Consider the following 52,371-nt stretch of genomic DNA (forward strand, 5'->3'; position numbering starts at 1 on the left):
GGTCAGGAAACGCCGCAGTATCCGCATGCTCCCAGGGTATCCGTCCCGGCGCGGCGGGTCCCGGGGCAGGTGTGCCCGCTACCCCGTGAGCTCGCGCACCTCGGCGACCAGCCCGGGCAGGGCCGCGGTGATCTGCAGGCGGGTGCGGGTGAAGCCGCTGTCGTCTCCGTAGTAGGGGTCGGCCACGTCCGCGCCGTCGGCGCCGTGCTCGTGTGCGCGGGGGTCGTACGACCGCAGCAGCCGGATCCGGGCCGGGTCGACCCCTGCCCGGTGCAGGTGGTCGCGGTGGCCGGTGTCGAGGGCCACCACCAGGTCGGCGTCGTGGTCGCCGGGGGACAGCTGCGAGGCCACGTGCCGGGTGTCGTAGCCGTGGGCTGCGAGCTCTGCCGCGGCGCGCGCGTCCATGCCGTTGCCGACGTGCCAGTCGCCGGTGCCGACGCTGGAGACGGTCACCCGGTCGCCGAGCCCGGCGTCGTGGAACGCCCGGCGGGCCATGACCTCGGCCATGGGGGAGCGGCAGATGTTCCCGGTGCAGACGAACACCACCCGCACCCGCGACTCACCACCCACGGATGATCTCCTCGAGCGCCGCGGTGTCGACGGCCGACCAGTGGGCGCGGTCCCACTCCTCGGGCCGCCCGTAGCCCCAGCGCACGATCGCGGTCGGGACGCCGTAGCGGGCGGCGCCCTCGATGTCGTGTTCGCGGTCGCCGATCATGAGTACCTGCCCGGTCCCGCCGCCGTCGACGGGCGTCGGGTCGATCCCCATCGCCGAGAGGGAGTGCGCGATGACGTCGGCCTTGGCCATCCGGCCGACGGAGATGTCCGCCCCACCGATGAACTCGAAGGGGGCGGCCAGGTCGAAGTGCCCGAGGATCCGGCGCGCGGCGACCTCGTCCTTGCTCGTGGCGACCGCCATCCGGTAGCCGTCCACGGCGAGCCGGTCGAGCAGCGCGTCCATCCCCGTGAAGACGGCGTTCTCCAGCCACCCCACCTCGTCGTAGCGCTCGCGGTAGGCCGCCACCGCCCGGTCCAGGTCGGGCCCGGCGAGGCCGAGCGAGGTCAACGTGTCGACCATGGGCGGGCCGGCGATGGAACGGATGTCGCGGTCGGAGTCCCAGCGCGCGCCCACCACGCCGAGCGCGTGGTGGAGGGACTTGGCGATGCCGTCGAGGGAGTCGGTGATGGTGCCGTCGAGGTCCACGAGGAGGATCGGGCGGTCGGTCATGCCGCCATCCTCCCAGAGTCCGCCGGGCGGGTTCCCCCGCCGGTCCGGGGCCGCGCGCCGTTCGTGGTCGTCCTACGCTTCCGGGAATGAGCGAGAAACCCGGAGAGCGTCCCGACCAGGCGTCGTGGGCGGCGCTGCGACACCACGGTGACGCCGAGCTGGTCCCCGGCGCCCTGGACTTCGCCGTCAACGTGCGCGGATCGGGGCCGCCGGGGTGGCTCCGCGACAGGTTGGCGGCCCGCCTCGCCGACCTGGGGGGATACCCCGGGGGCGACGACGACGAGGCCGCCGTCTCCGCCGTGGCCGCCCGTCACGGGGTCGGACGTGACCGCGTCCTGCTGCTGGGTGGCGCCTCGGAGGGGTTCCACCTACTCGCCGCCCACGCGGCCCGGAACCTGCTGCGAGCGGCGGTGGTGCACCCGTCCTTCACCGAACCGGAGCTCGAGCTGCGACGGGCCGGCGTGCCGGTGGAGCGGGTCCTCCTGCCGGTTCCGTTCGACCTCGACCCCGGCCTCGTCCCCGAGGAGGCGGACCTCGTCGTCGTCGGCAATCCCACCAACCCCACCTCGGTGGTGCACCCCCGGTCCGCCGTGGCGGCGCTGTGCCGGCCCGGACGGGTGACGGTCGTCGACGAGGCGTTCTGCGACATCCTCGCGGACGAGGCGGCCCACACCCTGGCCGGCGCCGACCTGCCGGGCCTCGTGGTACTGCGGTCGCTGACCAAGACGTGGGCGCTGGCCGGCCTGCGTGTGGGGTACGCCGTCGGGGACCCGTCGGTGCTGGCCGATCTCGCCGCGCACCGTCCGCACTGGCCCCTGGGCACTCTCCAACTGGAGGCCATCCGGGCGTGCGTCGGTCCGGCGGCCGATCCGGAACTCCAGGCCGCGCGGGCGCAGGTCGTCTCCGAGCGCGACGCCATGGTCCGCGCCCTCGACGCCGCCGGGATCGAGGTGGCGGTGCCCCCGTCGGCGCCGTTCGTCCTGGTCCGCACCCCGGCCGGGATCGACCCGGTCGCGTTCCGGACCGGGCTCGTGCGCCGGGGGATCGTCACCCGCCGCTGCGACACGTTCCCCGGCCTCGACGCCACCTACCTGCGACTGGCGGTGCGGCCGGGCACGATGGTGGACGAACTCGTCGGAGCCTGGCTCGGGGAGGTCGCGGCACGGACAGGTCGCGCCGCGGCGGGTGAACAGGAAGGGGAGCGACCATGACCACCGGCAGGCCCACCCTGGCCGACGTCATCGACCTGTTGGAGCACGCCTACCCGCCGCGGCTGGCCGAGTCGTGGGACCGCGTGGGGCTGGTCGCCGGGGACCCGGCGGCCGAGGTCGGACGGGTCGTCGTGGCGGTGGACGCCACCGACGCCGTGGTCGACCACGCGCTCGCCGAGGGCGCCGACCTGCTGCTGGTCCACCACCCGCCGCTCATGCGCGGCGTGCACTCCGTGGCCGCCGACACCCCCAAGGGCCGGCTGCTGCATAAGCTCATCGCCGGCGGGTGCGCGCTGTACTCCGCGCACACCAACGCCGACTCCGCACGGCCCGGCGTCAACGATGCCCTCGCCGACGTGCTCGGCCTGGTCCCCGGCCGCCCCCTGGCCCCCACCGGTGACGGCACCGTCGACCGGTGGGTGGTGACCGTGCCCGACGACGACCTCGACGACCTGCTGAACGCGGTGTTCGCCGCCGGGGCCGGACGGATGAGCGGCTACACCGAGTGCTCGTTCTCCGTCCAGGGCACCGGGCGGTTCCGTCCCGGCGACGGCACCGACCCGACGATCGGCACCATCGGCGAGCCCGAGCGGGTCTCCGAGACGCGGGTGGAGTTCGTGGCGCCGCCCGAGCTGCGGTCCGCGGTGCGGCGAGCCGTCCTGGCCGGGCACCCCTACGAGGTGCCCGCCATGGACGTGTTCGTCAACCACGCCGGACCCGGGCCGGGGCCCGAGGACACCGGGCTCGGGCGGATCTGCGAACTCGACGCACCGATGACGCTTGCGCAGTTCACCGAGCTCGTGGCCGAGCGTCTGCCCACCACCGAGTGGGGGGTCCGCGCCGCGGGCGACCCCGACGCCGAGATCCGGCGCGTCGCGCTGTGTGGCGGATCCGGCGACTCACTGTTGGGCGCGGCCCGCGCGGCGGGCGCCGACGTCTACCTCACCGGGGACCTGCGCCATCACGTCGTGGACGAGCACCTTCGCTCGGGCGGGCCCATGCTCGTCGACGCCGCGCACTGGGCGCTGGAGTTCCCGTGGTGCGCCCAGGCCGCGGCCCTGCTCGAAGAGGGGGCGGACCTCACGGCGACGGTGTGCGAGCAGCGGACGGACCCCTGGACGGTGGCCGCCGGGGGAGGGCGCGTGCAGCGGTAGTCTTGGCACCCATGAAGGCCGATCCCCACGACCAGCGTCGACTCGTCGACATCGCCGACCTCGACCTGCGCCTGGCGAGTCTCGAGCACCGGCGGTCGCAGCTACCCGAGCAGACGACCCTGGATGAGCTGGAGGCCGAGCGGCGGGCCGCCACCGAGTCCGTCGCCCGTGCCCGGATCCACCTCGAGGATCTCGACCGCGCCCTCACCAAGCTGCGCTCCGATCTGGAGGCCGTGCGCCGGCGCCGGGCCGCCGACTCCGACCTGCTGGCCAAGGGCGGCCTGTCCGAGCGGCAGGCCACCGAACTGGACTACGAGCTGCGTTCGCTGGCCCGTCGCCAGGAGGCCCTCGAGGGCGAGCTGGGCGAGCTGGGCGAACGCCACGAGGCCATGGAGGCCGACGTCCGCCACTCCGGGGCGATCGTCACCGACCTGGACGCGCGGATCGGGATGGCCGCGACGCTGCGGGACACCGCTCTCGCCGAGCTCGAGGACGCGGTCACCGAGACGATGGCCGAGCGGGCCCGCGACGCGGAGACCGTTCCCGCCGACCTCCTCGATCACTACACCCGTAGCGCCGCGGAGGCGGGCCGAGGGGCGGCGATCCTCAACGGGGGCCGCTGCTCGGCCTGCGCCATGGACCTGGACCGGAGCACCGTCTCGGCGTTCCGCTCCGCCCCCGCGGACGAGGTCCTGAACTGCCCCGAGTGCGGCGTGATCGTGGTCCGCACCGACAACTCGTGACCGGCGGGCCGGGTTCCACCGGCGGGCCGGGCTGGACCGGCGCCACCGGGCGCCCCACCCGGATCGTCCTGGCCCGTCACGGCCAGACCCCGCTGTCGGTGGACCGGCGCTATTCCGGTCAGGGCGACCCCGAGCTCACCGAGTTGGGCGTCACCCAGGCCGAGCGCACCGCAGCCCGGCTCGCGGCACTGCCGGATCTCGCCGCGGTGGTCTCCTCCCCGCTGCGCCGGTGCCTGGGCACCGCCGAGCGGGCCGCCGACGCCACCGGCGTGCCCCTCGTGGTGGACGAGGACCTCATCGAGACCGACTTCGGGGGGTGGGAGGGGCTCACCTTCCGGGAGGCCGCCGAGCAGGATCCAGACCTCCACTCGCAATGGCTGAGCGACACCGCCACCGCGCCCCCGGGCGGCGAGAGCTTCGCCGTGGTGCGGGCGCGCGTCGAGCGGGGACTGCGGCGCATCGTCGCCGACCGCCCCGGCGGCGTGGTCGCCGTCGTCAGCCACGTCACCCCCATCAAACTGGCGATCCGGGCGGGCCTGGGCGCCGGTGACGAGCTGCTGTTCCGGCTGCACCTGGACCTCGCCTCCGTCTCCGACGTGCGTTTCTACTCCGACGGGCCGACCTCGGTGCACCTGATCAACGACACCTCCCACCTCGTCTGAGCCCGCACCCCGACCGGCCCGCGCGGGCGACTAGACTCCCTGGGGCGAACGAGTCGGCCGGACGGCCGCGGACAGGGGAACCGGCGCTATCGGTGGCCAGGCCCCGGCCCGAGGAAAGTCCGGACTCCACAGAGCAGGGCGGTTGCTAACGGCAACCCGGGGTGACCCGCGGGACAGTGCCACAGAAAACAGACCGCCGCGCCTGCGGGCGCGGTAAGGGTGAAACGGTGCGGTAAGAGCGCACCAGCGCCCCGGGTGACCGGGGCGGCTAGGTAAACCCCGCCCGGAGCAAGGTCAAAGGTCGCACCGCTCGCGGTGCGTCTGCGCGGATGTAAGTGCAGTGATGCACTGGAAGGGCTGCTCGCCCGAGTCCGCGGGTGGACCGCTCGAGGTACCCGGTGACGGTGTGCCCAGATGGATGGTCGTCGCCCTCCCCTTTCGGGAGGGCACAGGATCCGGCTTACAGGTCGGCTCGTTCGCCCCAACCTTCTTCGCCTTCGGGCCCCGGTGTGCGCGCTGCCCGCACGCCAGAGGGCGGGGACCTCCAGGGAGGTCCCCGCCCTCAGCGGATGTGCTGGACTACGCCAGCGGGTGCGGCAAATTCAACCGCGGAGTGTTCAGGACTGGAAGATGCCCGTCACGGAGCCGAAGATGTTGTCGAGGCTGCCCTCGGCCTCGGACTCACCGCAGCCGGTAACCGTGAGGCTCTTCAGCGACTCGTCATAATCCTTGTTGTCCGGGCTGGTCATCCGGTAGCGAACCTCAACGGCCCCCTCGGTGTGGACCTTCTCGGAGAAGTCGACGACCTTCGTGCTGGTGACGGGTTCCAGCCCGCGCACGTAGGAGCCCGCGGTCCCGCGGAGCTCGCTGTAGGGCTTGACGGTGCTGCCATCGGTGGCCTTGAACGCCGGGTTAGCCTTTAGCGCCTGCTCCGAGCCTTGGTTTTTGCCGAAGGCCGGGGCCTCCTCCGGGAGCACACCCGTCCAGTAGTTGATCTCGGCCCAATCGGAGTTGGTCGTGTTGACCACTGTGAAGGTCGCGGTGCAATCCTTGTTGTCCGCAGCGCTGAACTCAATGGGGTCGGTGGTCTGAGCCGAGGCGACCCCGGCCAGAGTGGTGCTGGTGAACAGTGCGAATGCCGACCCGAGGGCGAGCTTCTTGACGGTGCGATTCATACGAATCCTCCTTGAGTGAGTGCGGTCTGCACGTGATGCAGACCACGCCAATAGAACCTCATGTAAACGTGAATGACAACCTGCTCGGGGCTTTACAGCGCCCGCCCAAACGTAAAGTAACCCTCACTACCTGCGCGATCGGGAGACGGGACGTTTCGGGACGGGGGTGGTTTAAGGGGCGAGAGTAGGGTCCAGTATGGGGAGCACCGTCACTAGGAGGTCCGGCATGAGTGAAGAGCAGTGGTACTACGACATCGCCACAGGTCAGGCGCAGCAAGGCAAGGTGACCAACTGGGACAACCGGATGGGCCCGTACGCCACGCGCGGCGAGGCCGAGGCGGCGCTGGCCAAGGCGAAGGCCCGCAACGAGGCGTGGGACGCCCAGGACGACTAGTACGAGCCCGGGGGTTGCGCCGGGCCGTCCTACTTCTTCCCGCCCTTCTTCTTGTCCTTCTTCTTCCGGCGTCGCCGTGCCGCGCGCCGTGACTCGGACAGTTCGCGATAGGCGGCCGTGACCGCCGCGGCGTCGCTCTCGAACCCCTCGAGGGTGCGCTCCGAGAACGCCCGCTCGTGCTCGAAGAGCACCCCGAGGCCGAACGTCGACTCACCGGCGAACTCCGCCCGCCGCGCGATGCGCCGGATCCACTGCCGGGAGGTGACGCTGTCCTGGACCTCCCCGAGCACCGTGTGCAGCCGGTCGCAGGCCGTACGCAGCGGGGCCACCGTGAGGTCGTCCGACGTCGGGACCGCACTGACGTTGCGGCGCAGTGCCTTGGCGCGCTTGCGCACGACGTGGGTGAGTTCCTCCCGCTGGGCCAGCGTCAGGTCGAGGGAGTCCAGGTCGCGCTCGGTGCGGGTACGGACCTTGGTGAACTTGGAGAACTGCCGGTCCACCCCGCGCAGCAGTGTCTCCTCGGCTTCGCGCCGCCTCCTACCGCCCTTCGACGGAGCACCGCCCTTCGACGACGTCCCGCCCCCCGCTGCGGCGGGGCTTGTTCCCGCGACGCGGACCAGCTCGTGGAGTCGGTCGACCACGTCGAGGTACCGGTCGGAGAGCAGCGCCGCGGTGACGCGTTCGCCTGCGCGCTGCTCCTCGAAGTCCAACTCGGTGCGCAGGAGGTGCCGGGTCCTCGCGGTCACCACGTCCTCGGGGTAGTCGGCTGCCAGTGCCCCGAGCCGCTGGTCGACCACCTGGATGTCCCGGGCCTTGCCCAGCACCGCGGCGAGCTCCTTGAGTTCGGCGAGGAGCGCTGCCGGGTCGATGTCGGTGCCGGCGGTCTCCGCCCCGAGCTCGTCGGCGTACGAGCTGATGGTGCTGCGCAGGCCACGAACCGCCACGCGCATCTGGTGGACGCCCGCCACGGTGACGCGCCGGGCCGCCGGATCGTGGTCGAGGAGTTGCTGCAGGTCCTGGACCAGGGCGTCGCGCACGGGGGAGACGCCGCGCTCGTAGAGGTCGGGGAGGGGGCCGATGGTGCGGGCGAGTTTGGACGACGACGACGAGGCGTGAGCCCCGGCGTCCGAGCAGGCGGCAGCGACGGTCGCGAGGAGATCGTGTGCATCGGGTCGCGCCGGATCGACCAGTTCGGTCTCCCATTCCCGCCATCCCGCCGTTGATCCGCCGGCTACGAACGACTCGGTGGAGACCCGGTCGTCGCAGAACTCGATCACCGCGGCCCCGTCGGGGTCCCGCAGCGTGAGGACCTGCCGGCGGTTGTCGATGCGGGCGACGGGCTCGAGGGGCCGACGGCGGACCAGCCCGGCGACGGCCGTGACGAGCTCCGCGGGGACGACGTCGTCACGGGGGTCGCCGTCGCCGAGCGGGGCCTGCAGTTCGACGCGTCCCGCCCGGTCGGGCAGTTTGAGGTGCCAACCCTCGTCGTCCCCTCCGGTGCGGCGCCGGAGTGTGACCTTGTGCCGGGTGAGCGAGAGGTCCGCGGTGTCGTAGTAGGTGGCGGAGAGCTGGTGCTCCACCGGGACGTCCGCGACGAGAGGCGCCAGGGCGTCGACCGTGGGCAGCGGGGTGTGCTCGTCGACCTCGAACTTGCTCTCGACCTCGACGGTCTCGTTGATCGTCATGGTCCGGTTGTATCAGTAAAGGATGAACACCGGCAGTGAGCGCCGCCCCTTCCGGACTTACCGGCGGGTAAGGTCAGTGGCTACGGTCACACGTTCGTCGTAAGGGAGAGACTGTGGATCAGCCGAAAATCGTCGACGTCCTGGTGGTGGGGGCGGGGTTCTCCGGACTCGGTGCCGCCATCCGGCTCGCGCAGGAGGGCTTCGACGACCTCGTCGTCCTCGAACGCGGCCCCGACGTCGGCGGGACGTGGCGCGACAACAGCTATCCGGGCGCGGCGTGCGACGTCCCGTCCCACCTGTACTCGTACTCGTTCGCCCTCAACCCCGACTGGTCACGGGCCTTCTCGCCGCAGGGCGAGATCTACGACTACATCCGGAAGGTCACGCACGAGGCCGGGGTGCGCGAGAAGATCCGCTTCGGCGTCGACGTCACCTCGGTGGACTACGACGAGTCCCGCGGCCGGTGGACGGTGCGCACCAGCGAGGGGGAGTACGACGCCCGCGTGGTGGTGCTGGGCGTCGGCGCACTGTGCGAGCCCAGGCTCCCGGAGATCGACGGCGTCGGCGACTTCGCCGGGCCCGTCTTCCACACCGCCCGCTGGGACCACTCGGTGACGCTGGCAGACAAGCGAGTCGCGGTGATCGGCACGGGCGCCTCGGCGATCCAGGTGGTGCCGGCCATCGCCCCGACCGTGGCGCACCTCGACGTCTACCAGCGCACCGCGCCCTGGGTCCTGCCCCGGATGGACCGGCAGTACCCCCGGTTCGAGCGGTCGCTGTACCGCCGGGTGCCCGGGCTGCAGCGCGCGGTGCGGGCCCTGCAGTACGCCAGCCGCGAGTTCCAGGTGGTGGGCCTGACCCGCACCCGCGCGGCGCTGGCACCCATCAAGGCGCTCGGACGGGCACACCTGGCGATGCAGGTGCGCGACCGTGCCCTGCGCGCGCGGCTCACCCCGCACTTCGAGATCGGGTGCAAGCGCATCCTGCTGTCCAACACCTGGTACCCGGCGCTGTCCCGGGACAACGTCGACGTGGTCACCGAGCCGATCACCCGCGTCACCGAGGGCGGGATCGTCACCGGTGACGGAGCCGAGCACCCCGCCGACGTCCTGGTGGTGGCCACCGGCTTCCACGTCACTGATTCACCGTTCTTCGAGCGCGTCCGCGGAACGGACGGGCGCACCCTGGCGGACAAGTGGCAGAGCGAGGGGATGGAGGCCTACAAGGGGACCACGGTCGCCGGCTACCCCAACCTGTTCGTCCTGGTGGGCCCCGCGACCGGACTCGGGCACTCGTCGATGATCTACATGATCGAGTCCCAGCTCAACTACCTCGTGGACGCGCTGCGCACCATGCGCGACCGCGGCCTGCAGACCGTCGAGGTGCGTGCGGCCGTCCAGGACGCGTACAACCGCGAACTGCGCGACAGCACCGGCGAGACCGTGTGGGTGACCGGCTGCAGGAGCTGGTACCTCGACGACAAGGGCAACGCGCCGGCCGTGTGGCCGGACTACACCTTCACTTTCCGCAACCAGACCCGGGAGTTCGACCTGAGCGCCTACCAGCGGACCGCGGCCGACGCCACGGCCGCGGCGCGTACCGGGCAGGAGGCCCTCCGGTGAGCGCCCCGATCGGCAGACTGTTCGGCACAGTCGGATCGCTGGCCCGCCGCCCCCGCTGGCGGATGGACGGCAAGGTCGTCGTCGTCACCGGCGCCGGCTCGGGGATCGGGCGCGAACTGGCGCGCGAGGCCGCGCGGCGCGGCGCCCGGTTGGCACTGAGCGACATCGACGCAGACGGACTGGCCCGGACCGTCGAACTCGCGCGCGGTGACGGCGCCACCGACGTGCACTCGCAGCGTCTCGACGTCACAGAACAGGCGATGGTCGCCGAGTACGCGGGGGCGGTCGCCGAGCACTTCGGCGTGGTCCACCTGGTCGTCAACAACGCCGGCATCGCGTTCACCGGGGCGGTCGAGCAGTCCGGCTACAAGGACATCGCCCGCGTGATGGACGTCGACTACTGGGGCGTCGTGCACGGCACCAAGGAGTTCCTCCCGCACCTCATCGCCTCCGGCGACGGCCACCTGGTCAACATCTCCAGCATCTTCGCGTTCCTGTCCGTGCCCACCCAGAACGCCTACAACGCGGCCAAGGCGGCGGTCCAGCAGTTCACCGAGTCCCTGCGGATGGAGATGATGGCGGCCGGGCACCCCGTCGACGTCACCTGCGTCCACCCGGGCGGGATCAAGACCGCCGTCGCCCGGAGCGCCGGCGCGGCCGAGGGGCTGGACAGCGCGAACTTCGCCGCGATCTTCGACGCGAAGTTCGCGCGCACCGAGGCGTCGACGGCCGCGCGGGTGATCCTCGACGGCGTCGAGCGACGTAGGGCGCGCGTGCTGGTGGGGGTCGACGCCCACCTGCTCGACGCCCTGGTCCGGCTGTTCCCGACCGGCTACCAGAAGGGAACGGTCGCGATGACGCGCCGCTTCGGGGTGGTCTGAGCCGGGAGCGCGCCCGGCCCGGGCTCCTCAGGGCCGGAAGCGGTCCGTGGCCTCCAGCAGGTGGTGCGTCGTGCCGGGTTCGGCCATCGCGTGCCCCGCGTCGGGGACGATGTGCAGCTCCGAACCCGGCCACGCGGCGTGCAGCTCCCACGCGCTGGCGACCGGGCACACCACGTCGTAGCGGCCGTGGACGATCACGGCGGGCAGGTGGGCGATCCGGTCCATCCGGTCCAGGATCGCCCGGCCCCGCAGGAACGCGTCGTGGACGAAGTAGTGGTTCTCGATCCGGGCGAAGGCCAGGGCGAAGCGATCGGGGTCGCCGCCGGTGCCGGCGGGTCGGGGGAGCAGGGTCGAGGTGGACGTCTCCCACGTGGTCCACGCGCGGGCCGCCTCGAGTTCGACCTGCGGATCCCCGCAGTGCAGGAGCCGGTGGTAGGTCGCGACGTGGTCGTAGCCCGGCTGATGGACGGCGTCGGGGCCGTCCGCGGCGAGCAACGGCGCGAGGTAGCCCTCCCACACGTCCGGGAACAGGTGCGCGGCCCCACCGCGATAGAACCAGTCGATCTCGCTCGGGCGGCACAGGAAGACGCCGCGCAGGATCAGTCCGCGGACCCTGGAGGGATGCTCCTGGGCGTACGCCAACGCCAGGGTGGAGCCCCACGAGCCGCCGAAGACCAGCCACTCCTCGACCCCGAGGTGCTCCCGCAGTCGCTCGAGATCGTCGACCAGGTGCCAGGTGGTGTTGACCGTCAGGTCCGCGCCGTCGGCGACGTGCGGGGTGCTCCGCCCGCACCCCCGCTGGTCGAGAAGGATGATCCGGTAGGCCGCCGGGTCGAACATGCGTCGGTGCTCGGGCGTCGTCCCGCCACCGGGTCCGCCGTGGACGAACACCACCGGGGCGCCATCGGGATTCCCCGAGCACTCCCAGTAGAGCTCCTGGCCGTCGCCCACGTCGAGCATCCCGCTGTCGTGGGGCTCGATCGCCGGGTACGGGGCACGGCGGGCGGCGCCGCGCCGGGGGTCGGTCGTCGGTGCCACCACGGTCAGAAGGAGTGCTCGGCGCCGGGGAAGGCCCGCGAGCGGACCTCGGTTCCGTACTCGCGGGCGGCGTCACGCAGCGTGTCGGCCAGCTCGGCGTACCGCTTGACGAACTTCGCGGTGCGGCCCGTGCTGTGCCCGGCCATGTCCTGCCAGACCAGCACCTGGGCGTCGCACCCGTTGCCGGCCCCGATGCCCACGGTGGAGATCTCCAGTTCGGCGGTCACCTCCCGCGCCAGGTCGGCGGGCACCATCTCCATCACCACGGAGAACGCCCCGGCCTCCTGGACGGCGCGGGCGTCGGCGCGCAGCTGATCCGCCGCGTCGCCGCGACCCTGGACCCGGAACCCGCCCAGCCCGTTGACCGACTGCGGCGTGAAGCCGATGTGCGCCATCACGGGGATCCCGGCGTCGACGATCGCCTTGATCTGCGGGACCATCCGCACGCCGCCCTCGAGCTTGACGGCCTGGGCGCCGCCCTCCTTCATCATGCGGGTGGCCGCGGCCACGGCCTGCGTCGGCGAGGCCTCGTAGCTGCCGAACACCAGATCCGCCACGACCAGCGCCTTCGGGGCGCCGCGGGTGACGGCCCGCACCAGCGGGATCATCTCGTCCTCGGTCACCGGGACCGTCGTGTCGTAGCCGTAGACCACGTTGGCGGCCGAGTCACCGACGAGCAGCACCGGGATCCCGGCCTCCTGGAACAACCGCGCGGAGACGAAGTCGTAGGCGGTGAGCATCGGCCACGGCTCGCCGGCGGCCTTGAGCTCGGCGAGGTGGTGCAGACGGGTGACCCGCGTCAGGCCCTGCGGCCCGTCGCCCTTCGGCGTCTGGTCCGGTGCGCCGCCGGCGCCGTAGACCGGGGAGTCGGGGGTGTCGCTCATGGGAGTGTGGCCTTCCTTCGGTGACCTCGAGGCCGGCTGGAGCGCCGGTACCCGGGTGGACAGGGGGCGGTGACGTGCGCGGCGGGATCCGTGCGCTGTCGCGGACGAGTCTGCCACGACCGGCACGGAGGGGTCCGGTGGGCGTCGGGGCGGGCGGATGTCACACGCTCGTAACACGACAGGCACTAGGTTGGACCGCATGAACCGCCAGCAGGAGTACGTTCTCAGGACCTTGGAAGAGCGCGACATCCGGTTCGTCCGGCTCTGGTTCACCGACGTCCTCGGCACCCTCAAGTCGGTCGCCGTGGCGCCGGCCGAACTCGAGGGCGCCTTCGGGGAGGGGATCGGCTTCGACGGCTCCGCCATCGAGGGCTTCTCCCGGGTGTCGGAGGCGGACACCGTCGCCAAGCCCGACCCGTCGACCTTCCAGGTGCTCCCGTGGGCCCACGCCGACGGCAAGCAGCACTCCGCGCGCATCTTCTGCGACATCTTCAACCCGGACGGCAGCCCCAGCTGGGCGGACCCGCGGCACGTCCTGCGCCGCCAGCTCAGCAAGGCCGCTGACCTCGGGTTCTCGTGCTATGTCCACCCCGAGATTGAGTTCTTCCTGTTCAAGGACCTGGACACGGACGGCGCGGAGCCGGTGCCCACCGACAACGGTGGCTACTTCGACCAGGCCGTGCACGACTCCGCCCCGCACTTCCGGCGCCACGCGATCGAGGCGCTCGAGGCGATGGGCATCTCGGTGGAGTTCTCCCACCACGAGGGCGCGCCGGGTCAGCAGGAGATCGACCTGCGCTACGCCGACGCCCTGAGCATGGCGGACAACATCATGACGTTCCGCTACGTGGTCAAGGAGGTGGCCATGAACAACGGGGTGTGGGCGTCGTTCATGCCCAAGCCCCTGCGTGACCACCCGGGCTCGGCCATGCACACCCACATGAGCCTGTTCGAGGGCGACGCCAACGCGTTCCACGACCCGGACGACGAGTACCAGCTGTCCGATACCGCGAAGTCGTTCGTGGCGGGCATCCTCACCCACGCGCCCGAGTTCTCGGCGGTGACCAACCAGTGGGTCAACTCCTACAAGCGACTCATCGGCGGAGGCGAGGCCCCCACCGCGGCCACCTGGGGCCGGGCCAACCGGTCGGCGCTCGTCCGCGTGCCCATGTACACGCCCAACAAGGCGTCCTCGCGCCGCATCGAGGTGCGCAGCCCGGACTCGGCCTGCAACCCGTACCTGGCCTACGCCGTGATGTTCGCCGCCGGGATCAAGGGCGTCCAGGAGGGGTACGAACTGCCGCCGGAGTCCGAGGACGACGTGTGGACCATGAGCCGGCGCGAGCGGCGGGCGATGGGGTACACCGACCTCCCCGGCAGCCTCGAGCAGGCGCTGGACGCCATGGAGGAGTCCGAGCTCGTCGCCGAGGCGCTCGGCGAGCACGTCTTCGAGTTCTTCCTGCGCAACAAGCGGCGCGAGTGGCGCGAGTACCGCAACGACGTGACCCCGTACGAGCTGCGGCACTACCTCAACTTGTGACCGGGGGCGGCATCGTGAGCAGGGACTCCTCGCGCCCTCGGTTACCGAGCCCGGGCCGCCTCGGGCTGCTCGACGACCGGGCCGCGGACTGGCTCGACTACCTGGGGTGGACCGACGACGACGCGGTCCCGGTGCTGTGGTCGCTGTCCCGGGCTCCGGACCCGGACCTCGCCCTGGGAGCCCTGGTGCGGCTCCACGAATCACTCACCGCCGAGTCCCACGATGAGGGCACCTCCGCGCGCGCCGGGGCCGACACCGGGGTCGCGGCATTGGACGCCGCGCTGCGATCCGATCCGCGGCTCCGGGCGCGGCTGCTGGGGCTGCTCGGATCCTCGAGCGCGTTGGGCGACCACCTCGTCGCCGAGCCCACTCGGTGGGCGCTGCTGCGCGGAGGACTGCCGGCGTTCGAGGACGTCCTGGCCGACATGCTCGGGGCGGTCGAGGCCGTGCCCGAACAGGCGGTGGAGGGCGCGCCGCCGCCGTCCCAGAGGGAGGACCTGCGCAGCGTCGGGACGTATCGCGCCGGGGTCACCGGCGGCGCCGCCGTCAGCGTGCTGCGCTCGACGTACCGCGACCACGTGGCGCTGCTCGCCGCGCACGACGTGGCCGGGTCGGTCGACGACGACGAGCCCGTCCTGCCGTTCACCGAGGTGGGCCGGCGCCTGTCCGACCTCGCGGACGCCGCGCTGACCGCCGCTCTCGCGGTCGCGGTGGCCACCGTCTACCCGGACTCGCCGATGCCGGCGCGGTTGGGCGTGGTGGCCATGGGCAAGGGCGGGGCGCGCGAGCTCAACTACATCTCGGACGTCGACGTCATCTTCGTGGCCGAGCCGGCCGACGCCAGGACCGGCCGCGTGGCCGGGGAGTTGATGCGCATCGGGTCCATGGCCTTCTTCGAGGTCGACGCGGCGCTGCGCCCGGAGGGCAAGTCGGGCGAACTGGTGCGCACCCTCGAGTCCCATACGGCCTACTACAAGCGGTGGGCCAAGACGTGGGAGTTCCAGGCCCAGCTCAAGGCGCGCCCCATGACCGGCGACCTGGCCCTGGCGGAGGAGTACCACGACACCGTCCACCCGATGGTGTGGACCGCCGCCGAGCGGGACGACTTCGTGCACGACGTGCAGGCGATGCGCCGGCGCGTGGAGGAGAACGTGCCCGAGGCCCTGCGCGAGCGCGAACTCAAGCTCGGACGCGGGGGTCTGCGCGATGTCGAGTTCGCCGTGCAGCTGCTGCAGATGGTCCACGGCCGCACCGACGAGGACCTCCGCGTCACCAGCACCGTCGAGGCGCTCGGCGCGCTGCGCGACGGCGGGTACATCGCCCGCGAGGACGGCGCGGAACTACTCGCCGCCTACGAGTTCCTCCGCCTGCTCGAGCACCGCCTGCAACTGCAGCGCTACAAGCGCACCCACCTGCTACCGGAGGACGACGACGAGGAGGCCTACCGCTGGTTGGCCCGCGCGGCGCACATCCGGCCGGACGGGCCCAACGACGCCGCCCAGGTGCTGCGGCAGAGTCTGCGCGAGCTGCGCCGCCGGGTCCGCCGCCTGCACTCCAAGCTGTTCTACCGGCCGCTGCTGGACTCGATCGCCTCGTACGACGCCGAGGCCCTCTCGCTCAGCACGGAAGCGATGGAGCGTCAGCTGGCCGCCCTCGGCTTCGCGGCGCCCCGCAACGCGTTGGGTCACCTGCGGGCGTTGGCGGGACAGAGCAGTCGCCGCGGCCGTATCCAGGCGCTGCTGCTGCCCACGTTCATGGAGTGGCTCGCGGACACCGCGGACCCGGACGCGGGACTGCTGGCCTACCGGCGACTGTGCGAGGAGAACGAGGAGATCACCTGGTTCCTGCGCACGCTGCGGGACGACAGCATCGTGGCCCGCCGCCTCGTGCGGGTGCTGGGGACCTCGGCGTTCGTCGCGGGCCTGCTCATGCGCAACCCCGAGGTGATCCCCGACCTCACCGACGGCGCGCAGGGCCCGGTGCTCGTGGCCTCCAAGGTCTCCGACATCGCCTCCGCGCTCACCGCCTCCGCCGCCCGGCACCCCACTCCCGAGCGGGTCATCGCCACGGCGCGGTCGCTTCGCCGCGCCGAGCTGGCCCGGATCGGGGCCGCCGACGTCCTGCAGATGATCTCCGTACCCGATGTCGGGCGGCGACTGTCGGCCGTGTGGCGGGCGGTGCTCGAGGCATCCCTGGCCGCCGTGGTCCGCGACATGATGCCCGAGGGCGGTGCGGCGCCGGCCCGCATCGCCTACATCGGGATGGGGCGGCTCGGCGGGGACGAGCTGTCCTACAGCAGCGACGCGGACGTGATGATCGTGTGCGACCCGGTCGAGGGCGCCAAGGAGGACGAGGCGGTCCGGTGGGCCACGCAGGTGGCCGAGCGGGTGGGCAAGCTGCTGGCCTCGCCGTCGTCGGATCCCCCGCTGGACCTGGACGCCGACCTACGCCCGGAGGGCCGGAACGGCCCACTCGTGCGCACCCTGGCCTCCTACCGTGCCTACTACGCCAAGTGGGCCGAGACGTGGGAGTTGCAGGCGCTGCTGCGGGCCTCGTTCGCCGCCGGGGACCGCGAGCTCGGGCTGGATTTCCTCCACATGATCGACGAGTTCCGTTACCCGGAGCAGGGCGTGCCCCCGAAGGTCGTGCAGCAGATCCGCCGGATGAAGGCGCGGATCGACTCGGAGCGCCTGCCGCGTGGCGCGGATCCGGCCACCCACACCAAACTCGGCCGCGGTGGCCTGGCCGACGTGGAGTGGAGCGCCCAGTTGTTGACGATGCAGCACGCCGCCAGGGTGCCCGGGCTGCACACGACGTCCACACTCGAGGCACTCGACGCCGCCGCCTCGGCCGAGTTGCTGCCGGAGTCCGAGCGCGACGCACTGGTCGACTCGTGGCTCATGGCCGCCCACGCCCGCAACGCGTTGGTCCTGGCGCGCGGCAAGGCGGTCGACCAACTGCCGGGTCAGGGCTCGATCCTGGCGGCGGTGGCGATGATCTGCACCGGTTCCGCCGACGGCGCGGGGTTCCTCAACGAGTACCTGCGCGTGACCCGTCTAGGTCGCAAGGCGGTCGACCACGTGTTCTGGGGCGAGGACTGACGCCGGCCCCGGGGGTGAGCCGGGTCCGGGACCAGGGTCGTCCCTGATGCGGCAGGTGCTCCCACGCCGATAACCTGGGTCCATGCCTGTGACCATGAACCTCACCCTCACCCTCGACGGCGTGACCTACGGCGAGCTGTACGAGTTCGTCGACGCCGTCCGCGCCGCCGGGGTGCCGGCCGACGAGCGGGTCCGCTGCCTCGGTTCCGACGACAAGGGCGACCGCTTCGAGGTGGACCTCGGCCCGGACCGCCGCCGCGCGGGATCGGCCCGTGCGGCCTCCGGCGCGCTGGTGGGCCACCCGGTGGAAGGTCCCGCCGCGCCCGGGGCTGCGTCGTCGTCCTCACCGACCGTGGCGTCGGTCGCCGAGACGGTGCGCTCGATGGTGCGTAACGGCGACGACCTGGACCGCGTGATCGCCGCGCTGGGGGACCTGCGCAAGTTCCTGCGTTGAGCCCTCGCCGCCCGGTCGCCCGGGCCGTCGCCGTCCTCGCCGCGCTCGTCGCCGGCGCGGGTGTGGCGCTACACCACTCCCGCTCGGAGATCCCGGCCGTACCGGTGCTCGCGAGCTTCGCGGTCGCCGCCTGGGCGTTCTCCCTGGTGGCCCTGATCGCGGCACTGCGTGCGCGGTCGGTGCTGCTCGGGATCATCGCCGTCGTGCTGGTGGGCGCCGGGGTGGTCCAGTACGGGCCCCTCGTGGCACCGCCACGCCAGATCGACGACGACGAGGGCATCCCGATGCGGGTGATGGTGCAGAACCTCGAGTTCGGCCGAGCCGCCCCACACGACGTGGTCCGGGCAGTCCGCACCGGCGGAGTCGATCTGCTCATGACCGTGGAGACGACCCCGGAGGCGGCGGACGCGCTGCGCACGGCGGGTCTCATGGGGCTGCTGCCGCACGAGGCCGCCTCGACCGCTCCCACGACGCAGGGGGTCGCGGTGTGGTCGCGGTTCCCGCTCTCCCCGCCCGAGCGGGTCCCGGGCTTCAGCCTCGGGCTGGTACGCACCGAGATGGCGGGGCCGGGCGGCCCGGTGACGGTGGTGGCCGCGCACCCGGTCGCCCCGGTGTTCGACGCCCCCGCCGCCGTGGAGGAGGCCGATCGCCTGCGCTGGTACCTCGGCAGCCTTCCCGGACCCGCGCCGGTGGTGGTGGGCGGGGATTTCAACGCCACCTGGGATCACGTACGGTTCCGTGACCTGAGGGGCCTCGGGTACACCGACTCCGTCTCCGGCGGGAGTGACGGCTGGGTGCCCACCTGGCCGGCGGGTCGACGGATCCCCCCGCTCATCGGGATCGACCACGTGCTGGCCCGCGGAGCGGTCGCGGTGGGGGACACGGACACCGTGGAGGTGGCCAGGACGGACCATCGCGGCGTGGTCGCGACGGTGCTTCTGCCCGCGCCGCGGGCGCGGTGACCTAGCATGCGCACCATGAGTTCACGCATCCGCCTGATCGCCAGCGGCGTCACCTCGGCCGCGGCGGTGGCCCTCCTCGCGGGGTGCGGCGGGGCGACGGTGGACGGTCAGGCCCCGGAGGTGTCCTCGGACCCGGCCGCGTCGGCCGCCTCGTCGTCGCCGTTCGCCGAGGAGCGGCCGGAGAAGCCCACCGGTCCCGTCCCGCCCCCTCCGCCGCAGTCACCGGCTCCGGAGCCGATGCCGGGGGAGCCCGAGCCACTGCCTCCGCCCGAGGACGCGCCCGCACCCGCTCCGGAACCCGCTCCCGCGGAGCCCGCGCCGCCGGCTCCGGGTGCGGGGGACTTCGTCGCCCTGCTCGAGCGGCGGGGTGTCGTCCTGCCCGAGGGCGTGGACCCGGTCGCCACCGCCACCGAGGCCTGCGGCCGCTTCGACGGCGGGCAGCAGATGGACGAGGTCTCCGGATGGCTGGGTGAGCGGGCCCGCCTCGACGCGGATGGCCAGGGTTTCTTCCTCGGCGCCGCGGTGGGGACCTACTGCCCGGGGAACTTCCCCAAGCTCGGCTGAGGCACGCCCGGCCGTGTCACGCCCGGCCGTGTCACGCCCGGCGGGGGAGTGCCCGGCCGTGTCACGCCCTGCGCGGCCGGGTCACATCCGGCCGTACCGGGCCCGCCCGATCGAGTAGAGGCCGTACAGGGCGATCCCTGCCCCGGTGAGCACCAGCAGTACCTGACCGAAGGGTTGCTCGCCGACCGCCCGCAGTGCGGCGTCCAGCCCGCCCGCCTTCTCCGGATCCGCGGTCACGACGGCCGCGATCACCAGGCCCCCGAGGATCGCCAAGGCGATGCCCTTGGCGACATACCCCACCCGGCCCGTGATGATCATGGCCCGGCCGACCTCCCCGGACCCGGTGCGTTCGAGGTCCTCGACGAACTTCGTGGTGGCCCCCTTGTAGACGTGGTAGCCGCCCACCGCGAGGATGGCGATCCCGGCGACGACCAGGGCCATCTTCCCCACCCCGGAGCCGAGCAGCCCGGCCGTGGCGCCGGAGGCGGTCGCGGAATCGGACCCCCCGCCCCCGGAGGCGAACCGCGCGGTGGTCAGTCCCAGGACCACGTACACGGCCGCCTTGGCCGCCGCCTTGATCCGGTCAGAGGTCTCCTCGGAGCCGAGGAACAGCTCGGTGATCTGCCACAGACCCAGCGCGAGGAAGCCCACGGCGCCGACCCACAGCATGACCTGACCGCCCGGTGCGCTCGCGATCTCCGCCAGCGCACCCGAGTTGGATGCCTCGCCACCGCCCGACCCGAGAGCGATCCGGACGGCGATCCAGCCGATGAGCAGATGGAGCACGCCGTTCATGACGTATCCGGCGCGGGCCAGCCACTCGAGCGCGGGATGGTCGGCGGCGGAGCGCGCGGCGCCGGAGACGGTGTCGGAACGTATCGGGGAGTTCATGGGTGAACTCTCCCACGTCGCCGCGGATTCACCACTCGAACCCGGTCACCACTCGATCTCGCCGAGCACCTCGTTGCGACGGCGCAGTTCCGCCAGCCGCAGCTCGGCCGCGCGGTGCTCCTCCATCCGCATCCGCGCCTGTTCGGCCAGCGCGTCGGCCTCGACCTCGGCGAGCAGGAGCTGGAGCCGGTCCTTCTGCTCACGGAGCGTCTCCACCGAGGTGTCCATGGCGATGAGCTTGCGGGAACCGGCCACGGCGTGGAGGAAGGGGTTGCGCTCGAGGATCAGGCGCGCCTCTTCGGGGGCCAGCACCCTCGACAGTTTGAGCAGGACCGGATAGCCCTGCCCCTGCCGGTCGGTCTCGGGGTCGTGTCCGGGATCCAGTGCTGCGGCGACGACCTTGAGCGGCCGGGCCCGGGGCGAGGAACTCCGGAAGTCGAACTCGTCGGTGTCCATGTGGTCCGGCTCCTTCCCGGCGTCCTGCCCGGCAGTGGCTGCTTACCTGCCACCACCGTAGGCGTCCCGGCCGGGACGGCCGGGCGGTTCAGGGTTTTTGCGGTCCGGAGGGGCTCAGCAGCTGTAGCGGGGTGTGCGGGACGACCGCGTCCCGGCGGCGTGCCCGCCTCGCGCCGATACACTCGAGCCGTGACTACCGGTAATGAAGGCGCAACCGACCTCGACTACCTGCTCCGCCAGATGGCAGAGGGCATCGAGCAGGCTCCCGTGAACTTCCCGATCACCCTGGTGATCAACGGGAACACCTGGGAAGGGAACCTCACCACCGAGGGTGAGTTCATGCGGATCCAGGCGGCCACCTTCGACGCGCTGACGGGTGATGAGAAGTCCGAGGAGGTGGCTGATGCCCAGGCCAGTGCATTCCGGCAGATCGGCATCACCAAGTACGAGGAGGCTCTGGACGGGGAGGACAGGGTGGCCTCGTTCATCCACGTCACGGACGCCTGGCAGCGAGGAGCGAAGGGGCCGATCCCGGTCATGCGCGTCCGGATCTCGTCGGTGGACGCGTGGACCTTCGGCCACGCGAGCAACTAGTCGCCCGTCGTCGCGTGGCGGTGTGGCGCACAGCAGAACAGGCATGACACAAGACGCCGCCCGCCCGGCCATCGAGATGATGACCGCGCGGGCGGCGCCCGGCACTACTACCGAAGTCGATGCCAGCCCCGGCCTGCGCGGAGGCAGGTCAGGGCGGGTATGAGGGTCAGCAGTCGTAGTAGAGCTCGGATCACGTCCTGCGCGTTTGCTGAATACGGTTGTAGTGGGCCATGTTGCCTGACCTGCGGTTTCCCTGCCGGTAGCGTTGGCTACAGTTGTCGAGTTTGGAAACTCCTGCGTACCCACTGCGTACCGGACGGGTCACGTCGCCCGCTTGCGGTACCTGTCGAGGATGAACGTCTCGGCCAGAGACCAGCCGGTGAACCCGGCGTAGGTGCGTTTCGAGAACGATCCCGCGGTGAGGTCGTTCGGCACCTGGTCGGGGTTCGCCAGGAGGCGGGCCGTGGCGGTGACGATGACCGCGGCGAGATCCTCGGCCGGTTCCCCGTTCTCGAACCCTCGATCCCTGGTGTACCCGCGGGCCATAGCGGTGATGATCTGGACATGCTCGGAGGCCAGGGCGACGAACGCTTGATCGTCGCCCCGGCCCACGAACTCGGCCACTCGTTGACCGGTGACCATTGTCAGCCCGCGTCGGCCGCGGTGAGGACGACGACACCCTCGGGGTGGAGGAGGCCGAGGTCGTAGCGGCAGACCACGCGGAGGCCGATCTGGTCGTACTCGGCGTACCGCTCCGCGAGGACCGTGACCGACGGGTTCACGTCACGCACGACGGCGATCTGGGACATGTCCGCCAGGACCGCGGTGCCGGCCGGGATCTTGTTCGTGACGGTGACCGGCACACCGAACAGACGGTGCGTGGCATCCCTGGTCAGATCCGACTCCAGCAAGTACTTCTCGGACGTGTCCTTGAGCTTGCGGATCGCGATGAAGTCGGCGCCGTTGATGATCCAGCGGTTCGGGGTGACCTCCTCGGCGGATGCCAGGGCGAGGGCGTCGAGGAACGCATCCGGATCGGCGGTGTCGAGGGTGCCGGTCTGGACTCCGGTCTGGTTGACGATCCCGGTGATCCCGTCGTCGGTGCCGGCGCCGGCCAGGAGCTCGGAGTCGAGCTTGGCGGACACGTCGGAGACGAGGCGCGACTTGAGGACGGAGTCGAGGCTGACGCTGGAGGCGCGGAGCAGCTCCGAGGTGTACCGGGTGATCGACTTGATCGACTTCCGCGACGTCGGCATGAGCGAGATCTCGTTGAACGTCACGTCGTAGTCGTCCGGGATCAGCTCGCCTTCCCCGACGTAGTCGACGGTGCCGCTAGAGACGAGGCGCGGGATTCGGAGCGGCTCCGAGGAGTCGAAGATCCGGACACCGGATGACAGGACCACGCTGGCGGCCTCGAGCGGCTGCACCAGCAGCGAGGCGACTTGGTCTTTGATGAGGGTCGGATGGTCCGCGGTGGAGTGCGCTGCGGGGGGAGTCGGTGAACTCATGGGAGTTGCCCTTTCTAGGCGATGGGGAGATGGTCTCGACCCTTGCCGCCAGGGCAACGATGGGGACGGCCACCAGGACCGTCCCCACCATTATGTCACGTGACGTTCTAGTACACCATGCCTCTCCTCGGGTTGCTCTCCGTCTCCGACTTCGGCGGTGGCGGGGAGATGCGCTCGAGGGCGTCCGCGATGCGCCGGAGCTGGATCCAGAGGCGGTGCGCGTCTTGACTGTCCACGGCTGCTCCTAGTTGGCTGCTCGTCGCAGGATCGAGGCGAGGTCGGTGGTGCCGGCGTCGGGGATCCCCTGCCCGATGTTGCCGCGGGGGCGGCGTGCCGCGAGGTGCGGCTTACGGGCCAGGAGATCGTCAACTGCAGACTGCAGTTTCTCCGGGTCGTCCAGGTGTTCCTCGTCGTATTCGAGGTCCTCGGGGTCTGCGAGGAGTCCGGTCTGTTCGACCATGAGGCGGTGGACCCGGCGGGCGAGGTCGTCGGCCTTCCCTGCGCGCTGCCGGTATCGGGCGTTCTCGTCGCGGAGTTTCTCGACGTACTCGCGGGGGAACGTATCCGGCTCCTCCACGGTCTCGACGGTCTCCTCGACCTCCGGAGCGGGTGCAGGTGAGTCAAATGACTCACGTGAAGATGCGACCTCGGGGTTGTCCTCGACCACGTCGGGGGTCTGCTGGTCGGTCATGCTGTTCCTTCCGTAGCGGCGACTCGAGCGAGACGCCTGGTGTGACCGGTCGAAGCAATGTCGTCGCGGACGACCGGGATCGGGGAGCACGTACACCCCTTGTGTGTTGGCATCGGATGGTCCTTCGGCCAGACTCGACCCTCTCGCCACCACCACCGACACAGTTGGCAACAGTTCGGGGAGATCCCGCGGATCCACCCCTTCGTGGCCTTCGAGGTGGCGATTCCGTCGGTGTAGGCGGTCTGCCCTGCGTTGAACGTCTCAGCGCGTGCCAGGCGGGCGACAATGGCTTCCGGTACCTCGGAGGTCTCAGCGACCACCAGGACCGTCGACGCGGCCTTGGAGAGCCTCTCTAGGTCCGTTGCGCGGGTGGTCATGGCGACCGGGACCGGGGCGGCGGTCTCGACCATGAGAGTCGCGGACAGTGACAGATCCGCGAGGGTCGCGGCTTGGAGGTTGTACTTCTGCACCAGGACCGCGAGGAGTTCGACCGCTTGCTCCCTGGTGATGGTGGCGTCGAGATATCGGCGGTACACCTCGACCACGGCGGCCTCTGCGCGACTGCCCAGTCCGAGGAGTTCGTCTCGGAAACTCATGAGGCGAGACCTCGGAGCATGTCCACCCCTGCGGTGTCGAGTGCTTCGGCGCGGCGTGCGGCGCGGATCTCCTCGATCTCGTCCGCGGTGTATCCCAGACGGGCCAGGGCCGTCGAGGCGGGCAGGAGGCCGGCCGAGTAGAGCTTCGTCACCGCGTCGGCCTCCTGGGCGACGGAGCGGGTGGAGGGGTCGGCCCACTTGACTCGGACTTCGACACGCTCCGGATCGACTCCGTCGCGGACGGCGACCATGAGGCGCGCCACCTGCTCCCAGGACCGTCCGAACGCGGCTTGACGGGCTTCGGCGCGGGCCGTCAACGCGGCTTCAGAGGCGCGGATCGAGTCGGCCGACGTGGGGTTGTCCCCACCGATTCCGAGCATGTGCTCCGGCAGACCGGACACCGCGGAGATCTGGCGCATGATCGTGCCGATCGCCGTCTCGTACCCTGCGAGATCCGAGCCGGGGAGCTGACCGAACTTGCCGTCCGGCTCCTCGTTAATCATCATCCGGTCACCCTCCTCGATCGGGGAAATCTCCTCCCCGTCCTCGTCCTCTCCGAGGGCCAGGCCGGTCGCCCACCGGCGCGGGCGGGCGGTGTACTCCGAACCGACCATCATGTCCACGGTCAGCTTCGAGAGGGCATCGGTGAGACCCAAGATGTCCTCCATTTCCGACCGGCCGTCCTCCAGGAGACGTGTGGCGTTACGGAAAGCGACCACCGGCACCACTCCCAGCGGGTTGTCGAGGACCGCGGTGGTGCGGAAACCCACCGTCGTCGCGCCCACAGTGTTCGCGGAGTACCGGGTGATCTTGTCCGGCTCATACAGGACCGCCTCGGTCGTCGAGTCCGTGCGCCAGCGTTTGACCGCGGCGACGATCCGGCGCGTCGACGGATCCTTGAGGACCGTCACCTGTCGCGGAGACTCGATCGACACGTTCGGCCGGCCGTCGGGGTGCGCCCACACCACGGCGTAGGAGGTGCCGAGGGTGAGGGCTTCCCGGTGCGCCAGGGGTGCGAGCTGGTCGAGGTCGGATCCGGTCCAGGCGGGCCAGACGTCGTCGCGGTCGAACCCGACGATGCGGAGGCGTTCGGCGATCGAGTCCACCAGGAGGCGCGGGATGTTCACGGCGAGGCGGTCGAGGCGGTCTCCGAGGGCTGCGCGGGCCTCCGGTGCCAGGAAGGCGAGCGGCTGCTGACCGTGGTAGTAGCGGTCCAGCCGGTCCAGGCGGGCGGCGGGGCCGTCGAGCTGCTGCAACAGTGCTGTGAGTAGATCGTTCATGACTTGAAACCTCGTGCTTTCTTTCTCTTCTTCGTGGATGCGCGCCAGGTGGCGCGACTGTGTGCCATGACCACGCATACGGCGAGGTCAATGCGGCGGTGACTTCCTCTCTTCTCTTTCGCTAGTCGGACTCCTCGGGCGTCCTCGGTCACCGTGGCGTTGCCGATATGGCGGCCGAGATCCTTGTTCCCTGAGTGGGAGATCTCCCCGTTGATCGCGGCCTGATAGGCGTCCGTCGTGGCCGGGGTGAGGCGTGCCGAGGTCTGGTTGAACTCGGTCACGAAGATCCCCTCCGAGTTGAGGAGCTGGAGCGTCCGCGCCCACCGGAACGGATCCGCGGTCACCTCGACCACGTCCCAACGCCGGCAGGCGTCACGGATCGTCTGCTCCACCTCGAGGATCGGAACCCGCCAGGCTTCGTCCCCGTCCGGCGGTTCCCAGAGGCCGGCCACGTCCATGTGCGGATGCTTGTCCACGGTCGCCACCACCAGAGCGGTTGCGTCTCCGTTGAACGATCCGTCGAGGGCCAGGACCACCCGCTCCCCGTCCGGAATCCCGACCCCGGTCGACAGCTTCGGCCACAGACCAGGCGGCAGGAACGCGGCATCGTCCTGCTCCACCCACTGACCCAAACGGGCACGGCGGAACTCCGACTCCCTCGACCGCGGTGGCAGAGCAGCGCGGAGAGCCGAACGCTGCACCAGGTCGTCAAGACCAGGGTTGGCGACCGCCCATGCCTCCTCGTCGTCGACAGCGCACCCCACCGGGGCGGAATACTCGACCACTCGAAGGTTCGGGTTATCCGGATTGCTCCGGCCGTCGAGGACCAGATCCAGCAACGGTGACGTCTCCCGCCACGACGGCGGCGACGGAGTACCGATCGCCAGGAGCTTCGACCCCTCCACCTTTCCCGTCGAGTGCAACAGAGACTCAAACGCATCCCGGCGGACAATCCCCACCTCGTCACAGATCGCCAGAGACGCGGCCTCACCCTCGATCCGAGCAGCCTCACCAGGCAGGGCCACGATGTGCGAGTCAGTCGCCGGGATCGTGATGCGGTCCTTGTACACCCATGCCCGCGAGTCGAGCTCCTCGTTAAGCGCCACCATGCGGGCCGCGGTCGACAGCATCCTCGTGGCGGAGCGTTCGTCCTGGGCGACGATGACAGCGCGGGCACCCTCGATCCCAGACATAAACACGTGATGCAGAGCCAAGGCCGCGGTGATCGTCGACTTCCCCTGACCGCGAGGCAGACACCAGACCACCAACGGCCGATCCTCGTCCAACAACGTCCCGACGAGATCCCGCTGCCACTCCCTGACCTGTACCGGCTTGCGGGCACCCTGCCCCTTCGGCGTCACCAGGTAGCGGCGAGCGAACTCGACGAACTGCTCCGACCCACGCTTCCGCGGCCTCCAGGGCAACGGATCCATGACCCTCGGACCCTTCGGGCCGCCTTTCATTCCGGCTCTCCCACATATTGAGATCGCCTGTGTGCCTTGCCGGAGGGTGCCGGAGAGGTCCACCCGGGTGCATCCCCCCGGACGTTTCCGCGTCGGGCGTTACATGCGCGGCAGACGACATCGATCAGATCGAGCGTGATGGGTTTGCCGGCGTTGTGGGCTGCCCATGCTTCCGGTGAGTGGTCGGCGGTGAGGTCTTCGACGGTTCCGCAGTCGGAGCACCAGGGCTGCTTGCGGCGTGCGCGGGCGGACACCTTGCGCCATTGGCCTTCGTATCCGCGGGCGCGGCGGCTCTTGGTTGGCTGCGGTTTGTGGTTGTCGCACCAGGAGGCGCCGGCGACTGGTTCACCGCACCGGAGACATGGTCTGTGGAGCATTGGTCCTCCTTTCGTCGTTGAGTTGTGCTTCGAGGGCGTCGAGTCTGGCGTCGAGTTGTGCGAGGTCGCGGCGGATCTTTTCTTGGAGGAGGATCCGTTCGATTCCTTCCCGGCTCATGGCTGCTCCTCGTCGGTGGGCAGGACGAGATCGAAGAGGGTCCTGTTGACTTCGTCTGTCATCTGGTCGAGGGTGCCGGCGATCTGTGCGGCTTCTCGGAGTTGCCAGGCGAGGATGCGGGCGGCGTTGAAGGCGACGGAGATCCGTTCGTGTGGGTCCTCGACTGCCTTGAGGGCGGTGAGGAATGATCGTTCGTTTTCGACTGGGTCGGTGTTGACGAGGAATTTGAGGGCGAGTCGGGCGGCTTCGAGGCGGACTTGGTCGCTGCTCACTGGGTGGTCCTTTCGCTGGCGTCGACGAGGAGGTCTGCGAGGTGGAGGGCTTCGGCGTCGGTGAGGAGGAATCGGTCGTGGCCGATGGTGAGGACGGTCCAGCGGCGTCGGGTGCTGACGTCGAACTCGGGTGTGCCTTCGAGGCGGATCACTGGTGGTTCCTTTCGAACGCGAGGACGTTTAGGGGTGCTGTCACATCTGTCACGACTGTCACGTTGTCGGGGTCGTGCTCGGAGTTAGTGACACTTGTGACACTTGTGACAGGCCCGTAGAGGCCGCGTCCGTACTTCTGGAGGCGGTCGGTGTCGACTGCGCGGAGGCAGTACTGGCGGACTGTTGTGCCGGGTAGGTCGAGGGCGGTGGCGATCGCCTGTGGGCTGACTGGGCCGTGGTCGGTGGCGTAGCGGACGATCGCGGCGGCGTCGTCGCTGAGGTTCCTTGTGGCCTTGGTCTGTTGTGCGGCCTGGGCGGCGGCGTCGAGACTGTCGCCTGAGAGGGTCCACGCTCCGTCGGTGACGGTGACGGAGTATTCGCCTTCGATGACGTCGCGGCCGGTGACGCGGATGAGTCCTTCGTCGCTGTTGCGGTCGCGGCTGAGGTTGACGGTGAAGTCGGCCGATCCGTTGAGTCCGTTCGTGCCGGAGGTGGAGTCCATCCAGTCGTCGCCGGCCTGTTTGCGGGTGTGGTGGACGACGAGGAGCGTCGAGCCGGGGTGCGCGTCGGTTGATCGCTTTAGCTTGGTTCCGATTCTGTAATCCCTCTCGTATGCGGATTCGCCGGGGCGGGATGAGGGCATGACGCGGCCGAGGGTGTCGAGGATTACGAGGGGTGTCTGTCCTGCGTTGGCGTCGAGCCAGGCGTCGAGGACGTCGAGGACCAGGAGCGGGGGGACGTCGGTGACGAAGTTCATGCGGGCCGGGATCGGAGCGCCTTGGAGGAGGTGTCGGGCGCGGCTCTGGACTCTTCGCTCCCCGTCCTCGAGTGCCAAGTACAAGGTCGGGCGTGGTTCTCCGACGTCGATGTGTCCGAAGGCTCTGCCGCCGGATGCGACGGCGAGGCCGAGTCCCATGACCGCCCACGACTTGCCGGCCTTGGGCGGTCCCGTGAGGAGGCCGAAGCCTTCCGGGATGAGGCCGGGCACTGCGAACTTGACCGGCGGGTAGTGCTGCGCGTCGAGCCAATCGCCAGTGATGACGTAGTCGAGGAGGCCCACTTCGGAGGTGGTGGTCACTGATCTCCCCCTCGATCGCGGCGCATGGTCGACAGGTTGTATGCGATCTCGGAGAGCGCGATTGCCTTGCATAGTTCGATGTCTGCGCGGTCCTGCGGCGTGGGTTCCCGTTCGTCCCACTCCTGCGCGATGCCGACGAGGTGCCAGAAGGCTTCTTGTCCGTTGAAGAGGTCACGGTTCACGCTGCGACCTCCTTTGCGGCTGCACAGAGGATGGTGCGCTCCTTGTCTGTCGTTGCGACGGTCCAGGCGCGGCGGAGGTCGTCTTTGCTCCAGTGGCCGTGCCCGTTGAGGTGGATGACGGAGGCGAGGACGGATTCCGCGGTGAGGGTGGGCCGGTTGCATGGGGTGAGCCAGTGGTCGGCGTGTCCGCAGTCGAACGGCTCCAGGCGTCGGGCTGCTGCGATACGCTTACGGATGAACCCGCCAAAGTTCATTTCGCAAGCGCCTCGGCTCCCTGCCGGGGCGTTCTGCGTTGGGGTGGTCATGTCAGGGGGTTCCCTCCGTGAGGCTGCGCTCGAGGGGCAGGGAATTCTTGTCGAGAATTCCGTGGCGGATAGCTGCTTCTCGGTCTAGGGGGAGGACGGGCTGCGCGGTCATGCGACACCGCCGCGGGTAGTTGTGGCCTCCTGCGCGTTGAGCCATTCCTCGACGGCGGCGCGGCGGTAGACCACCCGACGACCCACGCGGAATGAGGCGGGCCCCTCGTCGCAGTGGCGCCAGTAGCGCAAGGTGCCGACGGGGATCCCGGTCGCCGCGGCGACTTCGGCGGTCGAAAGAATCTGATCTGACATTGCTGCTCCCGTTGGATAATCCAAGGTGGAATGTGGATGGGTTGGAGCTATACTAAACGCCGATTCAGAATTGTCAAGGTTGGTAAAACTGCGGATGTGGATTATCGTTGGCCGGCATGGACCTAGATGGTGACCAGGACGGAGCACCGCCCCTCGAGATGCCGGAGGAGGCGTTCGCCCGGTCGCTCGTTGACCTGCGGAAACGTTCGAACATGACGCAGTCGGACCTGGCGAGTCTGATGACGGAGCACGGCTACAGGTGGACTCAATCGACTGTGCATAAGGTCGAGCGGGCTTCGAGAGTGCTCCCACTCGGAGAGGCGTTGGCACTGGCTGAGATTTTCGAGGTCTCGATCGACGACATGACTGCGCCGGGTGACCCGACCGGCCAGATTGAGGAGATCCGCACGCTCATGCGGGCTCTCGATCGGGCGTTCTGGCTCCTTCGGAATCAAGCTCGTGAGGCTACTGAGCTCCAGCGAGACCTGGAGGAGCTAGTCGACGACAATGAGCTCTATCTGAGGCTCTCGCCGTCTGAGCAGCACCAGGCGCAACGGTTGTTACAGACAACGACAGACGAGGTCGCTGGAGACGTTCGGAGACAACGGTGACTCCGAGGCGTAGTCGGCGGGCCGGGGTCGAGGACCGCTGGCATAGGGCCGACGGGTCGAAGTCGAGGGACTACGGGCGCGGCTCGAGGTGGCGTGCCCGATGGGTCGACGACCGCGGCGTCGAAGTCACGCGGGCGTTCCCGACGAGGGTCGAGGCACAACGTCACGTCGACGGGATCTCGGCTGCGCTCGTGCGCGGGGACTATATCCGGCCGGAGGACGCGCAACTCACGGTCGAGCAGTGGTGCGAGCAGTGGCTCGAGGCGTACAAGGTGCATCGGCCGTCGACGGTTCGGCAGGCGCGGACGCATGTTAAGAGGATCGTGGCGGCGTTCGGGGACCAGCGGCTCTCCGACGTGCGGCCGACGATGGTCCGGTCGTGGATTGCGTCGATGCAGGGGGAGGGGTTGGCGGCGTCGACGATTTACGCGCTGCACTCCCGCTTGGCGCATGTCATGGCGGACGCGGTCCACGACGGGATCTTGCAGCGTTCTCCCTGCTCGAGGCGGACGTCCCCACCGATGGGTAAGACCAAGGTCTACGTCGCCACGACGGAGCAGATCTGGGCGTTGCACGACGAGATGCCGGAGCACCTGCGGCCGGCCATTCTGCTCGGAGCGTTCGCTGGTCTACGGCTGGGGGAGGTGTGCGGTCTGCGGGTCGACGACGTCGACTTCATGCGCGGATCGGTCACACCACGGTTCCAGGCCGGCGGGGCGCCTCTCAAGACGTCGGGCTCGGAGATGACGGTCCCAGTGCCGCGGGATCTGGCGCTGCTGTTGTCGGAGTCGGTGGCGACCTGGGGCACCGACTACGTGGTGACCAACGGGCTCGGTGGTCCGGCGAGGGACTTCCAGGTCGAGCGGGCTGTCCGCGAGGCGCGTGGTCGGGTTCCTGGTCTGCCGGAGCGGTTCACCCACCACGATTGTCGGCACCATTACGCGAGCATCCTGATTGCCGGGGGAGCGGACATTAAGACGATCCAGGCGCGGATGCGGCACCAGTCGGCGCGGGTCACCCTCGACGTGTACGGGCACCTTATGGACTCCGGAGACGACGCGACCCGCGACCTCGTCGGTGGTGCGATGAGGTCGCGGGTCGGATCTCCTGCGTACCGACTGCGTACCGGGGGCGATTCCGGCTAGCGTTTCCCCTGTTCAGAGGGGTTTAGCTGTCAGCAGTCGTAGTAGAGCTCGAACTCGTGCGGGTGCGGACGGAGGTTCACCGGGGCGATCTCCTTCTCGCGCTTGTACGAGATCCAGTTCTCGATGAGGTCCTCGGTGAACACGCCACCCTCGGTGAGGTACTCGTGGTCCTGCTCGAGACGGTCGATGACGGCGGGCAGCGAGGTGGGCGCCTGCGGGATGTCGGCGGCCTCCTCCGGCGGGAGCTCGTAGAGGTCCTTGTCGACCGGGGCCATCGGCTCGATCTTGTTCTTCACACCGTCGATGCCGGCCATCATCATCGCGGCGAACGCGAAGTACGGGTTGCCGGACGAGTCGGGGCAGCGGAACTCGATGCGCTTGGCCTTGGGGTTGTTGCCGGTGATCGGGATCCGGACACACGCCGAGCGGTTGCGCTGCGAGTACACCAGGTTGATCGGGGCCTCGTAGCCCGGGACGAGCCGGTGGTACGAGTTGATCGTGGGGTTGGTGAACGCCAGCAGCGACGGCGCGTGGTGCAGGATGCCGCCGATGTAGTAGCGGGCGATGTCGGACAGCCCCGCGTAGCCGGACTCGTCGTGGAACAGCGGCTTGCCGTCCTTCCACAGCGACTGGTGGGCGTGCATGCCCGAGCCGTTGTCGCCGAAGAGGGGCTTGGGCATGAACGTGGCCGACTTGCCGTTCTTCCAGGCGGTGTTCTTGACGATGTACTTGAACAGCTGGACGTCGTCCGCGGCGTGCAGCAGGGTGTTGAACTTGTAGTTGATCTCCTGCTGGGCGCCGGCCACCTCGTGGTGCAGACGCTCGAGCTCGAAACCGGCGTTGGTGAGATTGGTCGACATCTCGTCGCGCAGGTCGACGAAGTGGTCGTACGGGGCGACCGGGAAGTACCCGCCCTTCTCGCGGACCTTGTAGCCGAGGTTGGCCGAACCGTCGGCCTCCTGGGAGGCACCGGTGTTCCAGTGGCCGGCGCTGGAGTCGACCTCGTAGAAGCCGTGGTTCGTGCCGGAGCCGTAGCGGACGGAGTCGAAGACGAAGAACTCGGCCTCGGCCCCGAAGAAGCACGTGTCGGCGATGCCGGTGGAGAGCAGGTACTCCTCGGCCTTGCGGGCGACGTTGCGCGGGTCGCGGCTGTAGGCCTCACGGGTGAAGGGGTCGTGGACGAAGCAGCTGATGTTGAGCGTCTTGGCCCTGCGGAAGGGGTCGAGACGGGCCGTCGCGACATCCGGCAGGAGCATCATGTCGGACTCGTGGATCGACTGGAACCCCCGGATGGAGGAGCCGTCGAAGGCCAGGCCGTCCTCGAACATGTCCTCGTCGAGCGCCGCTGCGGCGATCGTGAAGTGCTGCTCGTTACCCGGCAGGTCGGTGAACCGGATGTCGACGTACTCGACGCCCTCGTCCTTGACGTACTTGATGACCTCGTCCGGCGTGGAGAATGCCACGATTCGCTCCTCGTCTCTGAAGTGCGACGGGAAACCGGTGTCTCCCGTCGTGCGGTGACCTCACGATATGGGCGAGGTGTTGCCCGGCCGTCAAGCGAATGTTTCGCTGGTGTTACGTCACCGGCCGGGTGGGTCCCTCCCAATAGGGTCAGTTTAGTCACCCGAAGCGGGGTATCGCCGACATGGGGATCGGCAGGTCGCCCGGCTACCCTGGGCAGTATGCGTGACGTTGCGGGATCATGGTTGTCCGGCCCCACCTCCGGCAGTGGGCCGGAGCAGAAGTACAAGGGTGAGAATCTCGGTCTCCCGGCGTCCGGCGCGGGCTCGATCGCCCCGTTGGGCGTGCGTGTCGGCGCGCTGGCGGTGGACTGGTTCCTCGCCTACGGGCTGGTCGCGATCCTCGTGATGCTGCTCGGCCCGGAGACGCTGGGGGGCGACTCGTTCTCCGCCGTCTCCAGCTGGGCCGTGCCACTGCTGTGGGGCGTGAGCGGCGTGGTCTGCGTGTGGCTGTTCGCCCAGACGCCGGGGCAGGCGCTGGTCGGCATCGGCACGGCACGGGTCGACGCCGAGGAGAGGGTGGGTTTCGTCCGCGCGCTGGTGCGCGTGGTGTTCATCTTCTTCCTACTGCCCCCGCTCATCCAGGACGAGGACGGCCGCGGCATGCACGACCGCGCCACCGGCACCACTCTGATCCGTACCCGTTGATCCGTACCCGCTGACGAGACGACGCCCGCCGCCCGGGACGGGCGGCGGGCGTCGTGAGCCCGGTGGCTGCGACAGCCTGACGGCGGACGGATCAGCCGCGGCGGCGGGCGCTGCGCTGGATGTTGCGCACCTTCGCGCCCTGGGGGACCGGGCCCTTGGGCATCTGGTTCTGAATGCCGGTCTTGGTGCTCAGCGCCCGGAGCCGGGTGTCGAGGGCGTCGACCTTCGCCCGGCTGATGTTCATCGGGTATCGGGTGAGCCGGCGGTTCAGCTTGCGCAGTGGCACCTGCTCGGGGGTCGCGTCCTGCTCCTCGCCGACGATCAACTCGTAGATCGGGGTGTCGCCGACGACCCGGGCGACCTTCTTCTTCTCCTGTGCCATGAGCGGCTTGAGCCGGCGCGGCTCGCCCTCGCCCACGATCACGATCCCGCACCGGCCGACCACGCGGTGGACCGCGTCGAAACTCGTCGTGGCGGCGACGGCCTGGTTGACCCGCCACCCGGACCGCAACTGGTCCAGGGCCCACGCGGCCGCGCCCGGCTGCCCCTCGGCCTTGCCGTACACCGTGTTCTGCACGCGGCGCGAGAAGATCACCATCGCGAGCATGAGGCCGGTGAGCACACCGAGGGGGAGCATCCACCACTCGCCGCCCCACAGCATGCCGAGGAGGAAGAACACGACCGTCGACAGGACGACCGCGCCGATCATCAGCGGCCACAGGAGCTTGTCCTGCTTGGACTGGATCTTCAGCGCCTGCCACATCTGGCCGCGCTGTTCCTTGCCCGCCTGCCGCCGAGCGGCCCGGGCCGCCTTCTTGTCCGCCTTGGTGAGCTCGCTCTTCGCCATGGTCATCAGGATACGTGCCCGCCACCGCGGTCCGGGAACCGCGGCTGACCCGAGGGGTGCCCCGCCCCGGCCGACTGTGGGCGGGTCAGACGCGGGCGCGCTCGCGGTCCAGGACGCTCGAGGCCTCCTGGGACGCCGAACCTCCTGTCGTCAGCTGCTGCAGGTGCTCCGGAACCGCCTGCCCGCGGTGCTCCAGCGCCTGGACGTAGAGGCGGCCGGCTCGGTACGACGAGCGGACGAGCGGTCCGGCCATGACGCCGGCGAAACCGATCTCACGGGCCTGATCGGACAGCTCGACGAACTCCTCGGGCTTGACCCAGCGGTCGATCGGGTGGTGCAGCGGGCTGGGCCGGAGGTACTGCGTGATGGTGAGGATGTCGCAGCCGGCGGAGTGCAGGTCGCGCATCGCGTCGACGATCTCGTCGGTGGTCTCGCCCATCCCCAGGATGAGGTTGGACTTGGTGACGAGGCCGAAGTCGCGCGCGGCGCGGATCACGTCGAGGGAGCGGTCGAACCGGAACGCCGGGCGGATCCGCTTGAAGATCCGCGGCACGGTCTCGAGGTTGTGCGCCAGCACCTCGGGACGCGACTCGAACACCTCGGCCAGCTGGTCCGGGTCCCCGTTGAAATCGGGGATGAGGTTCTCGACCCCCGTGTTGGGGTTGAGCTCGTGGATCTTGCGGACGGTCTCCGCGTAGAGCCAGGCCCCGCCGTCCTCCAGGTCGTCGCGCGCGACGCCCGTGATGGTGGAGTAGCGCAGACCCATCTCGCGCACGGACTCGGCCACGCGCCGCGGCTCGTCACGATCGAGGGCGCTGGGTTTGCCGGTGTCGATCTGGCAGAAGTCGCAGCGGCGGGTGCACTGCTCGCCGCCGATGAGGAACGTGGCCTCCCGGTCCTCCCAACACTCGTAGATGTTGGGGCAGCCGGCCTCCTCGCACACCGTGTGCAGGCCGCCGGTCTTGACCAGCGTCTTGAGTTCCTTGTACTCGGGACCCATGGTGGCCCTCGTACGGATCCACGACGGCTTGCGCTCGATCGGCGTCTCGGCGTTGCGGGCCTCGATACGGAGGAGCTTGCGGCCTTCAGGAGTCACAGTCACGGCCGCAAGCCTACGCGCGAATCACGCCACGGGCAGTCGGCCGTCCAGCGCCTCCACCATGTCGGAGGTGACCTGGTCCAGAACCTCCGACACCGGCACCACGCGACCGAGTTCGGCGCTGAGCGAGGTGACCCCGGCGTCGACGATCCCGCAGGGGACGATCCGCGAGAACGCGGTCAGATCGCAGTCGCAGTTGAGGGAGAACCCGTGCATCGTCACGCCCCGCTGGACACGGATCCCGATGGCCGCGATCTTGCGCTCGGGCCTGCCGTCCGAGGCCGCACACCACACCCCGGAGCGCCCGTCGACGCGCCCGGCCTCCACGCCGAGTCGCGCGCAGGTGGAGATGAGGGCCTGCTCGACACGACGGACGTACTCGACCACGTCGATGGGGTCGGTCAGCGCGACGATCGGGTACCCCACCAGTTGGCCGGGTCCGTGCCAGGTGATCCGGCCGCCGCGGTCCACGTCGACGACCGGGGTGCCGTCGGTGGGACGGTCGGACGGCTCCGTGCGTTTGCCGGCGGTGTAGGTGGCGGGGTGCTCCAGGAGGAGGATCGTGTCGCCCCGCTGCCCGTCGGCGCGCTCCTCGGCGAGGGCGCGTTGGAGCTCCCAGGTGGGGCTGTACTCGACGGTGCCGAGCCGACGGATCTCCGGGGGCGCCGGGTCACGGCGGAGGGACTGACCGGTGTGCGACATGTCCCCAGGGTAGGCCGAGGGGTGTGACGACGACGACGGGCGCCCTCCGTGAAGGAGGACGCCCGTCGCGGGGTTCAGCGGAACCTACCGATCAGCCGGCTTCACAGGTCGAGGTCACCGTCGAACTCGGCCTTCTCCAACCGGTCCTTCACCGTGGTGAGGAAGCGGCCGGCGTCGGCACCGTCGATCAGGCGGTGATCGTAGGTCAGCGGCATGAAGCCCATCGACCGGATGGCGATCGACTCGCCGTCGGCGTCGGCATCCACCACGGGCCGCCGCACGATCGCGCCGGTGCCGAGCATCGCCGCCTGCGGCGGGACGAGGATCGGGGTGTCGAACAGGGCCCCCTCGCTGCCGATGTTGGTGATGGTGAACGTGCCGCCCTGGAGGTCGTCCGGCGTGAGCTTGGACGCCCGCGCCCGCTCGGCCAGGTCGATGATCGCCTTGGCCAGCCCCGGGATGTCCAGGTCCTGCGCGTTCTGGATGACCGGGGAGAGCAGCCCCGCCTCGGTGTCCACGGCGATCCCGAGGTTCACCGACCCGTGGTAGGTGATCTCGTTGGTCTTCTCGTCGTACGACGCGTTGACGTTCGGGTGCGACACCAGGGCCTCGACGACCGCCTTGGCGTAGAACGGCAGGTACGAGAGCTTGGCGCCGTGCTTGTCGGCGAACTGCTCCTTGACCTGCGAGCGCAGCTGCGCCACCCGGGTCATGTCCACCTCGAAGACCTGCGTGAGCTGAGCGGTCTGTTGCAGCGACTCACGGGTCTTCTGCGCCGTGATCTTGCGGATCCGGTTGGCCTTCTTGGTGGTGCCGCGCAGCTCCGCGAGCTCGGGCCGGACGCCGGCCTTCGACGGGCCGCCGCTGGGCGCCTTCTCCTCGGCCGGGGTCTCGGAACCGGAGTCGGAACCCGAGCCCTCGGCCGCCGCGAGGACGTCCTGCTTACGGATCCGGCCGCCGATGCCGGTGCCCTTGACCGAGTCCAGGTCGACGCCGTGCTCCTGCGCGAGCTTGCGCACGAGCGGGGTGACGTACGGCGAGCTCCCGGCCTTGGCGGCCGCCGCGGGCTCGGCGCGCTCGGGCAGGTCGCCGGAGGACCCGCCGTCTGATTTCTCCGACCCGCGCGGCTTCGCGGCCTTCTTCTCGCTCTTCTGCTCGGCCTTCTTCCCGGACGTCGACCCGGACCCGGACTCCGCCTTGGCGGCGGCCTTCTTCTCGGTCTCGGGGGTGTCCTCAGGGACCTCGTCCTCGTCGGAGGCGTCCACGCCCTCGTCCTTGGCGTCGGTGGCGTTCTGCTCCTCGGCCGACTGTTCGTCGGAGTCAGAGTCAGAGCCGGAGTCGCCGGAGTCGTCGTCGGAGTCGCTCGCGGCGTCGCCGTCGCCGTCGCCGTCGCCGATGACGGCGAGGGTGGCGCCGACGTCGACGGTCTCGTCCTCCTCGGCCACGATCTTCTGCAGGGTGCCGGCGACGGGGGAGGGGATCTCGGTGTCGACCTTGTCGGTGGAGACCTCGAGCAGGGGCTCGTCGACCTCGACGGTGTCGCCGACGGACTTGAGCCACTTGGTGATGGTGCCCTCGGTGACGGACTCGCCGAGTTCGGGCATGACGACGTCGGTGCCCTTGCCGCCGCCCCCGCCTCCGGAGGACTTCTTGGCCGGGGCGGGCTCCTCGGCGGGCTCGTCGTCCGCGGAATCGTCCGCGGCATCCGACTCGTCGGCCTCATCGGCCTGATCGTCAGAGTCGTCAGAGTCGTCGGCCTCATCGGCGGAGCCGGAGCCGGAGCCGTCGTCGGAGTCGTCCGAGTCGTCGGACCCGCCCGAGCCGTCGTCGATGACGGCGAGTTCCCCGCCGATCTCGACCGTCTCGTCCTCATCGGCGACGATCTTCTTCAGCGTGCCGGCGGCGGGCGACGGGATCTCGGTGTCGACCTTGTCGGTGGAGACCTCGAGCAACGGCTCGTCGACCTCGACCGTGTCCCCCTCCTTCTTGAGCCAGCGGGTTACCGTGCCCTCGCTGACGGATTCACCGAGAGCCGGCATCTGTACGGAGAAGGCCATGGTGTCGTGACTCCTCAAGAGTTCTCATTCGCTGCCAGCAAGCGCGGTCCGCGCCCGCGTGAGCGGCGTCGTGGGTGTGAGTTATCTGTTCGTCGTGTCGATCCGGGGCCGGATGCGCGGTGGCGCCCCCACCCAGGATCGTCGTCCATTGTGCCCTCTGCCACCTCTCGGCGTCGGCGGACGTGCCGATCCCGACCCCGGCGGGTGCCCGATTCGCCGGTCGCCCGCAGCGTGACGGGCGTCGGGCGTCGGTACGATCGTGTCCCATAGGCGGCCCTCACCCCGTACGGGGGCCCGACGGAAGGACCGACGGTGGGTATCCGTGACCTGTTCGGGCGTCGTGGGCCTCGGGTCCCGGCGGATCCGGCCGATCTCGACCACCTGCGCCGGTGGTGCCGCACCCGCGTGGGCGTGGAGGCGTATCTCGAGCCGGAAACCCTCGTCTCGGTCCCCGGCCTGTGCCTGGTGGCCTTCGACGGCGAATGGACCCGCAGGCCGGTCGGCGACGTGGCCACCGCGCGCAAACTCGCCGCGCAGTTGAAGCTGCCCCTGTTCGACGCCGCCGTCCAGGGCTACCCCCAACGGATGCGCGACTACGAGGAGGTCCGCATCAAGCGTGAGCGGCGCGAGCGGGCCGAGCGCCTCCGCGACCGGCTGCGCGAGACCGAGGGGGGCTAGCCGCGCTGACCCCGCCGCCCGCGGCCGACTCAGGCTCCGGCGGCGATGTCCTCGAGGACGGCGAGCATGGTCCGCACGGGCACCCCGGTTCCGCCCTTGGGCAGGTACCCCTCCGGGCCACCGTCGTTGTAGGCGGGGCCGGCCACGTCGATGTGCGCCCACTCGACGCCGTCCGCGACGAACTCGGAGAGGAACAGTCCGGCCGAGAGCATGCCGCCCCACCGGTGCGGGGTGACGTGGGTCAGGTCGGCCACCTCGGAATCCAGCCCGGCACGCAGCTCCTCGGGCAGCGGCATCGGCCAGCCGCCCTCGCCGACCGACCGGCTGAGGTCGGCCACCCGGTCGCGGAAGTCCTCGGTTCCCATGACACCCGGGGTCTTCTTGCCCAGCGCCACCATCTGCGCACCGGTGAGGGTGGCGGTGTCGATGAGATGGGACGGGGAGTCCTCGCAGGCCCGGACGATGGCGTCGGCCAGGATGAGCCGCCCCTCCGCGTCGGTGTTCTTCACCTCGACGGTCGTGCCCCCGTACATGGTCAACACGTCGCCGGGCCGGTACGCCGTCGACGACGGCATGTTCTCCGCCATGGGCACGGTCGCCACCACGGTGAGATCCAGGCCCAGCCGCGCGGCGAGGATGACGGTGGCCACCACGGCCGCGGCGCCACCCATGTCCATGGTCATCTGCTCCATGCCGGCGGCCGGCTTGATGGAGATGCCGCCGGTGTCGAAGGTGATGCCCTTGCCCACGAGGGCCACGGTGGGTCGACCCTCGGCGCCCCGGTGGGTGAGGCGCACCAGGCGCGGGCCGCGGGAGGAGCCGCCGCCCACGGCGAGGATGCCGCCGTAGCCACCTTCGGTGAGCGCCTCCTCGTCCAGCACCTCGACCTCCAGACCGGCGTCGCGGGCCAGTTCGGCGGCCCGATCGGCGAACGATCCGGGGAACAGCAGGTTGGGCGGGGTGTTGACCAGATCGCGCGCCAGCCCGACACACTCGGCGACGGTGGCGGCGCGGGCCACGGCGTCGGCGCCGCCCTCGGCGACGAACACCTTCAGCGAATCGCTGTTCTCGTCGTCGTCGTCGTTTTTCGAGGTGACCTTGGCCGGGCGGAACGATCCGAGCCCCGCTCCCAGGGCCACCGGCTCCGCGCGCTCGGCGTCCAGCAACACCAGGGCGGACCCGAGTCCGCGGCAGGCCCGCGCGGCGGCGCCGGCCGCGCGGCGCAGGGACTCGTCGGACACCTCGTCGTCGGAGGACCCGAGCCCCACCAGCACCACGGACCCGGCCGACACACCGTCCGGCGCCGGGACACGGGTGGTGGAGGCCACCTTGGTGGACGCGCCCACCGACCGCGCGACCGCGGCGAGCGCCGCGGCGACCACACCCTCCAGGCCGGGGGCGACGACGACGGGCGCCGCATCCTCTCCGGCCCCGGCATCGGCCGCGATACCGACCACCACGACGTCGGCGTCCACCGGCGTCGTGACCGCCTCGATCGGGGCGAGATCCGGGCTGTGGGTGAGGATCGACTGCGCGGTCGGCATAAAGCGCTCCTGGGGGTCGGCGGGACGTACGGGATGGGTCGTGATGCCCGGACGACGCGGCGGGACCGCCACGGCGGGGGCACCATAGTCTATCGACTAACGTTGGCAGGCAGCCGGACCGTAGAGCGCGAGGAGTGGCCACATGACAGACACAGGGGACCTTCACGAGGGACCACTGCACTCCCGCCACGTGGAGGCCGGCGCGACCTTCGCCCCGTTCGGCGGCTGGTCGATGCCGGTGCAGTACGCCGGCACCGTCGCCGAACACACCGCCACCCGCACGGCCGTCGGGCTGTTCGACGTCAGCCACCTCGGCAAGGCGCTCGTGACCGGCCCGGGCGCCGCGGAGTTCGTCAACTCGTGCTTCACCAACGACCTCGACCGGATCGCCGCCGGCAGCGCCCAGTACACGCTGTGCTGCGACGAGTCCGGGGGAGTGGTGGACGACCTCATCGCCTACCGGGTCTCCGACTCCGAGATCTTCCTCATCCCCAACGCCGCCAACACCGCCGAGGTGGTCCGGCGGATGCAGGCCGCCGCCGCCGAGCGGGCGCCCGGGGTCACCGTCACCGACGAACACCGTTCCCGCGCCGTGATCGCGGTCCAGGGCCCGCTCGCCGGAGAGGTGCTCGAGGCGGTGGGGCTGCCGACCGACCTCGACTACATGGCGTACGTCGACGCCGGCTGGAACGGACACTCCGTGCGGGTCTGCCGTACCGGGTACACCGGCGAGTACGGATTCGAGGTGCTGCCCGCCTGGGACGAGGCCGGCCCGATCTGGGATGCGCTCGCCGAGCAGGTGCTGTCCCGTGAGGGCGCCCTGTGCGGTCTCGGTGCCCGCGATTCGCTGCGCACGGAGGCCGGCTACCCGCTGCACGGCAACGAGCTGTCCGTGGACCTCAGCCCGCTCGAGGCACGCTGCGCCTGGGCCATCGGCTGGGACAAGCCCGCCTTCTGGGGGCGCGAGGAACTGCTGCGTCAGAAGGAGGCCGGCCCCGCCCGCCGGATGTACGCGCTCGAGGTCACCGGACGCGGGATCCCGCGCGCCGGGCAGACCGTGCGCGCCGGTGGACGCGACGTGGGCGTCACCAGCTCCGGCACGTTCTCGCCGACCCTCAAGACCGGGATCGCACTCGCGTTCATCGAGCTGGACGCGGGTCTGAAGAAGGGTGACGAGGTCGTCGTCGACGTACGCGGACGAGAGGTACCGTGCCGCCTCGCGGTACCCCCGCTCATCGAGATCCGCACCCGCTGACCCGCCCCTTCCTCCAGGAACGAGACCCGCAATGTCCGAGTTCGACGTCCGTCCGTCCGCCTCGCCGAGGTCGACCGCCGAGCGCGAGGCCATCCTCGCCGCCCCCGGCTTCGGCAAGCACTTCACCGACCACATGGTCACCCTCCCGTACTCGAACGGGCAGTGGGGCACCCCGGTCGTGGAGGCGTACGCCCCCCTGTCCATCGACCCGTCCGCCGTGGTCCTGCACTACGCGCAGACGATCTTCGAGGGCCTCAAGGCCTACCGGCAGGCCGACGACTCCATCGCCTCGTTCCGACCCGAGCAGAACGCCGCCCGCTTCAACCGCTCCGCGGAGCGCCTCGCCATGCCGCAGCTGCCCGAAGAGCTGTTCATGGAGTCGTTGCGGCAGATCGTGGCGATCGACCGCGACTGGGTGCCCGCCGCCGGCGGTGAGGAGTCGCTCTACCTGCGGCCCTTCATGATCGCCACCGAGACCGGGCTCGGCGTGCGGCCGGCCGACGAATACCTCTACTCGGTGATCGCCTCCCCGGCCGGCGCGTACTTCTCCCGCGGCGTGGCCCCCGTGAGCGTCTGGTTGAGCACCGAGTACGTGCGCGCCAGCCCCGGCGGCACCGGCGCCGCCAAGTTCGGCGGCAACTACGCCGCCTCGCTGCGCGCCCAGGAGCAGGCCGCGGCCAAGGGATGCGACCAGGTGGTCTGGCTCGACGCGATCGAGCGGAAGTACGTGGAGGAGATGGGCGGGATGAACCTGTTCTTCGTCCTCGGCTCCGGCGACTCCGCCGAGATCGTCACCCCCGAACTGTCCGGCTCGTTGCTGCCGGGCGTCACCCGCGACAGCCTCCTGCAGCTTGCCCGCCACCTCGGCTACCCCGTGACCGAGCGCAAGGTCTCCGTGGACGAGTGGGAGTCGGGCGTGGCCTCCGGCGAGATCACCGAGGTGTTCGCCTGCGGCACCGCCGCCGTCATCACCCCCGTCGGGTCCGTGCAACACTCCGGCGGCGGCTACACGGTGGGCGACGGCGGGCCGGGGGCGATCACCATGCGGCTCCGCGAGACGCTCACCGGTATCCAGCGCGGTTCCGTGGAGGACCCGTTCGGCTGGATGACGACGCTGGTCTGAGCCGCGCCCCGTCAGAGCAGGAGCACCGCCGCCACCAGCGCGGCGGCGGTGCCCGTCTCGATCACCGCTCCGAGGACGTCCCCGCTGATCCCGCCGAGCCGGCGGACGGCGCGTCGGCCGAAGCCCGCCGCGGCGGCGTAGGCGGCGACGCCCGCCACGGCGCCGGCCGCGGGGGCCCACCACGTGGCGGCGGACCACCCTGACCCCGCCAGCGCGGCGCCCGCGGCCGCACACACCAGTCCGGTCACCACCACGGCGACGCGGGACTGGGAGCCGGCGACGAGCGCGCCGAAGCCGGTCGGCGACGCCGCGGGGACGCCCCGGCGCAGCAGGACGGCCGGTAGGCACCGCGAGAGGACGACGGCGGCGACCGGGGCGAGCCAGGCCCCCGAGTCGACCAGGGTGCCCAACGCTGCCACCTCGGCGAGCAGAACCAACACCAGGACGGCGGCCCCCATCGGCCCGACGGACCCGGACCGCATGATCTCCAGTGCGCGATCCGGGCCGGCGTACGACCCGAGTCCGTCCGCGGTGTCGGCCAGCGCGTCCACGTGCATCCCGCGGGTGAGGGCCAGAACGGCCGCCACCCCGATCACCCCGGACAGCAGCGCGCCGGCCCCCATCGCGTGCACACCGTGGGCCAGTGCGGTCGCGACGACGCCGCACACCAGGCCGACGACGGGCATCGCCGTCATCGCCCGGCCGGCCGCCGCGGAGTCGGGGACACCCGGTCGCCCCACGGGCAGCACCGTCATCCACGACAACGCGAGTCGGACCGCGGCGAGCACGGCTCGTCAGTCCTTGCCGGCGACCCCGGCGTCGGCGAAGGTCGCCATCTGCGTGAGGATCGCGACGGCGTTGTGGACGACGGGCAGGGCGGCGACGGCCCCGCTTCCCTCACCCAGACGCATCGAGTGTTCGAGGATCGGGTCGAGGGACAGGTACGTCAGCGCGGCGGTGTGGGCGGGCTCCGCGCTGCGGTGGCCGGCCGCCCACCACTGGCGGGAACCGGGTGCCATCGCCTCGGCCATGAGCGCGGCGGAGGTGACCACCGATCCGTCGAGCAGGCACGGGGTCTTCCGGATCGCCGCCTGGGCCAGGAATCCGGCCATCGCGGCGAGGTCTGCACCACCGACCTTGCGCAGCATGGCCACGGGATCCCGCAGATCGCCGGACGCCCGGAACATCGCGTCCCGGATCGCCGCCGTCTTGCGCATCCAGCCCTCGTCGTCGATCCCGGTTCCGCGGCCGACCAACTCGACCGGCTCGCGACCGGTGACGAGGCACGTCAGCACGGTGGCCGGCGTGGTGTTGCCGATGCCGAGGTCGCCCGCGATGAGCAGGTCCGCCCCGGAGTCGACCTCCTCGTCGGCGATGCGACGACCGGCGGCGATCGCGGCCCGCACCTCCTCGGGGGTCAGGGCGTCCTCCCTGTCGATCGACCCGCTGGAGCGGCGGATTTTGTGGTCGTCGAGCCCTCCGGGACGCTCGGCCGACATCGCCATGTCGGCCACCCGGACCGTGGCGCCGGCCATGCGGGCGAGGACGGACACCGCCGCGCCGCCGCCGACGATGTTGTCGGCCATCTGCAGCGTGACCTCGCGCGGGAACGCGGACACCCCGTGTTCGGCGACGCCGTGGTCACCGGCGAACACCACCACCCTGGCGCGGTCGAGCGGGCGGGGTGGGCACGCCTCCTGGCACGAGGAGATCCACACGCTCAGTTCCTCGAGCCGACCGAGGGACGTGGCGGGCTTGGTCAACGTGAGGTGCCGGGCGCGGGCCTCCTCGGCGACGGAGTGGGACGGCGGGTGGACCGGGGGGAAGGCGACGGGGTCGTCGTAGTACGACACGTCGCCCAGGCCGGGGAAGTCGTGGGGGACGGTATCGAGGTCCCGGGGCGCGGCCGCGGCCTCGGGCGCGCCGGCGGCGGCCACCGTCGTACCGGTGGCCACGGCGGCCGCCCCCGTCCGGGCGTCCGGGGTGCGAGTGGCGCCACCGGCGGTCGGGTGCACGGCCTCGAGGGGGAGGGGGCGACCGGCGACGACGAGGACCGCCGAGTCGCACACCCCGGCCAGCCGCCGGTTGAGCGAACCGATCACATCGGCGAACACCCGACCGGAGAGCGTGTCCGGCACGACTCCCAGACCGACCTCGGGCGAGACGAGGACGAGGGTGCCGGAGTGCTCGGCGACAGCGGTGACGAGGGCGTCCAGGTCCGCCGCGACCGCGGCACCCCCGTCGGTCCACCCGAGTGTGGCGTCCATCCGACGCGTCAACCAGCCTCCGAGGTCGTCCACGAGGACCGTCGATGTCGGGTGGTCGGCGAGGACCCGGACGATGTCCTCCGTCTCCTCGGTCACCCACCGGGTGGGCCGGCGCTCGCGGTGTGTCTCGATCCGCGCGGCCATCTCGTCGTCCCCGGGGTCGCGCCGGGCCGTGGCGACGTACACGACGTCGTCGTCGGTGGCCGCGGCCACCGACTCGGCGTGGGCGGACTTGCCCGAGCGGATACCACCGAGGACGAGCAGGCGCATGGGGGGTCAGGCCCTTCCGGGGATCAGTGGCTCTGGACGGGTCAGATGGCGTCGCCCGGGCGGACCCGGGGGCGGGGGGTGCGGAGCATGCGGGGCTGCGTCGCACGCATGACGGCGTACCACCCCATGCCGAAACCGGTGTCGTCGGTGGACGGGAACCTCTCGCGGACCGCCTTGTTCACGGTTCGTCCGAGGAGGATGCCGTCGACGACGACGACCATGATGAGCACCAGGAAGAGGGTCTGGCTGTAGACCATGAGGGTCGGGTTCGGGATGAGCTGGAACACGATCACGAACAGGGCGAGCGGCATGAACCAGTTGATGAGGCGCCGGTGGGTGTCGACCCAGTCGCGCGCGAACCGGCGGACCTCTCCGCGGTCACGGGAGAGCACGTAACGGTCGTCGCCCTCCATCATGAGCTGGCGGCGCTCCTCGCGCGCGGCGCGCTCGCCGGCCCTGGCGGCCCGACGCTCGTCCTTGGTCATGGTCGCCTGGGCGGCCTTCTTGCGCTCCTTGGCCTCTTTGCGGGTGACCGGCGCGGTCACCGGACCCTGGCGCACCCCGCGGGCGCGCTCCTGGTCGCGACGACGGGGCGTCGGCTTCCCCTTGCCCGCGGGGCGGCGCGGGTCGCCGGAGGGCTCGGAGGCAGCCGCATCCGCGGACGCGGGCCGCCCCTCGGGGGCGGGGGAGCCTTTGCCGCTCTCGTCGTCTCTGGAGCCGAATGCACGCAACTTCACACACCCAGGCTAGGCGATCGACACCGGCGCCGGACATTCACCCATGGGCGACAGCAGGCGTATCGTGTGCGGGGGAACGGGTGCCGGGGAATAGAGGACTCCCCGGTGGGCGTTGAACCTTTCACGACGCCCCCGAAGCCCTCTTCCGATCGCAAGGAGAACCGACATGACCACTGCGGAGAACACCGCTACCGGCGTACTGCTCACCGAGGCAGCCGCCGCCAAGGCCAAGGCCCTGCTGGACCAGGAGGGTCGTGACGACCTCTCGCTGCGCATCGCCGTCCAGCCCGGTGGCTGCGCGGGCCTGCGCTACCAGCTCTTCTTCGACGACCGCTCGCTCGACGGTGACGTGGTCGACGACTTCGGCGGCATCAAGCTCGCCGTCGACCGGATGAGTGTCCCGTACCTGACCGGTGCGTCCATCGACTTCGTCGACAGCATCGAGAAGCAGGGCTTCACCATCGACAACCCGCAGGCCACGGGCTCCTGCGCATGCGGCGACTCGTTCAACTGACGCCGCGGTCGCACTGACGACCGGGCGACCCGGGCCGATCACCGATCGGTCCGGGTCGTCTACTGTCTGGGGCATGCCCGTAGTCATCACAGGTTCCATCGCCACCGACCACCTCATGACCTTCTCGGGTCGCTTCTCCGAGCAGTTGCTGCCGGACCAGCTCGCGCACGTGTCGCTGAGCTTCCTGGTGGATTCGCTGCAGATCCGCCGGGGCGGGGTCGGCGGCAACATCGCCTTCGCGCTCGGCGTCCTGGGTCGGCGACCCCATCTGGTGGGGGCGGCGGGCGAGGACTTCGTCGAGTACCGCGACTGGCTCGAGCGGCACGGTGTCGACTGCTCGGCGGTCCACATCAGCTCCGCGCTGCACACGGCGCGGTTCGTGTGCACGACCGATTCGGAGATGGCGCAGCTCGCGTCGTTCTACCCCGGTGCGATGGGGGAGGCGGCGACGATCTCGCTGGCTCGCCTGGCCGAGCGGATCGGCCGTCCGGACATCGTGCTCATCGGGGCCAACGACCCCACGGCGATGCACTCCCACACGATGGAGTGCCGCGAGCTCGGTCTGGACTTCGCCGCCGATCCCTCCCAGCAGCTCGCGTTCCTCGACGGGGACGCGGCCGGTGAGCTGGTCGACGGGGCGCGGTACCTGTTCACCAACGAATACGAGTACGAGCTGCTGCTCAACAAGACCGGGTGGTCGGCCGAGGAGCTGGACGCCAAGGTCGGCACTCGCGTCACCACCCGGGGTGGGAAGGGCGTCGTGATCGTCGAGCAGGGCGCGGAGCCCATCGAGGTCGGGATCGTCCCGTCGGACAACCTGCTGGATCCCACGGGGGTCGGCGACGCGTTCCGGGCGGGCTTCCTCTCCGGTGTCCTGGACGGGTTGTCGCTGGAGCGTTCCGCCCAGTTCGGAGCCCTCATCGCCACCCACGTCCTGGAGACCACGGGCACGCAGGAGTGGACCATCGACCCGGCCGCCGCCCGCCGCCGGCTCGTCGATGCCTACGGGGACGAGGCCGCCGAGGAACTGTCGGCGCTCCTTCCCGCCTGACCGTCCCGCCGCCTCCTGCTAGAGGCGGACGGGGTACTCGCGCTGCTCGATGTCCGGGGTGATCCGGCCCTCGACGAAGATGCCGTGCCAGATCATGAAGCACAGCATGGTCCAGATGCGACGACTGTGATCGGACTCGCCGCGGCGGTGCTCGTCGAGCATCCGCAGTACCGCGGCCTTGTCCACGAACTCGTCGGTGCCGGACGCCGCCACGTGCTCGCGTGCCCAGTCGTGTAACTCCGGCCCGGCCAGCCAGTGACGGGTCGGGACGGGGAATCCCAGTTTCTTCCGGTGCAGCACGTGGGCGGGAACGATCCGTTCGAGGGCCTTGCGCAGTGCGTACTTGGTGGTGCCGTGGGCGACCTTCTCGGTGTGGGGGAGCCGCGACGCGACCTCGTAGACCTCACGGTCGAGGAACGGCACTCGTAGCTCGAGGGAGTTGGCCATGGTGACCTTGTCGGCCTTGACCAGGATGTCGCCGCGCAGCCACGTGAACAGGTCCAGGTGCTGCATCCTCGCGACGGGGTCCCATCCGCGGGACCGCTCGTAGATCGGCGCGGTGACGTCCTGGTGGCTCCACTCCGGTCGGTAGTCGCGGAGGACCGCCTCCACCTGCGCGTCGGAGAAGGAGCGGGCGTTGCCGTAGTACCGGTCCTCGAGGCTCATCGAGCCGCGGTGCAGCAGGCTCTTGCCCCGGGTGCCCTCCGGGATCCGGGTGCTGAGTCGGCCCAGCGCACGACGGATCCCACCGGGGACCTTCTCGAACGGCGCCAGCGACAGGGGCTCCTTATAGATGGTGTAGCCGCCGAACAGTTCGTCCGCGCCCTCACCCGAGAGGACGACCTTGACGTGCTTGCGCGCCTCGCGGGCGACGAAGTACAGCGGGACCAACGCCGGGTCGGCCACCGGTTCGTCGAGGTACCAGATGATCTCGGGGATCGCGGCGGCGAACTCCTCGGGCGAGACCACCTTGACGATGTGCTCCACGCCGATCGCGGCGGCCGACTCGGCGGCGACGTCGATCTCCGAGTACCCCTCGCGCTCGAAACCGGTGGTGAACGTCAGGAGGTTCTCGTTGTGGCGTCGCGCGAGGGCGGCGATGGCGGTGGAGTCGATGCCCCCCGAGAGGAACGAGCCGACGGTGACGTCGGCGCGCATGTGCTTGGCGACCGAGTCCTCGAGTGCGGCGGCGATCTCGTCGTAGCGGCGCTCGGCGTCGCCGTCGGCGACGGGCACGACGGGGAACGTGGGCTCGAAGTAGCGCTGGATCACGGGCTCGGTGCCGGGGGTGACCGTGGCATGGCATCCCGACTCCAGGCGCCGGACGCCCCGGGTGAGGGTCTCGTCCTCCGGGACGTACTGGAGGGTGACGTAGTGCTGGAGGGCGCGGGTGTCGAGGGAGGTGTCGACGACGACGAGGTCGATCAGTTCGGTGACCGACTTCTTCTCGCTCGCGAACACGGTTCCGCCGGGTCCGGTCGCCATGTACAGGGGCTTGATGCCGAAGGGATCCCGGGCGACGAACAGCGAACGCTCGACGGTGTCCCAGATCGCGAAGGCGAACATTCCGCGGAGCCGGCGGACGGCCGAGGGGCCCCAGTGGTGGAACGCCACGACGATCGGCTCGCCGTCACCCTCGGTGGCGAACACGGCACCGTGCTCGCGCTGCAGCTCCTCGCGGAGTTCGAGGTAGTTGTAGATCTCCCCGTTGAACACCAGCGCGTAACGGTCCGGCTGCTCGGGCGGACCCCAGCGGAGCGGCTGGTGAGAGTGCGCGATGTCGATGATCGACAGGCGGTTGAACCCGAAGGCCATGTCGCCGTCGACCCAGGTGCCCACCTCGTCGGGGCCGCGGTGGCGCTGGCACCCCATGGCGCCGAGGACCCGCGCCTCGTGGGTACGGGCGGAGCCGTCGGGGGTGATCAGACCAAGCAGGCCACACATGCGTCGGGTACCTCGTCCATCGTCGTCGGGGCGTCAGCGGTGACCCGCCCGAGCGGGCCGCGACGCGATCGAATACTACTGGTCGGCGGAACCCCTCCGGCCCCCCGCCGACGGCGTGGGGGAGCGGGCGGGTGAATTGCCGGACCCGCGGCTTCCATTCTGAGAGCCGTGGTCTACTCTTTTAAGGTGTCCCGGCCACGTGGTCGGTGCCGCTGATCAGGAAGGCGTGATGGTGGAACAGCGTGACGGGCGTCGTCGGACGCGCAGGGCGACACTCGCGATGTCTCTCGGCACATTGGGCTTGCTGTTGTCCGGTTGTAGCCTCCACACCGACAACAAGTGGTGGAACCAGACGATGAACTTCGGCTTCCCGACCGGGATCACCCCGGAGGGCGTCGCGATCCGCGAGTTCTGGACGGGCACAGTCATCACGTCGCTCATCGTCGGCTTCTTCGTGTGGGGCCTGATCTTCTGGTCGATGGCGTTCCACCGCAAGCGGAAGAACGACGACGGCGAGTTCCCGCGCCAGACCGCGTACAACGTGCCCCTGGAGCTGATCTACACGGCTGCGCCGTTCGTGATCATCTCCGTGCTCTTCTACTTCACCGTGGTCACGCAGAACAAGGTGCTCGATCTCCGTCCGCAGGAGGAGGTCGGCGTCAAGGTCGACGTCACCGCCTACCAGTGGAACTGGAAGTTCGGCTACAACAAGGTCGACGTCGCCGGGGCCAGCATCGAGGACGGCACCAACGTCGAGGCGCAGCGCGCGGCCGAGGAGGCCGGTGTGCTCTCCGACGAGGTCCGTGAGGCCCTGGGTCACCACGGTGAGCCGGCGGCCGGCGGCCCGATCCACGGTCGTCTCGCCGAGGACAAGTCGTACCTCCACTACAACAACATCGAGACCGTCGGTACCTCCGAAGAGGTTCCGGTCCTGGTTCTGCCGACCGACACGCGCATCGAGTTCCGCCTCGCGTCGGCCGACGTGGTCCATTCGTTCTGGATCCCCGAGTTCATCTACAAGCTCGACGTCATGCCGCACCCGGGCAAGAACCAGCAGTTGAGCATGTTCCAGATCGAGGAGATCGATCGCGAGGGTGCGTTCGTCGGACGCTGTGCCGAGATGTGCGGTGTCTACCACGCGATGATGAACTTCGAGCTGCGCGCGGTATCGCCGGAGGCCTTCGCCCAGTACATCCAGTTCCGTCAGGACAACCCGACCGCGTCCAACGCGGAGGCACTGGAGTCGATCGGCCAGGACCCGTACTCGACCTCCACCGCACCGTTCAAGACCGGACGCAGCGATACCCGTGACCAGAACAACATCATCGAGACCGCGTCGGGCAACTGACGGTTCTCCCGGTATCACGCGAAGGATTCCTGAACGATGAACGCAACAGTACGAATTTTCGACGCCCTGTTTATCTTCCTGGCCGTCATGGGTATCGCGTACGCCTACCTCACCGGTACGTCTCGGACGGGCGTCGAGTGGGTCGGCGCCACGGCCTTCGTGCTCTCGGCCGGCCTGAGCCTGCTGATCGGTGGTTACCTCCGCTTCGTGGCGCGGCGCATCAGCACCCTGCCCGAGGACTTCGAGGAGGCCGAGGTCTCCGACGGTGCCGGCGAGCTGGGCTTCTTCAGCCCGCACAGCTACTGGCCCGTCCTGGTGGCCTTCTCGGTCTTCATCATCGGCTACGGTGCGGCCTTCTGGAACTGGTGGGTGCTCATCGGCGGCGCCGTCGCGCTGGTCATCACCGCCTGCGGCCTGGTGTTCGAGTACCACTGGGGTCGCGAGAAGCACTGACCGTCTGACCGTCTTCCACCGGGGCCCGGTGTCGCACGCTGCGACACCGGGCCTTTGTGCTGTCGCCACCAGGGTGTCGGCCCGGGCTCGCCGCGCGCCGGTCAGAAGGGTGGTGGATCGGGGTCGTGGTGGTGGTCGGGTGGGGTGTCTGGTGGTGGGGCCATGGTGTTGGCTTTGCGTTCGGCGGCCAGGCGTAGGGCGCGTCGGTACCAGTGGGTGCTTTGTGGTCGGGGGTTGAGCCAGGGTCGGCGTGGGGGTGGGATGTCGGCGCCGGTGTCGGCCCCGGCCCTGGTGTCGGTCGCAGCCCTGATGTCGGTGTCGGTGGTGTGGTGGCGCCAGCGTGCGAGGGGTCCGTCGGGGTGGGTGGTGAGGGTGTGTCCGGTGTCGGTGGTGATGGTCAGGGTGCCGTCGGGGGCGAGTTGGTAGTGCCAGTTGTGGAAGGTCTTGAAGCGGTGGTGGTTGCGGCACATGGCGGCGAGGTTGTTCTCGAGGGTCGGGCCGCCGGCGGTGGGGTCTGTGTGGTTGAAGGGGCGGACGTGGTCGATGTCGCAGGCGTCGGCGGGGACGGAGCAGCCGGGGTGGCGGCAGGTGCCGTCGCGTAGGCGGATGCGGTGGGCCAGGTCGGCGCTGATGCGGTAGCGGTGGGCGTGGTGGGGGGTGTCTGCGGCGCCGGGTGCGGTGTCGGGCACGGTGATGGTGGCGCCGGTGCTGCGGGTGAGTAGTTCGATGAGGGCGTCGATGGTGGCCGGGCCGCCTCGGGGGAGGTAGACCTCGGGTTCGCCGTCGGGGCCGGGGGGTGCGAGCACGGTGATGGTGGGGCGGATCTGGGTGGCCGGCGGGCGGTGACCCGCACCCGCGACCCCGCCCGCCCCGGCGCCCCTGCCTGCGTCGGTGTCGGTGCTGGGGTGGCCGAGGAGGGCGGTGACGAGGGCGTCGGCGCGTAGTTCGTCCATGCTGCGGATGGTGTCGGTGTCGAGGGTGTCGGCGCCG

56 protein-coding genes, 1 other RNA gene and 1 pseudogene (1 of these 58 running past the window's edge) are annotated in these 52,371 nt (G+C 70.3%); 24 read left to right on the plus strand and 34 right to left on the minus strand.

The genetic code is table 11. The features are described from left to right. The 3 genes in view from AC3DEV_RS10185 to AC3DEV_RS10195 are tightly spaced (at most 51 nt apart) and all read right to left on the minus strand, a layout consistent with a single transcriptional unit that may run on beyond the window. Nucleotides 1-27, minus strand: partial view of an SURF1 family cytochrome oxidase biogenesis protein gene (locus AC3DEV_RS10185; RefSeq protein WP_488372015.1) — the 5' portion only. The gene continues 1,026 nt to the left of window position 1, outside the view; 27 of the gene's 1,053 nt are visible here — the first part of the coding sequence; it begins with the start codon at nucleotides 25-27; its stop codon lies off the left edge, out of view. Between the two features lie 51 nt (nucleotides 28-78). Beyond that, on the minus strand, nucleotides 79-570 hold the full coding sequence (locus AC3DEV_RS10190; protein WP_488372016.1) for a low molecular weight protein-tyrosine-phosphatase: 492 nt from the start codon (nucleotides 568-570) through the stop codon (nucleotides 79-81). After that, nucleotides 560-1,228: an HAD hydrolase-like protein gene (locus tag AC3DEV_RS10195; RefSeq protein ID WP_488372017.1), complete on the minus strand. Its 669-nt coding sequence runs from the start codon at nucleotides 1,226-1,228 to the stop codon at nucleotides 560-562. The genes AC3DEV_RS10190 and AC3DEV_RS10195 overlap by 11 nt, the downstream gene beginning before the upstream one ends. 86 nt (nucleotides 1,229-1,314) lie before the next feature. On the opposite strand from AC3DEV_RS10195, the gene cobC reads away from it, so the two are divergent. From cobC to rnpB, 5 genes and pseudogenes are all read left to right on the plus strand, one after another. Beyond that, on the plus strand, nucleotides 1,315-2,439 hold the full coding sequence (gene cobC, locus AC3DEV_RS10200; protein ID WP_488372018.1) for an Rv2231c family histidinol phosphate aminotransferase CobC: 1,125 nt from the start codon (nucleotides 1,315-1,317) through the stop codon (nucleotides 2,437-2,439). Further along, complete coding sequence (locus AC3DEV_RS10205) at nucleotides 2,436-3,593, plus strand: Nif3-like dinuclear metal center hexameric protein (protein WP_488372019.1); 1,158 nt, start codon at nucleotides 2,436-2,438, stop codon at nucleotides 3,591-3,593. The genes cobC and AC3DEV_RS10205 overlap by 4 nt, the downstream gene beginning before the upstream one ends. 11 nt (nucleotides 3,594-3,604) lie before the next feature. After that, nucleotides 3,605-4,336, plus strand: coding sequence for a zinc ribbon domain-containing protein (locus tag AC3DEV_RS10210; protein ID WP_206473620.1), 732 nt, complete (start codon nucleotides 3,605-3,607; stop codon nucleotides 4,334-4,336). A gap of 26 nt (nucleotides 4,337-4,362) precedes the next feature. Next, nucleotides 4,363-4,998: pseudogene (locus tag AC3DEV_RS10215) on the plus strand (histidine phosphatase family protein); the annotation flags it as partial. Nucleotides 4,999-5,047: 49 nt separating this feature from the next. After that, nucleotides 5,048-5,477, plus strand: an RNA gene (gene rnpB, locus AC3DEV_RS10220) — RNase P RNA component class A. A 138-nt stretch (nucleotides 5,478-5,615) separates the two neighbouring features. Here the strand turns inward: rnpB and AC3DEV_RS10225 are convergent. Continuing rightward, nucleotides 5,616-6,173: a hypothetical protein gene (locus AC3DEV_RS10225; RefSeq protein ID WP_488372020.1), complete on the minus strand. Its 558-nt coding sequence runs from the start codon at nucleotides 6,171-6,173 to the stop codon at nucleotides 5,616-5,618. 226 nt (nucleotides 6,174-6,399) lie between these two features. Here AC3DEV_RS10225 and AC3DEV_RS10230 point away from each other — a divergent pair, with 226 nt between their 5' ends. Beyond that, nucleotides 6,400-6,567 carry an SPOR domain-containing protein gene (locus AC3DEV_RS10230; protein ID WP_119193045.1) on the plus strand — a complete coding sequence of 56 codons (168 nt, stop codon included), beginning with the start codon at nucleotides 6,400-6,402 and terminating at the stop codon, nucleotides 6,565-6,567. Between the two features lie 29 nt (nucleotides 6,568-6,596). Here AC3DEV_RS10230 and AC3DEV_RS10235 read toward each other — a convergent pair whose 3' ends face one another. Next, entirely contained in the window at nucleotides 6,597-8,252 is a 1,656-nt protein-coding gene (locus AC3DEV_RS10235) for a CYTH and CHAD domain-containing protein (RefSeq protein WP_488372021.1), read from the minus strand. 113 nt (nucleotides 8,253-8,365) lie between these two features. Here AC3DEV_RS10235 and AC3DEV_RS10240 point away from each other — a divergent pair, with 113 nt between their 5' ends. Further along, nucleotides 8,366-9,874 carry a flavin-containing monooxygenase gene (locus tag AC3DEV_RS10240; RefSeq protein ID WP_488372022.1) on the plus strand — a complete coding sequence of 503 codons (1,509 nt, stop codon included), beginning with the start codon at nucleotides 8,366-8,368 and terminating at the stop codon, nucleotides 9,872-9,874. 62 nt (nucleotides 9,875-9,936) lie between these two features. Continuing rightward, nucleotides 9,937-10,755, plus strand: a complete 819-nt coding sequence (locus AC3DEV_RS10245; RefSeq protein WP_067714319.1) for an SDR family NAD(P)-dependent oxidoreductase — start codon at nucleotides 9,937-9,939, stop codon at nucleotides 10,753-10,755. 27 nt (nucleotides 10,756-10,782) lie between these two features. Here AC3DEV_RS10245 and pip read toward each other — a convergent pair whose 3' ends face one another. Together pip and panB are read right to left on the minus strand one after the other, a co-directional pair. Beyond that, the gene (gene pip / locus AC3DEV_RS10250; RefSeq protein WP_488372023.1) at nucleotides 10,783-11,793 is read right to left on the minus strand and encodes a prolyl aminopeptidase; all 1,011 of its coding nucleotides are present in this window, start codon (nucleotides 11,791-11,793) and stop codon (nucleotides 10,783-10,785) included. A gap of 5 nt (nucleotides 11,794-11,798) precedes the next feature. Beyond that, entirely contained in the window at nucleotides 11,799-12,677 is an 879-nt protein-coding gene (panB, locus tag AC3DEV_RS10255) for a 3-methyl-2-oxobutanoate hydroxymethyltransferase (protein ID WP_067714199.1), read from the minus strand. Between the two features lie 199 nt (nucleotides 12,678-12,876). Here panB and glnA (AC3DEV_RS10260) point away from each other — a divergent pair, with 199 nt between their 5' ends. The 5 genes from glnA (AC3DEV_RS10260) (at nucleotide 12,877) to AC3DEV_RS10280 (ending at nucleotide 19,298) form a co-directional block, all read left to right on the plus strand. Then, nucleotides 12,877-14,217 carry a type I glutamate--ammonia ligase gene (gene glnA, locus AC3DEV_RS10260; protein WP_067714196.1) on the plus strand — a complete coding sequence of 447 codons (1,341 nt, stop codon included), beginning with the start codon at nucleotides 12,877-12,879 and terminating at the stop codon, nucleotides 14,215-14,217. Between the two features lie 11 nt (nucleotides 14,218-14,228). Further along, nucleotides 14,229-17,318, plus strand: coding sequence for a bifunctional [glutamine synthetase] adenylyltransferase/[glutamine synthetase]-adenylyl-L-tyrosine phosphorylase (locus AC3DEV_RS10265; protein WP_488372058.1), 3,090 nt, complete (start codon nucleotides 14,229-14,231; stop codon nucleotides 17,316-17,318). An 82-nt stretch (nucleotides 17,319-17,400) separates the two neighbouring features. Further along, on the plus strand, nucleotides 17,401-17,772 hold the full coding sequence (locus AC3DEV_RS10270; protein ID WP_240341431.1) for a hypothetical protein: 372 nt from the start codon (nucleotides 17,401-17,403) through the stop codon (nucleotides 17,770-17,772). Further along, the gene (locus AC3DEV_RS10275; RefSeq protein ID WP_488372024.1) at nucleotides 17,769-18,734 is read left to right on the plus strand and encodes an endonuclease/exonuclease/phosphatase family protein; all 966 of its coding nucleotides are present in this window, start codon (nucleotides 17,769-17,771) and stop codon (nucleotides 18,732-18,734) included. Before AC3DEV_RS10270 ends, AC3DEV_RS10275 begins: the two co-directional genes overlap by 4 nt. 15 nt (nucleotides 18,735-18,749) lie before the next feature. After that, entirely contained in the window at nucleotides 18,750-19,298 is a 549-nt protein-coding gene (locus AC3DEV_RS10280) for a DUF732 domain-containing protein (protein ID WP_488372025.1), read from the plus strand. An 81-nt stretch (nucleotides 19,299-19,379) separates the two neighbouring features. Here the strand turns inward: AC3DEV_RS10280 and AC3DEV_RS10285 are convergent, their stop codons facing one another. Both AC3DEV_RS10285 and AC3DEV_RS10290 read right to left on the minus strand, forming a co-directional pair. Continuing rightward, nucleotides 19,380-20,189, minus strand: coding sequence for a DUF1206 domain-containing protein (locus AC3DEV_RS10285; protein WP_488372026.1), 810 nt, complete (start codon nucleotides 20,187-20,189; stop codon nucleotides 19,380-19,382). Between the two features lie 45 nt (nucleotides 20,190-20,234). Then, complete coding sequence (locus AC3DEV_RS10290) at nucleotides 20,235-20,645, minus strand: hypothetical protein (RefSeq protein ID WP_163376524.1); 411 nt, start codon at nucleotides 20,643-20,645, stop codon at nucleotides 20,235-20,237. 189 nt (nucleotides 20,646-20,834) lie between these two features. On the opposite strand from AC3DEV_RS10290, the gene AC3DEV_RS10295 reads away from it, so the two are divergent. Continuing rightward, nucleotides 20,835-21,239 carry a hypothetical protein gene (locus AC3DEV_RS10295; RefSeq protein ID WP_488372027.1) on the plus strand — a complete coding sequence of 135 codons (405 nt, stop codon included), beginning with the start codon at nucleotides 20,835-20,837 and terminating at the stop codon, nucleotides 21,237-21,239. 321 nt (nucleotides 21,240-21,560) lie between these two features. Here AC3DEV_RS10295 and AC3DEV_RS10300 read toward each other — a convergent pair whose 3' ends face one another. The 14 genes from AC3DEV_RS10300 to AC3DEV_RS10365 form a co-directional block, all read right to left on the minus strand. Further along, on the minus strand, nucleotides 21,561-21,863 hold the full coding sequence (locus tag AC3DEV_RS10300) for a hypothetical protein (protein ID WP_488372028.1): 303 nt from the start codon (nucleotides 21,861-21,863) through the stop codon (nucleotides 21,561-21,563). A 20-nt stretch (nucleotides 21,864-21,883) separates the two neighbouring features. Beyond that, the gene (locus tag AC3DEV_RS10305; RefSeq protein ID WP_488372029.1) at nucleotides 21,884-22,747 is read right to left on the minus strand and encodes a phage major capsid protein; all 864 of its coding nucleotides are present in this window, start codon (nucleotides 22,745-22,747) and stop codon (nucleotides 21,884-21,886) included. Between the two features lie 107 nt (nucleotides 22,748-22,854). Further along, nucleotides 22,855-22,983, minus strand: a complete 129-nt coding sequence (locus AC3DEV_RS10310; RefSeq protein WP_488372030.1) for a hypothetical protein — start codon at nucleotides 22,981-22,983, stop codon at nucleotides 22,855-22,857. A gap of 8 nt (nucleotides 22,984-22,991) precedes the next feature. After that, nucleotides 22,992-23,438, minus strand: a complete 447-nt coding sequence (locus AC3DEV_RS10315) for a hypothetical protein (RefSeq protein ID WP_488372032.1) — start codon at nucleotides 23,436-23,438, stop codon at nucleotides 22,992-22,994. Further along, nucleotides 23,435-24,034, minus strand: a complete 600-nt coding sequence (locus tag AC3DEV_RS10320; RefSeq protein WP_488372033.1) for a hypothetical protein — start codon at nucleotides 24,032-24,034, stop codon at nucleotides 23,435-23,437. Before AC3DEV_RS10320 ends, AC3DEV_RS10315 begins: the two co-directional genes overlap by 4 nt. Then, nucleotides 24,031-25,314, minus strand: coding sequence for a phage portal protein (locus AC3DEV_RS10325; RefSeq protein ID WP_488372034.1), 1,284 nt, complete (start codon nucleotides 25,312-25,314; stop codon nucleotides 24,031-24,033). Before AC3DEV_RS10325 ends, AC3DEV_RS10320 begins: the two co-directional genes overlap by 4 nt. After that, on the minus strand, nucleotides 25,311-26,840 hold the full coding sequence (locus tag AC3DEV_RS10330) for a terminase TerL endonuclease subunit (RefSeq protein WP_488372035.1): 1,530 nt from the start codon (nucleotides 26,838-26,840) through the stop codon (nucleotides 25,311-25,313). Before AC3DEV_RS10330 ends, AC3DEV_RS10325 begins: the two co-directional genes overlap by 4 nt. A 282-nt stretch (nucleotides 26,841-27,122) precedes the next feature. Continuing rightward, a complete protein-coding gene (locus AC3DEV_RS10335; RefSeq protein WP_488372036.1) occupies nucleotides 27,123-27,272 on the minus strand; it encodes a hypothetical protein in 150 nt (49 codons plus the stop codon). Then, nucleotides 27,269-27,544: a hypothetical protein gene (locus tag AC3DEV_RS10340; protein WP_488372037.1), complete on the minus strand. Its 276-nt coding sequence runs from the start codon at nucleotides 27,542-27,544 to the stop codon at nucleotides 27,269-27,271. The genes AC3DEV_RS10335 and AC3DEV_RS10340 overlap by 4 nt, the downstream gene beginning before the upstream one ends. Beyond that, nucleotides 27,541-27,696 carry a hypothetical protein gene (locus AC3DEV_RS10345; RefSeq protein WP_488372038.1) on the minus strand — a complete coding sequence of 52 codons (156 nt, stop codon included), beginning with the start codon at nucleotides 27,694-27,696 and terminating at the stop codon, nucleotides 27,541-27,543. The genes AC3DEV_RS10340 and AC3DEV_RS10345 overlap by 4 nt, the downstream gene beginning before the upstream one ends. Next, complete coding sequence (locus tag AC3DEV_RS10350; RefSeq protein WP_488372039.1) at nucleotides 27,693-28,775, minus strand: AAA family ATPase; 1,083 nt, start codon at nucleotides 28,773-28,775, stop codon at nucleotides 27,693-27,695. Before AC3DEV_RS10350 ends, AC3DEV_RS10345 begins: the two co-directional genes overlap by 4 nt. After that, nucleotides 28,772-28,957: a hypothetical protein gene (locus AC3DEV_RS10355; RefSeq protein WP_488372040.1), complete on the minus strand. Its 186-nt coding sequence runs from the start codon at nucleotides 28,955-28,957 to the stop codon at nucleotides 28,772-28,774. Before AC3DEV_RS10355 ends, AC3DEV_RS10350 begins: the two co-directional genes overlap by 4 nt. Further along, nucleotides 28,954-29,211 (minus strand): hypothetical protein, encoded by a 258-nt coding sequence (locus AC3DEV_RS10360; protein ID WP_488372041.1) that lies wholly within the window; start codon nucleotides 29,209-29,211, stop codon nucleotides 28,954-28,956. The genes AC3DEV_RS10355 and AC3DEV_RS10360 overlap by 4 nt, the downstream gene beginning before the upstream one ends. A gap of 159 nt (nucleotides 29,212-29,370) precedes the next feature. Then, on the minus strand, nucleotides 29,371-29,568 hold the full coding sequence (locus AC3DEV_RS10365; protein ID WP_488372042.1) for a helix-turn-helix transcriptional regulator: 198 nt from the start codon (nucleotides 29,566-29,568) through the stop codon (nucleotides 29,371-29,373). Between the two features lie 116 nt (nucleotides 29,569-29,684). Between AC3DEV_RS10365 and AC3DEV_RS10370 the strand changes: the two genes are divergently transcribed. Next, nucleotides 29,685-30,179 carry a helix-turn-helix transcriptional regulator gene (locus tag AC3DEV_RS10370; RefSeq protein WP_488372043.1) on the plus strand — a complete coding sequence of 165 codons (495 nt, stop codon included), beginning with the start codon at nucleotides 29,685-29,687 and terminating at the stop codon, nucleotides 30,177-30,179. Further along, a complete protein-coding gene (locus tag AC3DEV_RS10375; RefSeq protein WP_488372044.1) occupies nucleotides 30,176-31,324 on the plus strand; it encodes a tyrosine-type recombinase/integrase in 1,149 nt (382 codons plus the stop codon). Before AC3DEV_RS10370 ends, AC3DEV_RS10375 begins: the two co-directional genes overlap by 4 nt. A 29-nt stretch (nucleotides 31,325-31,353) precedes the next feature. Here the strand turns inward: AC3DEV_RS10375 and glnA (AC3DEV_RS10380) are convergent, their stop codons facing one another. Continuing rightward, the gene (glnA, locus tag AC3DEV_RS10380) at nucleotides 31,354-32,787 is read right to left on the minus strand and encodes a type I glutamate--ammonia ligase (protein ID WP_488372045.1); all 1,434 of its coding nucleotides are present in this window, start codon (nucleotides 32,785-32,787) and stop codon (nucleotides 31,354-31,356) included. A gap of 219 nt (nucleotides 32,788-33,006) precedes the next feature. Between glnA (AC3DEV_RS10380) and AC3DEV_RS10385 the strand changes: the two genes are divergently transcribed. Beyond that, nucleotides 33,007-33,492 (plus strand): RDD family protein, encoded by a 486-nt coding sequence (locus AC3DEV_RS10385; RefSeq protein WP_488372046.1) that lies wholly within the window; start codon nucleotides 33,007-33,009, stop codon nucleotides 33,490-33,492. Nucleotides 33,493-33,583: 91 nt separating this feature from the next. On the opposite strand, the gene AC3DEV_RS10390 is transcribed toward AC3DEV_RS10385, so the two are convergent. From AC3DEV_RS10390 to sucB, 4 genes are all read right to left on the minus strand, one after another. Then, entirely contained in the window at nucleotides 33,584-34,339 is a 756-nt protein-coding gene (locus AC3DEV_RS10390) for a DUF4191 domain-containing protein (RefSeq protein WP_067714310.1), read from the minus strand. A gap of 85 nt (nucleotides 34,340-34,424) precedes the next feature. Then, nucleotides 34,425-35,441: a lipoyl synthase gene (lipA, locus tag AC3DEV_RS10395; protein ID WP_096905676.1), complete on the minus strand. Its 1,017-nt coding sequence runs from the start codon at nucleotides 35,439-35,441 to the stop codon at nucleotides 34,425-34,427. A 21-nt stretch (nucleotides 35,442-35,462) separates the two neighbouring features. Beyond that, a complete protein-coding gene (gene lipB, locus AC3DEV_RS10400) occupies nucleotides 35,463-36,140 on the minus strand; it encodes a lipoyl(octanoyl) transferase LipB (RefSeq protein WP_067714178.1) in 678 nt (225 codons plus the stop codon). A gap of 101 nt (nucleotides 36,141-36,241) precedes the next feature. Then, nucleotides 36,242-38,197 (minus strand): 2-oxoglutarate dehydrogenase, E2 component, dihydrolipoamide succinyltransferase, encoded by a 1,956-nt coding sequence (gene sucB / locus AC3DEV_RS10405; RefSeq protein WP_488372047.1) that lies wholly within the window; start codon nucleotides 38,195-38,197, stop codon nucleotides 36,242-36,244. Between the two features lie 312 nt (nucleotides 38,198-38,509). Between sucB and AC3DEV_RS10410 the strand changes: the two genes are divergently transcribed. Then, nucleotides 38,510-38,875, plus strand: coding sequence for an oxidoreductase (locus AC3DEV_RS10410; RefSeq protein WP_488372048.1), 366 nt, complete (start codon nucleotides 38,510-38,512; stop codon nucleotides 38,873-38,875). Between the two features lie 29 nt (nucleotides 38,876-38,904). Here AC3DEV_RS10410 and AC3DEV_RS10415 read toward each other — a convergent pair whose 3' ends face one another. After that, the gene (locus tag AC3DEV_RS10415; protein ID WP_488372049.1) at nucleotides 38,905-40,419 is read right to left on the minus strand and encodes a leucyl aminopeptidase; all 1,515 of its coding nucleotides are present in this window, start codon (nucleotides 40,417-40,419) and stop codon (nucleotides 38,905-38,907) included. Between the two features lie 142 nt (nucleotides 40,420-40,561). Here AC3DEV_RS10415 and gcvT point away from each other — a divergent pair, with 142 nt between their 5' ends. Together gcvT and AC3DEV_RS10425 are read left to right on the plus strand one after the other, a co-directional pair. After that, nucleotides 40,562-41,674, plus strand: a complete 1,113-nt coding sequence (gene gcvT / locus AC3DEV_RS10420) for a glycine cleavage system aminomethyltransferase GcvT (RefSeq protein ID WP_061229909.1) — start codon at nucleotides 40,562-40,564, stop codon at nucleotides 41,672-41,674. Between the two features lie 31 nt (nucleotides 41,675-41,705). After that, entirely contained in the window at nucleotides 41,706-42,797 is a 1,092-nt protein-coding gene (locus tag AC3DEV_RS10425; protein ID WP_488372050.1) for a branched-chain amino acid aminotransferase, read from the plus strand. 11 nt (nucleotides 42,798-42,808) lie between these two features. On the opposite strand, the gene AC3DEV_RS10430 is transcribed toward AC3DEV_RS10425, so the two are convergent. Genes AC3DEV_RS10430 through AC3DEV_RS10440 form a run of 3 tightly spaced genes read right to left on the minus strand, consistent with a single transcriptional unit; the run spans nucleotide 42,809 to nucleotide 46,071 of the window. After that, nucleotides 42,809-43,585 (minus strand): adenosylcobinamide-GDP ribazoletransferase, encoded by a 777-nt coding sequence (locus AC3DEV_RS10430; RefSeq protein ID WP_488372051.1) that lies wholly within the window; start codon nucleotides 43,583-43,585, stop codon nucleotides 42,809-42,811. A gap of 6 nt (nucleotides 43,586-43,591) precedes the next feature. After that, nucleotides 43,592-45,334 (minus strand): nicotinate-nucleotide--dimethylbenzimidazole phosphoribosyltransferase, encoded by a 1,743-nt coding sequence (cobT, locus tag AC3DEV_RS10435; RefSeq protein ID WP_488372052.1) that lies wholly within the window; start codon nucleotides 45,332-45,334, stop codon nucleotides 43,592-43,594. 41 nt (nucleotides 45,335-45,375) lie between these two features. Continuing rightward, nucleotides 45,376-46,071, minus strand: a complete 696-nt coding sequence (locus AC3DEV_RS10440; RefSeq protein ID WP_067714163.1) for a DUF3043 domain-containing protein — start codon at nucleotides 46,069-46,071, stop codon at nucleotides 45,376-45,378. A 166-nt stretch (nucleotides 46,072-46,237) separates the two neighbouring features. Here AC3DEV_RS10440 and AC3DEV_RS10445 point away from each other — a divergent pair, with 166 nt between their 5' ends. Further along, complete coding sequence (locus AC3DEV_RS10445) at nucleotides 46,238-46,585, plus strand: HesB/IscA family protein (RefSeq protein ID WP_067714160.1); 348 nt, start codon at nucleotides 46,238-46,240, stop codon at nucleotides 46,583-46,585. Between the two features lie 73 nt (nucleotides 46,586-46,658). Further along, nucleotides 46,659-47,636 (plus strand): carbohydrate kinase family protein, encoded by a 978-nt coding sequence (locus AC3DEV_RS10450; RefSeq protein WP_120285790.1) that lies wholly within the window; start codon nucleotides 46,659-46,661, stop codon nucleotides 47,634-47,636. Between the two features lie 18 nt (nucleotides 47,637-47,654). Here AC3DEV_RS10450 and asnB read toward each other — a convergent pair whose 3' ends face one another. Beyond that, complete coding sequence (gene asnB, locus AC3DEV_RS10455; RefSeq protein ID WP_067714154.1) at nucleotides 47,655-49,580, minus strand: asparagine synthase (glutamine-hydrolyzing); 1,926 nt, start codon at nucleotides 49,578-49,580, stop codon at nucleotides 47,655-47,657. A gap of 280 nt (nucleotides 49,581-49,860) precedes the next feature. Here asnB and ctaC point away from each other — a divergent pair, with 280 nt between their 5' ends. Both ctaC and AC3DEV_RS10465 read left to right on the plus strand, forming a co-directional pair. Beyond that, entirely contained in the window at nucleotides 49,861-50,928 is a 1,068-nt protein-coding gene (ctaC, locus tag AC3DEV_RS10460) for an aa3-type cytochrome oxidase subunit II (RefSeq protein ID WP_120285919.1), read from the plus strand. A gap of 36 nt (nucleotides 50,929-50,964) precedes the next feature. Then, nucleotides 50,965-51,381 carry a cytochrome c oxidase subunit 4 gene (locus AC3DEV_RS10465; protein WP_067714151.1) on the plus strand — a complete coding sequence of 139 codons (417 nt, stop codon included), beginning with the start codon at nucleotides 50,965-50,967 and terminating at the stop codon, nucleotides 51,379-51,381. A 101-nt stretch (nucleotides 51,382-51,482) separates the two neighbouring features. Here the strand turns inward: AC3DEV_RS10465 and AC3DEV_RS10470 are convergent. Beyond that, nucleotides 51,483-52,371, minus strand: an 889-nt coding sequence (locus AC3DEV_RS10470; protein WP_488372053.1) for an HNH endonuclease signature motif containing protein, incomplete at its 5' end; no start/stop codon positions are given.

The organism is Dietzia sp. IBK-p2-15D (genome assembly GCF_057773105.1).

Excerpts from the sequence above, each read along its gene's own strand:
- AC3DEV_RS10320 (WP_488372033.1), bottom strand. The coding sequence starts at position 24,034 with ATGAGTTTCCGAGACGAACTCCTCGGACTGGGCAGTCGCGCAGAGGCC.
- AC3DEV_RS10195 (WP_488372017.1), bottom strand. The coding sequence starts at position 1,228 with ATGACCGACCGCCCGATCCTCCTCGTGGACCTCGACGGCACCATCACC.
- lipB (WP_067714178.1), bottom strand. The coding sequence starts at position 36,140 with ATGTCGCACACCGGTCAGTCCCTCCGCCGTGACCCGGCGCCCCCGGAG.
- AC3DEV_RS10360 (WP_488372041.1), bottom strand. The coding sequence starts at position 29,211 with ATGAACTTTGGCGGGTTCATCCGTAAGCGTATCGCAGCAGCCCGACGC.
- ctaC (WP_120285919.1), top strand. The coding sequence starts at position 49,861 with ATGTCTCTCGGCACATTGGGCTTGCTGTTGTCCGGTTGTAGCCTCCAC.
- AC3DEV_RS10280 (WP_488372025.1), top strand. The coding sequence starts at position 18,750 with ATGAGTTCACGCATCCGCCTGATCGCCAGCGGCGTCACCTCGGCCGCG.
- gcvT (WP_061229909.1), top strand. The coding sequence starts at position 40,562 with ATGACAGACACAGGGGACCTTCACGAGGGACCACTGCACTCCCGCCAC.
- AC3DEV_RS10205 (WP_488372019.1), top strand. The coding sequence starts at position 2,436 with ATGACCACCGGCAGGCCCACCCTGGCCGACGTCATCGACCTGTTGGAG.
- cobT (WP_488372052.1), bottom strand. The coding sequence starts at position 45,334 with ATGCGCCTGCTCGTCCTCGGTGGTATCCGCTCGGGCAAGTCCGCCCAC.
- AC3DEV_RS10425 (WP_488372050.1), top strand. The coding sequence starts at position 41,706 with ATGTCCGAGTTCGACGTCCGTCCGTCCGCCTCGCCGAGGTCGACCGCC.
- AC3DEV_RS10210 (WP_206473620.1), top strand. The coding sequence starts at position 3,605 with ATGAAGGCCGATCCCCACGACCAGCGTCGACTCGTCGACATCGCCGAC.
- AC3DEV_RS10390 (WP_067714310.1), bottom strand. The coding sequence starts at position 34,339 with ATGGCGAAGAGCGAGCTCACCAAGGCGGACAAGAAGGCGGCCCGGGCC.
- glnA (WP_067714196.1), top strand. The coding sequence starts at position 12,877 with ATGAACCGCCAGCAGGAGTACGTTCTCAGGACCTTGGAAGAGCGCGAC.
- AC3DEV_RS10245 (WP_067714319.1), top strand. The coding sequence starts at position 9,937 with ATGGACGGCAAGGTCGTCGTCGTCACCGGCGCCGGCTCGGGGATCGGG.
- AC3DEV_RS10325 (WP_488372034.1), bottom strand. The coding sequence starts at position 25,314 with ATGAACGATCTACTCACAGCACTGTTGCAGCAGCTCGACGGCCCCGCC.
- AC3DEV_RS10225 (WP_488372020.1), bottom strand. The coding sequence starts at position 6,173 with ATGAATCGCACCGTCAAGAAGCTCGCCCTCGGGTCGGCATTCGCACTG.
- AC3DEV_RS10290 (WP_163376524.1), bottom strand. The coding sequence starts at position 20,645 with ATGGACACCGACGAGTTCGACTTCCGGAGTTCCTCGCCCCGGGCCCGG.
- AC3DEV_RS10450 (WP_120285790.1), top strand. The coding sequence starts at position 46,659 with ATGCCCGTAGTCATCACAGGTTCCATCGCCACCGACCACCTCATGACC.
- asnB (WP_067714154.1), bottom strand. The coding sequence starts at position 49,580 with ATGTGTGGCCTGCTTGGTCTGATCACCCCCGACGGCTCCGCCCGTACC.
- AC3DEV_RS10465 (WP_067714151.1), top strand. The coding sequence starts at position 50,965 with ATGAACGCAACAGTACGAATTTTCGACGCCCTGTTTATCTTCCTGGCC.
- cobC (WP_488372018.1), top strand. The coding sequence starts at position 1,315 with ATGAGCGAGAAACCCGGAGAGCGTCCCGACCAGGCGTCGTGGGCGGCG.
- AC3DEV_RS10270 (WP_240341431.1), top strand. The coding sequence starts at position 17,401 with ATGCCTGTGACCATGAACCTCACCCTCACCCTCGACGGCGTGACCTAC.
- AC3DEV_RS10235 (WP_488372021.1), bottom strand. The coding sequence starts at position 8,252 with ATGACGATCAACGAGACCGTCGAGGTCGAGAGCAAGTTCGAGGTCGAC.
- AC3DEV_RS10370 (WP_488372043.1), top strand. The coding sequence starts at position 29,685 with ATGGACCTAGATGGTGACCAGGACGGAGCACCGCCCCTCGAGATGCCG.
- AC3DEV_RS10385 (WP_488372046.1), top strand. The coding sequence starts at position 33,007 with ATGCGTGACGTTGCGGGATCATGGTTGTCCGGCCCCACCTCCGGCAGT.
- AC3DEV_RS10315 (WP_488372032.1), bottom strand. The coding sequence starts at position 23,438 with ATGACCGACCAGCAGACCCCCGACGTGGTCGAGGACAACCCCGAGGTC.
- AC3DEV_RS10285 (WP_488372026.1), bottom strand. The coding sequence starts at position 20,189 with ATGAACTCCCCGATACGTTCCGACACCGTCTCCGGCGCCGCGCGCTCC.
- sucB (WP_488372047.1), bottom strand. The coding sequence starts at position 38,197 with ATGGCCTTCTCCGTACAGATGCCGGCTCTCGGTGAATCCGTCAGCGAG.
- AC3DEV_RS10335 (WP_488372036.1), bottom strand. The coding sequence starts at position 27,272 with ATGAGCCGGGAAGGAATCGAACGGATCCTCCTCCAAGAAAAGATCCGC.
- panB (WP_067714199.1), bottom strand. The coding sequence starts at position 12,677 with ATGAGCGACACCCCCGACTCCCCGGTCTACGGCGCCGGCGGCGCACCG.
- AC3DEV_RS10415 (WP_488372049.1), bottom strand. The coding sequence starts at position 40,419 with ATGCCGACCGCGCAGTCGATCCTCACCCACAGCCCGGATCTCGCCCCG.
- AC3DEV_RS10230 (WP_119193045.1), top strand. The coding sequence starts at position 6,400 with ATGAGTGAAGAGCAGTGGTACTACGACATCGCCACAGGTCAGGCGCAG.
- AC3DEV_RS10365 (WP_488372042.1), bottom strand. The coding sequence starts at position 29,568 with ATGTCAGATCAGATTCTTTCGACCGCCGAAGTCGCCGCGGCGACCGGG.
- AC3DEV_RS10445 (WP_067714160.1), top strand. The coding sequence starts at position 46,238 with ATGACCACTGCGGAGAACACCGCTACCGGCGTACTGCTCACCGAGGCA.
- AC3DEV_RS10305 (WP_488372029.1), bottom strand. The coding sequence starts at position 22,747 with ATGAGTTCACCGACTCCCCCCGCAGCGCACTCCACCGCGGACCATCCG.